The 57,671-nt window shown below is 46.4% G+C and carries 51 protein-coding genes and 3 pseudogenes (1 of these 54 running past the window's edge); 6 read left to right on the forward strand and 48 right to left on the reverse strand.

Annotated features, from left to right (window positions below):
- From J7E85_RS16040 to J7E85_RS16080, 9 genes are all read right to left on the reverse strand, one after another.
- Window positions 1-3,378, reverse strand: a 3,378-nt coding sequence (locus tag J7E85_RS16040; protein ID WP_215159400.1) for a condensation domain-containing protein, incomplete at its 3' end; no start/stop codon positions are given.
- 23 nt (window positions 3,379-3,401) lie between these two features.
- Window positions 3,402-3,917 (reverse strand): thioredoxin family protein, encoded by a 516-nt coding sequence (locus J7E85_RS16045; protein ID WP_215159402.1) that lies wholly within the window; start codon window positions 3,915-3,917, stop codon window positions 3,402-3,404.
- A gap of 110 nt (window positions 3,918-4,027) precedes the next feature.
- Complete coding sequence (locus J7E85_RS16050; RefSeq protein ID WP_215159404.1) at window positions 4,028-4,558, reverse strand: MauE/DoxX family redox-associated membrane protein; 531 nt, start codon at window positions 4,556-4,558, stop codon at window positions 4,028-4,030.
- A 21-nt stretch (window positions 4,559-4,579) separates the two neighbouring features.
- On the reverse strand, window positions 4,580-5,290 hold the full coding sequence (locus tag J7E85_RS16055) for a thioesterase II family protein (protein WP_215159406.1): 711 nt from the start codon (window positions 5,288-5,290) through the stop codon (window positions 4,580-4,582).
- Window positions 5,291-5,307: 17 nt separating this feature from the next.
- Window positions 5,308-5,775 carry a 3-hydroxyacyl-ACP dehydratase FabZ family protein gene (locus tag J7E85_RS16060; protein ID WP_251035769.1) on the reverse strand — a complete coding sequence of 156 codons (468 nt, stop codon included), beginning with the start codon at window positions 5,773-5,775 and terminating at the stop codon, window positions 5,308-5,310.
- Window positions 5,776-5,795: 20 nt separating this feature from the next.
- Window positions 5,796-7,001: a beta-ketoacyl synthase N-terminal-like domain-containing protein gene (locus tag J7E85_RS16065; protein WP_215159410.1), complete on the reverse strand. Its 1,206-nt coding sequence runs from the start codon at window positions 6,999-7,001 to the stop codon at window positions 5,796-5,798.
- Between the two features lie 6 nt (window positions 7,002-7,007).
- Window positions 7,008-8,225 (reverse strand): beta-ketoacyl-[acyl-carrier-protein] synthase family protein, encoded by a 1,218-nt coding sequence (locus J7E85_RS16070; protein WP_215159412.1) that lies wholly within the window; start codon window positions 8,223-8,225, stop codon window positions 7,008-7,010.
- Window position 8,226: 1 nt separating this feature from the next.
- Complete coding sequence (locus J7E85_RS16075; RefSeq protein ID WP_215159413.1) at window positions 8,227-8,478, reverse strand: acyl carrier protein; 252 nt, start codon at window positions 8,476-8,478, stop codon at window positions 8,227-8,229.
- A 61-nt stretch (window positions 8,479-8,539) separates the two neighbouring features.
- Window positions 8,540-9,274 (reverse strand): SDR family oxidoreductase, encoded by a 735-nt coding sequence (locus J7E85_RS16080; protein WP_215159415.1) that lies wholly within the window; start codon window positions 9,272-9,274, stop codon window positions 8,540-8,542.
- Between the two features lie 2,316 nt (window positions 9,275-11,590).
- Here J7E85_RS16080 and J7E85_RS16085 point away from each other — a divergent pair.
- From J7E85_RS16085 to J7E85_RS16100, 4 genes are all read left to right on the forward strand, one after another.
- Entirely contained in the window at window positions 11,591-12,142 is a 552-nt protein-coding gene (locus J7E85_RS16085) for a chloramphenicol phosphotransferase CPT family protein (protein ID WP_215159417.1), read from the forward strand.
- 348 nt (window positions 12,143-12,490) lie between these two features.
- Window positions 12,491-12,697 (forward strand): hypothetical protein, encoded by a 207-nt coding sequence (locus J7E85_RS16090; protein ID WP_215159419.1) that lies wholly within the window; start codon window positions 12,491-12,493, stop codon window positions 12,695-12,697.
- Window positions 12,698-13,195: 498 nt separating this feature from the next.
- Entirely contained in the window at window positions 13,196-14,938 is a 1,743-nt protein-coding gene (locus tag J7E85_RS16095; protein ID WP_215159421.1) for an ABC transporter ATP-binding protein, read from the forward strand.
- Window positions 14,939-14,984: 46 nt separating this feature from the next.
- On the forward strand, window positions 14,985-15,158 hold the full coding sequence (locus tag J7E85_RS16100) for a hypothetical protein (protein ID WP_215159423.1): 174 nt from the start codon (window positions 14,985-14,987) through the stop codon (window positions 15,156-15,158).
- 376 nt (window positions 15,159-15,534) lie between these two features.
- Here J7E85_RS16100 and J7E85_RS16105 read toward each other — a convergent pair whose 3' ends face one another.
- The gene (locus tag J7E85_RS16105; protein WP_215159425.1) at window positions 15,535-15,861 is read right to left on the reverse strand and encodes a F0F1 ATP synthase subunit B; all 327 of its coding nucleotides are present in this window, start codon (window positions 15,859-15,861) and stop codon (window positions 15,535-15,537) included.
- Between the two features lie 560 nt (window positions 15,862-16,421).
- Window positions 16,422-16,829: pseudogene (locus J7E85_RS16110) on the reverse strand (response regulator transcription factor); the annotation flags it as partial.
- A gap of 255 nt (window positions 16,830-17,084) precedes the next feature.
- Here J7E85_RS16110 and J7E85_RS16115 point away from each other — a divergent pair.
- Window positions 17,085-17,501, forward strand: a complete 417-nt coding sequence (locus J7E85_RS16115) for a hypothetical protein (RefSeq protein WP_215159426.1) — start codon at window positions 17,085-17,087, stop codon at window positions 17,499-17,501.
- 219 nt (window positions 17,502-17,720) lie between these two features.
- On the opposite strand, the gene ptsP is transcribed toward J7E85_RS16115, so the two are convergent.
- From ptsP to J7E85_RS16225, 22 genes and pseudogenes are all read right to left on the reverse strand, one after another.
- Window positions 17,721-19,484, reverse strand: a complete 1,764-nt coding sequence (gene ptsP, locus J7E85_RS16120; RefSeq protein WP_215159427.1) for a phosphoenolpyruvate--protein phosphotransferase — start codon at window positions 19,482-19,484, stop codon at window positions 17,721-17,723.
- Window positions 19,484-19,753, reverse strand: coding sequence for an HPr family phosphocarrier protein (locus tag J7E85_RS16125; protein ID WP_215159429.1), 270 nt, complete (start codon window positions 19,751-19,753; stop codon window positions 19,484-19,486). Before J7E85_RS16125 ends, ptsP begins: the two co-directional genes overlap by 1 nt.
- A gap of 57 nt (window positions 19,754-19,810) precedes the next feature.
- The gene (locus J7E85_RS16130) at window positions 19,811-20,545 is read right to left on the reverse strand and encodes an SIS domain-containing protein (RefSeq protein WP_213646603.1); all 735 of its coding nucleotides are present in this window, start codon (window positions 20,543-20,545) and stop codon (window positions 19,811-19,813) included.
- A gap of 36 nt (window positions 20,546-20,581) precedes the next feature.
- Entirely contained in the window at window positions 20,582-21,340 is a 759-nt protein-coding gene (locus tag J7E85_RS16135; RefSeq protein WP_215159431.1) for a creatininase family protein, read from the reverse strand.
- Window positions 21,341-21,354: 14 nt separating this feature from the next.
- Window positions 21,355-22,347: a phosphotriesterase family protein gene (locus J7E85_RS16140; protein WP_215159433.1), complete on the reverse strand. Its 993-nt coding sequence runs from the start codon at window positions 22,345-22,347 to the stop codon at window positions 21,355-21,357.
- Window positions 22,348-22,421: 74 nt separating this feature from the next.
- Window positions 22,422-23,717 (reverse strand): PTS ascorbate transporter subunit IIC, encoded by a 1,296-nt coding sequence (locus J7E85_RS16145; RefSeq protein WP_215159436.1) that lies wholly within the window; start codon window positions 23,715-23,717, stop codon window positions 22,422-22,424.
- A gap of 23 nt (window positions 23,718-23,740) precedes the next feature.
- Window positions 23,741-24,004: a PTS sugar transporter subunit IIB gene (locus tag J7E85_RS16150; RefSeq protein ID WP_076321610.1), complete on the reverse strand. Its 264-nt coding sequence runs from the start codon at window positions 24,002-24,004 to the stop codon at window positions 23,741-23,743.
- Window positions 24,001-24,444: a PTS sugar transporter subunit IIA gene (locus J7E85_RS16155; RefSeq protein WP_215159438.1), complete on the reverse strand. Its 444-nt coding sequence runs from the start codon at window positions 24,442-24,444 to the stop codon at window positions 24,001-24,003. The genes J7E85_RS16150 and J7E85_RS16155 overlap by 4 nt, the downstream gene beginning before the upstream one ends.
- A gap of 35 nt (window positions 24,445-24,479) precedes the next feature.
- Window positions 24,480-26,594 (reverse strand): BglG family transcription antiterminator, encoded by a 2,115-nt coding sequence (locus tag J7E85_RS16160; protein WP_353049509.1) that lies wholly within the window; start codon window positions 26,592-26,594, stop codon window positions 24,480-24,482.
- Between the two features lie 275 nt (window positions 26,595-26,869).
- Window positions 26,870-27,832: a metallophosphoesterase family protein gene (locus J7E85_RS16165; protein WP_215159443.1), complete on the reverse strand. Its 963-nt coding sequence runs from the start codon at window positions 27,830-27,832 to the stop codon at window positions 26,870-26,872.
- Entirely contained in the window at window positions 27,807-29,054 is a 1,248-nt protein-coding gene (locus J7E85_RS16170; protein ID WP_215159445.1) for an MFS transporter, read from the reverse strand. Before J7E85_RS16170 ends, J7E85_RS16165 begins: the two co-directional genes overlap by 26 nt.
- Complete coding sequence (locus tag J7E85_RS16175) at window positions 29,051-29,869, reverse strand: MBL fold metallo-hydrolase (RefSeq protein ID WP_215159447.1); 819 nt, start codon at window positions 29,867-29,869, stop codon at window positions 29,051-29,053. The genes J7E85_RS16170 and J7E85_RS16175 overlap by 4 nt, the downstream gene beginning before the upstream one ends.
- Window positions 29,870-30,048: 179 nt before the next feature.
- Window positions 30,049-30,816: a DeoR/GlpR family DNA-binding transcription regulator gene (locus tag J7E85_RS16180; protein WP_215159449.1), complete on the reverse strand. Its 768-nt coding sequence runs from the start codon at window positions 30,814-30,816 to the stop codon at window positions 30,049-30,051.
- Window positions 30,817-30,925: 109 nt separating this feature from the next.
- The gene (locus J7E85_RS16185) at window positions 30,926-31,786 is read right to left on the reverse strand and encodes an aldo/keto reductase (protein WP_215159451.1); all 861 of its coding nucleotides are present in this window, start codon (window positions 31,784-31,786) and stop codon (window positions 30,926-30,928) included.
- A 28-nt stretch (window positions 31,787-31,814) separates the two neighbouring features.
- Window positions 31,815-32,117: an ArsR/SmtB family transcription factor gene (locus J7E85_RS16190; protein WP_215159513.1), complete on the reverse strand. Its 303-nt coding sequence runs from the start codon at window positions 32,115-32,117 to the stop codon at window positions 31,815-31,817.
- A gap of 312 nt (window positions 32,118-32,429) precedes the next feature.
- Window positions 32,430-33,644, reverse strand: coding sequence for an MFS transporter (locus J7E85_RS16195; RefSeq protein ID WP_215159453.1), 1,215 nt, complete (start codon window positions 33,642-33,644; stop codon window positions 32,430-32,432).
- A gap of 147 nt (window positions 33,645-33,791) precedes the next feature.
- Entirely contained in the window at window positions 33,792-34,376 is a 585-nt protein-coding gene (locus J7E85_RS16200; RefSeq protein ID WP_215159455.1) for a TetR/AcrR family transcriptional regulator, read from the reverse strand.
- Between the two features lie 179 nt (window positions 34,377-34,555).
- Window positions 34,556-34,948 carry a hypothetical protein gene (locus J7E85_RS16205; protein WP_251035762.1) on the reverse strand — a complete coding sequence of 131 codons (393 nt, stop codon included), beginning with the start codon at window positions 34,946-34,948 and terminating at the stop codon, window positions 34,556-34,558.
- Window positions 34,949-35,141: 193 nt separating this feature from the next.
- Window positions 35,142-35,750: a histidine phosphatase family protein gene (locus J7E85_RS16210; protein WP_215159458.1), complete on the reverse strand. Its 609-nt coding sequence runs from the start codon at window positions 35,748-35,750 to the stop codon at window positions 35,142-35,144.
- 16 nt (window positions 35,751-35,766) lie between these two features.
- Complete coding sequence (locus tag J7E85_RS16215) at window positions 35,767-36,762, reverse strand: phosphotransferase enzyme family protein (protein ID WP_215159460.1); 996 nt, start codon at window positions 36,760-36,762, stop codon at window positions 35,767-35,769.
- 11 nt (window positions 36,763-36,773) lie between these two features.
- Window positions 36,774-37,078, reverse strand: a pseudogene (locus tag J7E85_RS16220) (TipAS antibiotic-recognition domain-containing protein); the annotation flags it as partial.
- A gap of 65 nt (window positions 37,079-37,143) precedes the next feature.
- Window positions 37,144-38,355, reverse strand: a complete 1,212-nt coding sequence (locus J7E85_RS16225) for an MFS transporter (RefSeq protein WP_215159462.1) — start codon at window positions 38,353-38,355, stop codon at window positions 37,144-37,146.
- 125 nt (window positions 38,356-38,480) lie between these two features.
- On the opposite strand from J7E85_RS16225, the gene J7E85_RS16230 reads away from it, so the two are divergent.
- Entirely contained in the window at window positions 38,481-39,095 is a 615-nt protein-coding gene (locus tag J7E85_RS16230) for a TetR/AcrR family transcriptional regulator (RefSeq protein ID WP_215159464.1), read from the forward strand.
- 79 nt (window positions 39,096-39,174) lie between these two features.
- On the opposite strand, the gene J7E85_RS16235 is transcribed toward J7E85_RS16230, so the two are convergent.
- The 15 genes and pseudogenes from J7E85_RS16235 to J7E85_RS16305 form a co-directional block, all read right to left on the reverse strand.
- On the reverse strand, window positions 39,175-40,296 hold the full coding sequence (locus tag J7E85_RS16235; protein ID WP_251035763.1) for a hypothetical protein: 1,122 nt from the start codon (window positions 40,294-40,296) through the stop codon (window positions 39,175-39,177).
- A 134-nt stretch (window positions 40,297-40,430) separates the two neighbouring features.
- Window positions 40,431-41,234 (reverse strand): ABC transporter permease, encoded by an 804-nt coding sequence (locus tag J7E85_RS16240; RefSeq protein WP_215159517.1) that lies wholly within the window; start codon window positions 41,232-41,234, stop codon window positions 40,431-40,433.
- A 12-nt stretch (window positions 41,235-41,246) separates the two neighbouring features.
- On the reverse strand, window positions 41,247-42,056 hold the full coding sequence (locus J7E85_RS16245; protein ID WP_215159467.1) for an ABC transporter permease: 810 nt from the start codon (window positions 42,054-42,056) through the stop codon (window positions 41,247-41,249).
- The gene (locus tag J7E85_RS16250; protein ID WP_076321627.1) at window positions 42,053-43,036 is read right to left on the reverse strand and encodes an ABC transporter ATP-binding protein; all 984 of its coding nucleotides are present in this window, start codon (window positions 43,034-43,036) and stop codon (window positions 42,053-42,055) included. Before J7E85_RS16250 ends, J7E85_RS16245 begins: the two co-directional genes overlap by 4 nt.
- Window positions 43,037-43,096: 60 nt before the next feature.
- Window positions 43,097-44,272, reverse strand: a complete 1,176-nt coding sequence (locus J7E85_RS16255; protein WP_215159469.1) for a radical SAM protein — start codon at window positions 44,270-44,272, stop codon at window positions 43,097-43,099.
- Window positions 44,244-45,350: a glycosyltransferase family protein gene (locus tag J7E85_RS16260; RefSeq protein WP_215159471.1), complete on the reverse strand. Its 1,107-nt coding sequence runs from the start codon at window positions 45,348-45,350 to the stop codon at window positions 44,244-44,246. Before J7E85_RS16260 ends, J7E85_RS16255 begins: the two co-directional genes overlap by 29 nt.
- A 22-nt stretch (window positions 45,351-45,372) precedes the next feature.
- Window positions 45,373-46,887 (reverse strand): ATP-grasp domain-containing protein, encoded by a 1,515-nt coding sequence (locus J7E85_RS16265; RefSeq protein ID WP_215159473.1) that lies wholly within the window; start codon window positions 46,885-46,887, stop codon window positions 45,373-45,375.
- On the reverse strand, window positions 46,874-47,149 hold the full coding sequence (locus J7E85_RS16270) for an acyl carrier protein (protein WP_215159475.1): 276 nt from the start codon (window positions 47,147-47,149) through the stop codon (window positions 46,874-46,876). The genes J7E85_RS16265 and J7E85_RS16270 overlap by 14 nt, the downstream gene beginning before the upstream one ends.
- A 521-nt stretch (window positions 47,150-47,670) precedes the next feature.
- Window positions 47,671-48,810 (reverse strand): annotated as a pseudogene (locus tag J7E85_RS16275) (MFS transporter); the annotation flags it as partial.
- 591 nt (window positions 48,811-49,401) lie between these two features.
- Window positions 49,402-51,168, reverse strand: a complete 1,767-nt coding sequence (locus J7E85_RS16280) for a glycoside hydrolase family 2 protein (protein ID WP_215159477.1) — start codon at window positions 51,166-51,168, stop codon at window positions 49,402-49,404.
- Between the two features lie 37 nt (window positions 51,169-51,205).
- Window positions 51,206-53,563: a family 43 glycosylhydrolase gene (locus J7E85_RS16285; RefSeq protein ID WP_215159479.1), complete on the reverse strand. Its 2,358-nt coding sequence runs from the start codon at window positions 53,561-53,563 to the stop codon at window positions 51,206-51,208.
- A 122-nt stretch (window positions 53,564-53,685) separates the two neighbouring features.
- Window positions 53,686-54,522: a carbohydrate ABC transporter permease gene (locus J7E85_RS16290; RefSeq protein ID WP_215159481.1), complete on the reverse strand. Its 837-nt coding sequence runs from the start codon at window positions 54,520-54,522 to the stop codon at window positions 53,686-53,688.
- 11 nt (window positions 54,523-54,533) lie between these two features.
- Window positions 54,534-55,427, reverse strand: a complete 894-nt coding sequence (locus J7E85_RS16295; RefSeq protein WP_215159483.1) for a carbohydrate ABC transporter permease — start codon at window positions 55,425-55,427, stop codon at window positions 54,534-54,536.
- A 96-nt stretch (window positions 55,428-55,523) separates the two neighbouring features.
- Complete coding sequence (locus J7E85_RS16300) at window positions 55,524-56,906, reverse strand: ABC transporter substrate-binding protein (protein ID WP_215159485.1); 1,383 nt, start codon at window positions 56,904-56,906, stop codon at window positions 55,524-55,526.
- 128 nt (window positions 56,907-57,034) lie between these two features.
- Window positions 57,035-57,671: the 3' portion of a GntR family transcriptional regulator gene (locus tag J7E85_RS16305; RefSeq protein ID WP_215159487.1), read on the reverse strand. It continues 440 nt past the right edge of the window; the window shows 637 of its 1,077 coding nt (coding positions 441-1,077); its start codon lies off the right edge, out of view; it ends in the stop codon at window positions 57,035-57,037.

A 57,671-nucleotide genomic window follows, 5' to 3' on the forward strand; every position in this document is an offset into this window, starting at 1 on the left:
CTTAAATACAACTGCCGTTTGAGCAGGCGTACGCAAAGCCTGTTCTTCAAATAGCTCGTGAATCGTTTTTTCTCTCGGATAGGCAGCCTCTGTCGCATTAAAGCTGTACAACAGCGTCTGCTTTTCTTCCTCGGTTACCAGCTCAAGGCTGCCTAAAGCTACCTCCGAGTCCTTCTGCACTTCATTCAATAAAACTAATAAATGTGCTGCCATTCTTTCAATCGTATCTTTTCGGAACAGTTTGCTGCCATATTCCAGTTCAAGCTCAATCTCTTCGGCATCTTCTGTCATCGTCAAAGTTAAATCGAATTTGGCCGCCTGATTAGACGCTAAATATGGAGAAAGCCTCTCTTCACCAATCTCAAGCGTCCTCATCTCCATATTTTGCAATACAAACATTACATCATAGACTGCATTTCTTCCTATATCCCTTTGGAGGCTTAACTTATCAACCAATTGTTCAAAAGGGTACTCCTGATGCTCAAAAGCAGCTAGAGTGATTTCTTTCATTTCTTGCAAAAATTCATTAAAAGATTTATTAAGCTCGGGCTGGCTGCGTAAAGCAAGTGTATTTACGAACATGCCAACCATATTTTCCACATCAGCATGGGTTCTCCCCGCAATTGGAGTCCCTATAACAATGTCATTTTGGCCTGTATATCTTCCGAGTAAGGTACTATATGCTGAAAGGAGTACCATATATAAAGTGCTGCCGCTTTCCTGAGCGAGACGGCGCAGTCCTTGGGTAACTTCCTTTGGCACTCGCACGCGGACACGGTCGCCATCGAAACTTTGCATTACCGGTCGCACATAGTCTGTCGGAAGATTCAAAACCGGCACACCGTCTGCAAAAGTATTCAGCCAATATGCTTCATGTGTTTGCATTTCTTCGCTTGCCGCATTCGTTTGTTGCCATGCTGCATAATCCTTATACTGGATTTTCAGGTCCGGCAGCTCTTTCTCCGCATACAACTGGGACAATTCACGCGCAATGATACTAACTGACATGCCGTCCGAAATGATATGATGAATATCGATCAACAACAAATATTGGCCGGATTGCAGCTTGATCACACAAACCCGCAACAACGAAGGCTCGCTTAGGTCAAACGGCCTCACAAAATCTGCAATCCGGGCATCAATATCCGAGTCATCCGCTTCCAAGTACTCAACCGCAAAGGGCACTGTCTCATGGATCCTCTGAAATAAATCTTCACCGATAACTTCAAACGATGTACGAAAAACCTCATGTCGAGAGATGAGGGTATTAATTGATTTCTCAAACTTCTTTTTATCCAGCTCGGATTCCATAATAAAGAAATAAGGCACGTTATAATGCGTATTTTCCACATCCATATGCTGCAAAGCATACAGTCGTCGCTGAGCAGATGTCGCAATATACAAAGTTTGTGCCGCTACGGGCTTAATGTTCTCATAAGCCGTTTTTTCAGCCGTTGCAATCAGTACCATCATTGCTGCTAAAGTTGGGTGTTGAAAAATGTCGCTGATGGATACGTTCACCTTAAATCTTTGAGCGATTCTGGCCGACAGCTGACCAGCTAACAATGAGTTTCCGCCCAAATGAAAAAAACTGGACTGGCTATTTGGTGGCAGCGTCTTCAATAGATCTAGCCAAATTAATTTAAGTTCTTCAATATTATAATCATCTGTTTTCTCATAAAATACATCTGTGTTACTGCCTACTAGTTGCCCAATATCGCTCAAAACTTTATCAAACTTGCCCGATTGATACTGTGAAGCTAATAAAAACCTCTGAATTTTTCCGCTCGTTGTTTTTGGTATTCTTTTTAGAGGAATGACATGGTCTAGGTGCAAATTGGCTGTAAGCAGCACATTTGCTCTTATCTGCTCAGAAAGTGTAATGAATTCAGCAATTTCGCCTAAATGCGTGACAAAAACAATAATCTCATCCATTTGCTTGTTTTCATTGTACGCACCGCAAACCGCTGCTCTGCCGAAGCCTATTCCGTCAATCTGTTCAACTAATGATTCAATATCATGAGGATAGTAGTTTTGCCCATTAATTATAATAATGTCTTTGAATCGGCCTGTTATGATAAGATTTCCGCTATCCATAAAGCCTAAATCGCCTGTTCTTAACCAGCCGTCTTCCGTCAGCACATCAGAAGTGGATTTCTCATTTAAGTAGTAGCCCCTGGTCACGCTCTTGCCATTAATCTGAACATGGCCGATTACCAAATCTTCGAGCACAGCCCCATCATCATTACAAATTCTAATTTCACAATTTTCGATAACTTTCCCTAAATCTGCAAATGTCAATCCATATGAACTCGCCGGATCAGCAAACTTAACCCGGTTTCCAATCGCAAGGCTTCGACGGTCAAGAGAATAACCTTTAAGGCCCTGTTTAGCATTAATAATCGAAACCGCCACAGTTCCTTCCGCCAGTCCGTAACCATTTGCCATCACGTCGCTGCTCAGCTTGTAAGCTGACATAGTGCGAATAAAGTCAGTGCATGTCTCGATAGAAATCGGTTCCGCACCGTTAATAATTACTCTGACGCTGGACAGATTCCAATCGTGCTTGTCTTTCTTCAAATTATTCAAAAAAAACTTAAATCCAAAGTTTGGAGATGCTAGAATCGTTGGCTTATAGACATTTACATACTCAAACCACGCAACCGGTTTTCTAATAAAAAAAGAAGTGTTGATCAGACTATGATTCATTTCGTAAACGACGGGAAGTAAGTGGCACATGATAAGACCCATATCATGGGTAAGAGGCATCCAGCTTAAGCTTGAATCGTGCTGATTCATTGTTGTACGATTTGCAATGGCGTTCGCGTTAACAATAACATTTTCATGAGTAACCATAACGCCTTTCGGATCGCCGGTGGAGCCGGAGGAGAATTGTATAAAAGCCAATTCATCAGGCGCTTGATCCTCAATCACCTTGCCGTAACATGTCTCGGTATGATCTAAAGCAGAAAAGTTGACTAGTTTAATGTCGTTTAAATGAGGGGATATACTTTTATACGATTGATTATTACAAATAATAATTGGATTTTTTAGCAGGCTGCATATCTTTTGCAACTTGTTTAATCTCTCCGTATTATTTGCGACGCTAACCGGAACCGGAATGGCTCCTCCCAATATACAAGCCCAAAAAGATATTAAAAAGTCTTCATAATGATGCAGCTGCAAAATAACTTCCGTATCTTTCCCAACTCCGCTGCCCTGTAAATGGTATAGTAAACGCTTCGCTTTATCATAAAGCGTGTTGTACGCAAGAAATATATCACTGCCATTATCATCAATGATAATAATGCCTTTATTAGAAAAACTATTTCGCTTTAAATAGCCATGTAAATTTTCATACTCCACTTTTGACAACATTTTTACTTGTTCCTCCTGTTATACTAAAAGTAGTTTTTTGATCTTTCATACATCGTTAGCAAATCTTTATAGGACTCTACTAAACCTTTATTTTCTATATATTTTTCATCATTAATGAAGTAAAAGAACGGATAAGCATCTAATTTAAGATTGTTTTTTAAAGATTTATCAATGATGACAAACTGTAATTTTTCAGCTTCTCCTTCTAAGGCATACTTGCCGCCATTCTCGTCTGTGCTTAAATAAACAATTAATATTTGATCCTGAAGATGGTTGCTTCTAGCTATTTCCTTCAGTAAGTTCAAACATTTTTTACAGCCGGCACTCCCAAAAATAACAATTCTTATATTTTCAAGAGGAACGGAAATTGAGGAGCTCTTTGCCTCTAAAATAACTCTATCCATTGGTAACAATGTTCCGATTTCATAACCGCTCGTTCTGGATAGTACTAATTTGAACAGTCTATTGATCGTTTTTGTTTGTGCATAAAATAGAAAAAGAAATACAACCGAAATGCAAAATGAAATCATTCCCAGCAAAACATTTCCTCCTTAAGGATCTAAAAGGTATAGTGAAACAGCTGAACAAACAGGGGATATACTACTCATGCATGAGTAGTTGAAGAAATAATGCGAGGAATATACGATAATTAATTCAACTGATCCATTGATGAATAAAAGCTTTTTAGCTTAAGCAGCAACAAATATAGGAAAGTTAGTATAATTGAACTAATAATATAAATGATATTTTCATCGAACCGGATATTAATCGAATTAAAATCAATTACTATTGCAGTTGTTATGATCAAAACATTAAAAACATTTGTTAATAATTTTGAATAGCTAATTTTTTCATCTATAAACTGGCCGTAACAACCGCATGACTCCTCTATTTGTCCCTTGAATAGCTTAATAGCAACGAATACAGTAACAGCAATCATAAACGTCAATACGCACCAGAGAACGATTTCGATAAAAAGATGCAACAAAATCATTGCTCCGACTATTATTTCGAATAAAGAAATAGCAATGGCAAAAACCAAGCTAAGTTTATTACTTAATTTCAAAGAGTTTATAAGTAACGCTGAAAACTTTTGAACAGAGACAACTTTGAGGGCTCCACTAATAATCAATAAACAGGATATAAAGTAACAACCAACTATTATTATTGTTTCCCACATGAAAGCGCACCCTCTCCCTATTCAGTTTTGAGAATAGTTTTTTAAGGTATGTTGAATAATATTAATAGTATCTTTTAGATTATGGATGATAAAAAAATGATCCCCTGGCAGGATAGTAACTTTGAAAGCCTTCGAGGTGTAATCCTTCCAACCGGATAACTCATAATATTTATAATCATCGTTACTGCCATAAAGAATGCTCATATCTATATCGAGCTTCGGCTGATCAGAATGAGTATAGAGCTCAGCCAATCTAAAATCCGAACGTAAAATGGGTTGAAACAACTCCATTAATTCTTCATGTTCAAAAACATTGACGTGTGCGCCTTTATATTTTATTAATTCGTTGAGAAACTGCTCTTCAGGAAGATTAGATATCGGAGCTTGATCTGCTTTAACGCCGGGAGCCTTTTTACCTGATATAAAAAGATGAACGGGGCTTGGAAAACCCATATTTTTTATTTTGTGACAAAGCTCATAAGCAATAAGTCCTCCTAAACTATGTCCAAAAATAGCATATGGCCTTGAATCGATGTCATTCTGAAGAAATGAAAATATATCGTTAACCGCCTCATTAATCGAAGAATACAACGGTTCGCCGAATCTATTTCCACGTCCCGATAATTCAATTGGAATTAGCTCAATCCATTCCGGCAGCAACCTTTTCCATCTTAAAAAAATATTCGCGCTTGCTCCCGCATAGGGTATGCAGAATAACTTCACGTCAGGCACTAATATACCTCCAAACTTTAAATAGTAACCTTATCCTTTGCAGCGGAATTAATATTCTCCACCACGGCAAATTTCAATTCAGCTTTGGCAATCAGTTTATCGCGAACAAGCGCCTTTACTTCAACCATCCCCGTTTTGCTATACAATAATATGGCGTTACACTCATAATGAATGGTGTCCCCCGGCGCTACTGAATGGAGAAATTTAGCATTAACTTCACTTAAAACATGAACTTTATCGCCTTGCTCAAAATCATTTATGAAGGTTAATTTATGCAGTAAAATGGCGGATTGCGCCATTCCTTCAATTATATAGACGCCAGGGTATATCACTCGATTAGGGAAATGTCCTTGCACGTAGTGTTCTCCACCGCTAACATTTTTTCGAGTTACAATGCATACTCCTTCGTCGAACTTTTCTACAACATCAATATAAATAAATGGAAATGATTGCGGTAAAATATTTCTTATTTCATCGAAACTCATATAATCCAATTTATTACCTCCTATTCCTGATATGCTGACAAGATTACGCCACTGACTGCGCCGAATACATCTTGGCACATAAGCAATGCCTTGCGCGGGTCTGCCATGCGTTGTTCCTTACTTCCCATGCTGTTTTCCAATTGCCCGTATAAATGCTCGCCATTAAAACCTGCGCTGCTCGGACCAGAGTTTCTTCGAAAAGACTCCACTGCGCCGACTGCTTGAAAAACGCCAGTTGCCCCGTACAGCTCGCCAAAGCTTCTTTTTACAGCACTAACTGCAGGTAATTTTGAACCAAAGTTTCTCACTAAAGCATTTGCTTCAACATCATCTTGCTTGAGGCAACCATTTCCTGAAGAAAATACGAGATCAATCTCCTCAGCGGTTAGTTCCGATTTTGCAAGCACGTTAGCTACTGCTTTTGAATAACAGAGGCTTTTTCTTTCAAAGCTGTTCTCGCTACAAAACAGACTAGTCCAATCAAAAACTTCGCCCAATATCGCAGCATTTCTTTGTACAGCACTTTCATAGCTTTCCAAAACTAGTGCAGCAGCCCCCTCGCCTGGCACAACGCCTTTGCTTAAAGGATGATAAGGCTGGCCTGCATACTCTTCATTTTCAACCGAAATTATTCCTAAAGATTCATATATTTTCATGATTCTTTCATTTATTTCAGCAACTCCGCCCACCACGACACAGTTTGCTTGATTCTTCTTAATTAATCTTGCTGCATGCCCAATAGCATCTATTCCTGCGCACTGTCCGTTCCCAACGGTTATATTTGCTGCTCTTGCTTGAAGGCGGATGCCTAAATTAGATGCAGGCGCATTGGCCAATACATTAGGAGCCTGCATTGGACTTACTAGATGCGGTCCTTCCGTAATCGTGGAAAAATCGTAATTCGAAGCTGTCGTAAGACCGGCAAAGTTGCTCCCCACAACAACACCCAAATGTTCCGGTAAAGGCATATTCTCTTCCAATTGCGCATTTTGCAGCGCAAGGTTTCCTGCCGCCAGCAAAAATTTGGAGCTAGGTTGCAAAAACTGAATGCCTTTCTTTCCTATAATGCTATGCGGTTCCCAATCCACAAGTTTTCTTGCTTTATAGCCAGCCACCAGTTCTAATTGTTTATGGAGGCTGCCCCCATTCAGCGCTTCCCAAAACCCATCTAAACTAGTTGAATAAGGAGAAACGGCTCCAGCCCCCGTTATAACAACACGAGTCATAGTTTTTTATCTCGCTTTCCCGATAATAATAGTTGAAATATTTCCACCAAAAGCAAATGCATTGCTTAAAACAATATCAACATCTGCGGAAACCGCAGCGTTTGCAACAATATTCACTAAACAATTATTGTCAGGCTCCACATAATTCATTGTTGGCGGCACAACAGAATCTCTTATGGCAAGTGTGCAAGCTACCGCTTCAATTGCACTTGCCGCCCCCATAGTGTGGCCTAGCATGGATTTAATAGAACTAGACGGAATATGATCGGCCTTTTCTCCAAAAATATCTCTTATAGCAATCGATTCTGTGAAATCATTCGCTTTTGTACCTGTACCATGGGCACTGATATAAGATACTTCATCCGGGTTGATATTTGCTTTATCCAAAGCTCTGCGGATCGCTAATTTTGCGCCTAAACCATCCGGATGTGGCGCAGTTGGATGATTTGCATCGCAAGATAATCCGTACCCTAACAACTCTGCATAAATTTTCGCTCCACGAGCAACCGCTTTATCATAATCTTCTAGAACTAGCGCGCTAGCGCCTTCGCTTACAATTGTGCCCGACCTATTTTTATCAAATGGCCGAACAACCGTAGGGTCGATTGCTCCCAGACAATAAAAGGTCGTAAAACAAGCTCTCGACATTCCATCAGAACCGCCCACGATTACTGCATCCGCTTGTCCATCCTGAATGAGGTCCATTCCATTGCTGATCGCATAGTTACCGGCAGCACAAGCAGTAGGAACCATCAAAGACGGCCCTTCACAACCTAATTCAAGGGAAACAGCCGCCGATATATAATTTTCAGGATAAAATTTCATAACATCCCATTTAATAGAATCATTTGTTTTAACTTCTAAGTCATGATACATTTCAACGATAGAATTATTGCCCATCGTGGTGCCAAAGCAAACCCCAATTCTATCCCTTTCATAACTGAAAACATCTAACTTCGCATCTTCAAAAGCCATTCGCGCAACTGCAACGGCTAATTGGGTAGTTCTCCCTGTTTCGAGAGGGTTAATAATATGCATATAATCACTAGGATTTAGGTCTTTTATTTCTCCGCCCTTGTTATATTCCCCATAAACAGTTGCATCAAAAGAAGAGACTGGGCCCGTACCGACTATACCTTCACGCATATTAGCCCAAAACTTTTCAGTGCCTGAGCCAATTGGCGTTGCTACACCAAGACCGGTTATCGCAACTCTCTTCTTCATCTTACAATTCCTTATTGGTTGCATATAATTCTGAGACTACTCGAATTACATCATTATAAGTTTGAAGCTCTGAAATATATTGCTCTGGTATTTTTATATTAATAATTTTTCCCACACGAACAACGATTTCCAACAGCATCATCGAATCAATCCCTAAATCATCTATAAAGTTATCATCGCCTTGAAAGTTATCATTTTCCGTTACTTGAGCAATAACGTTCTCAATATCTTTTTTCATTTTTGGATCTAACATGATTAATCATTCCTTTTATAAGTTTTATAAAATCCGGCACCTATAAATCACAAAATATCTTCTATGAAGAAAGCCCGCCGTCTACAACGACTACAGTCCCCGTGATATAGCTTGCTTTTGAAGACAATAAAAACTGTATGACGTCTGCAACTTCTTGAGGGCTTCCAACTCTTCCAGCGGGAATGTCGTTCAATACCTTCCTTTTTTGATTAGGCTTCATAGCTTCCCACATATTTGTATCAATAAAACCAGGAGCTACACCATTTACAGTAATTCCATATTTCGCAACTTCTTTTGACAAGCTTTTGATAAACCCTATTTGACCCGCTTTTGATGCGGAATAATTGACCTGCCCTGGTACCCCGATCATGCCGCTCACGGAGCTGACACATACAATTCTCCCAAAACCTTGCTGGATCATACCGTAAATTGCAGCTTTCACATAATTGTAAGTACCTTTTAAATTTGTGCCGACGACTTCGTCCCAATCTTCTTCCGACATCAAAAAGAATGGTTTATCCTTATTCGCTCCAGCATTGACGACAATGCCATCAATGCCTTCGAACTTCGCGTTTATCTCCTCAATCACTTTGCACGCTGCTGAATAATCTTTTGCATCGGCTTTAACTGCAAAAACCGTCCCAGAGAAACTTTCAGCTTCTTTACATAAACTCCGGGCTCCCTCATCATCTTCCCGATAAGTAAACGCAACGTGATGCCCTTCATTAACCAAGGAAAGAACAGTTGCTCGTCCTATTCCTTTAGAGCCGCCGGTAACTAAAATTCTGTTTCCCATAATTCCCCCCTAATAATTGCACTCAATAAAGACAGATGGGACAAGGGATCCTTGAACCATCAATCTTGGTATTCTCCTACTTCTGTAGGAGGTATTTTCATTACTTCCATATTTGATTCTGAGAAATATTAAAGAATGAAAACTTGATCAAATTTCTAAAAACACATGAATTTTACAAACTCTAGCAAAATACACGAGCAGGGTGTGTGACTCTTATCACTCACGTTTGGAGCGGCTTTACATTGAGACACAAATATTATTCCCTGTGCTGACTACCTGTAATTTAAACTCTAATTCCGAGAGGCTAGTTACTTAAACCCTATAAACTATAACTCCCTTATATTCGACAACATTACTAAATATACATATTTTTTCCTTTAAAATCAACAAAATACTTTTATGTTTACATATTACTTACCTAGTGGTATTATATGGAAGTGTTTTATATTCTATTGTTTTCCTTCTCTGTATCAAGGAGGAGAAATACTACTCAATCACCTAGCGACTGTATTACATCTCAACTATTTCATTATAGACAGATCAAAGCGGTTAGAGTAAAAGGCCTTCTACGTCTTGAGTTTGAACGAGCTTTATGCGGTTTCATCCGCTTTTTCTGCGTTCGAACCTGTACTTTTTAAACGAGTGAAACCATACTTCCTTCAAATGGTTTGTTAATATTTAACAACTAAATGATAGGGTATTTAATTAGACTAGTCACATAGTACTCCATTTTCAAATCATACTTCATAGGCAAATGAGCACATGACCGTTAATACCTGTTTTTGATTTGCGAAAGGTTGCCCATTTATACTTCTGTAAACAAACATGATTTTTAACGTTGCGGTGAAGCTTGAGAACGACTAATACTGAAAAAACATCTTAGAGTAACACTGGATCAACCTGATTCTGTATTTCTTGAGATCTGTGCTTTGTAGTCATTAAGAACTACTTTAATGACTCGCTCTATAAACGTGTTCGTACAAATTGACGCTGCAAAAATTGAACTGAAGATTTTAACTAAAGTTGCTGCACAAGACTGATGATCTCTACTTGGAATTGCGGTATTTCGGAGTTAGACCTTGAAAATATGCGACTATTTGGTAATATTTCCAATACTACCGTTAATTTCGATTGTTGGAGGCGAATCTGGAGATATGTGCATCAATAACGGAATAATAGCCGCTATTATAGGAAAAAGTGGAAGGTTTGTTTGTGACATAAGGGTATAATAAATATCCGTTATTTATTGTCGGTCAGGTGCAAACCGCTCGCAAAGGCGAAAGCTTGACGCTTCACCAAATTTATCACCCTTTCTCTGCTTATCCAATTTTATAGTTCAATATATATAGCCATATATCAAATGAAGAAAGTAGGGTATTCTCGTCCCTGCTGTGGGTCCTCTAATAGATTATGGGCAGGTACTACCTATCCATCTGTGAGAAGAATTTCGTAGGAATGAATAACCCCGTCATTAAAGTTGAGAAGTTTCTCGACCTGGCAGGTATGTTCCTCAAGTAGACTTGCTTAGTATTTAGAAATTTATTAGAGGTCATTACATCTTTTTGACTAGTGCGACTAGTACTTTTATTCTTCCTTTGACGAAAGGCTACGGTCAGAACTTTATGGATAACCGAGTGTTTCGATTTTAAAATTACCCAATTAACTTAGCACAAAACATGTGATGTGAAGATTGCCTTTTACTGTGATAGCACTGTTTTTGATCAACGTTCTAGTAATTGCCTGGCGAAACCAGATCTAGATGTATGATGAATGGTTTTAGGAAATTGCTCCATTTTGTTCCCCATTTCAGCAAGAACGTAAATATCCTTAATCCTTTTACTACATGTTTTGAAAAATTTCAATGTTCAATCTCTTCTTTGTAACAAGCCAGGTATTGATTGATACGCCCAATAAGCTTGCGAACAGATTCCTCATATAATGCGTTCTCATTCCAAAGGAAACGAATCATGATTTGGTGCTCAACTAACGTCTCGAAAAGTGAGTCTGCCAAAACAGGCATCTTCTTCTTTAGAGTGCCTTTTACACTCTCTTTAACGCATTAGCATCAATACACCATTGCTCCATCAATCGCCCGTCCTAAAACACCAAATACATATGGAGATTCGAATAACAATAATGTTGCCAACATTTAAAACTGTAAAATATTTCAAAAAAATAACTGGAATACAAAACTTTGTACTCCTCTGCTTGTGGCAATTACAATGAGGGAGGATTAAAAAAATCTTGGCATAATTTACGAGATTTCCATCGGCAGAAGCTTGATATTACACAGTATCGAAAAAAGGAGAACATCAAATGAAACAGGGGAAAATATTAATCATTAACGGTGCATCCAGTTCTGGAAAAACGAGTTTGGCAAAGGAGTTTTTAAAAATTTCCATTGATCCATATGTTTACCTGGACTTAGATAGTTTTAACGAAAAAATCACCACTTTTTATGGAAGCTTGCTTCCTTCATTATTTATTAATCAAAGTGATGATATCTCTTCTGACGTCTATGAAATACTAGGGCCTACTATTATGCAATTATTCTCAAAGACCACTTCATTGCTTTCTCATTTAGGGAATAATGTAGTTGTCGATCATATTATAGGAGAAGCTAAAATTGCAGAGGGACTCAAAGATCTCACCCAAAAACACCCAGTATACTTCGTTGGTTTGAACTGCCCTATTTATGAGCTTGAACGCAGAGAAGTAAGCAGAGGAAATCGAGAGAGAGGATTGGCACGCTCCCATTACAACATCATCCATAACTTTCTCGAATATGATTTAATACTAGATACAAAGAAAATGAGTACTTCTGAATGCGCTAACCTCCTTTTAGACCATATAAACACACAACATTAGTCATCTATTTAGATCGCAATTAAATTCATAACCGAACAAGTAGACTATCGACGGTTTCCATTGGATACTTAATGATCCGATTCTTAAATTGGCTCACATGAACTTGATTTTATAGAAATTTTCAAAGAAGGCGTTACAGACTACATCCACTTTGGGCCATAGCCACAAGTCTTCCAACGGATGTTTCGTAATTATTCCGCCCAAACAACTAGGCTCCTTTATTCTAGCTTTAAGTCACACTTTACGTTGCCTATCACGAGGAAATCAATTGTTTTGCAGTACCCTTGATAAGAGCGAATAGGTCGCTTTGCTATCAATATAAACATCGCGCTGATGCCGCATTCTCTCATGGTGACACCAAGCGTCATTTTGATCCACTCGGCTCAGAGGAAGCGTCCAGGTTTAGTGCGCTTCAAAGCTAACAACGGGTGGGGTCTTCTGTTTCAGCACGGCACCCAATTGACTGCTTTGCTCATCCGTGAGCTTCGGCGGTTGACCAGGAGAATGATCCATTTCCAGCCCGGCAAGACCACCTTCTTGATACTTACCAATTAAGGCTGATCGTATGACTCGTGCGATAGAGTAACTGGCCGATCTTCTCGAACGAGTCCCTCAAAACGACAGCGGACCGCCAGGTATAACTCTTAAAACCTATTATCCGATGTTTCTCATGAACATATTGAGCTTCTCAATTTCTTTAATTTTCATCACCATGGGGTTCTTGTTACTATTCATTACCCAAATTGGTGGCTAGTGCGACATTGTTCGTTTCGTTTTTTAATTGCGTTCTATATAGTACCGAAGAATTCGCCATGTGTGTCTACAGTCGGACATCTACTTAAAGTAACAATATTCCTCATAGATACTGTGATTGAATCACGGTAACTTCTGAACTATGTAAATATCACAAACAGATAGCGGTTTAATTTGTCCCTCTTGGTTATAGAAATGGTTAATAAATAGCTTTAATTAACCATTAATACAATCCATCTAGTTCATTACAAGTGATTTACACCAAATTATGAACAATAAACAGTTTAGAAGGGAAACACAATGAACCAATCAAAAAAAAAAGAGAAAAATGGATATAATTTTTTAAAACTACTATTAAGCACAAAACCACCTTTAACATTAATAATTATTGCTATTTTAGTAAGTGCTATATCTACAGTTGCAGGCTTATTTATTCCGCTTTATACAAAAGAGCTTATTGACATTGTTAGCATTAAAAATCTAGATCTCGAACAACTCGGTAAAATTGGGATTGTTTTTATCTTACAAACAATAACAAGCGGTGTTTCAATTTATCTACTGAATAAATTAGGGGAACAAATTCTTTCCTCATTAAGAAAAAAATTATTGGAAAAACTGCTGTTTCTTCCTGTTAGCTACTACGACAATAACAAAACTGGTGAAACCATTAGTAGAGTCATAAGCGATACAAGTATTATTAAATCTTTAATCTCAGAGCACATGTCCAATTTCTTGACAGGCATGATTTCAGTAGCCGGATCCATTATTATTTTGCTCTATTTAGATTTTAAAATGACGTTGGTAATCCTCTCCACCATCCCTTTGATCTCGTTAATCTTATTACCTCTAAATAATAAAATTTTTAAAATATCAAAAGCTTTACAAGCTGAAACCGCTCAGTTCACAACAAAACTAACACAAGTATTGTCTGAAATTCGAACCGTTAAATCTTGCAATGCGGAAAAAAAGGAGCTTGAAGAAGGTGTTAAAAGCATAAGAAAATTGTTTAACTTTGGACTTCGGGAGTCAAAGATACAAGCATTAATAGTTCCTATCATGTTTTTCATTATGATGCTAATTCTTATGTCTATATTAGCTTATGGAGGACTTCGAGTTTCTTCTGGCACAATGAGTGCTGGGGAACTGATTGCATTTATAATGTATCTTTTACAACTTCTATTTCCAATAAATCAAATAGTTGGATTTTTAACAAAATTTCAGAAAGCAAACGGCGCCTCTGAACGACTAATAACGATGCTCCAAACCAAAGAAGAAGATCATCTAGCAGGGAGCGAACTACAATATTCAAATTCACCTATAAACATTAACAATGTGTCATTCCACCACAATGCAGGTGAGCCGGTTTTAAAAGACATAAATATTCATATTAAAGAAGGTTCAGTAACGGCTTTCGTTGGTCCAAGTGGCGCTGGTAAAACCACTTTATTTTCGATAATTGAGAGATACTATGAACCAACCAATGGAACAATATGGTTCGGCCCAACTACTATTAACTCGTTCACCATTGAATCATGGCGCAAGCAAATTGGTTATGTATCCCAAGAAAGCCCGCTGATAGACGGATCAATTCGACATAATATTTGCTATGGACTTGAGAGGCCTGTTACGGACGATGAACTCAGCGCCGTTACCAAGATGTCATTTGCAGAAGAATTCATTAATAAACTACCAGACGGCTTCGATACCGAAGTTGGGGAACGCGGTGTCAAGCTTTCAGGGGGTCAACGACAACGCATAGCTATTTCACGTGCATTATTAAGAAATCCCGGAATTCTAATGCTCGATGAGGCCACATCCAGCCTTGATAGTAAAACGGAAGCTATTGTGCAAGAAGCATTAAAAAATTTAATGAAAGGCCGAACAACACTTGTTATAGCCCATAGATTATCAACTGTAATCGATGCTGATAACATCATTTTTATTGAAAATGGAGTAATTACGGGATCAGGAACACACTCTGAATTATTTTCCAAGCATTCTTTATATCGTGAGTTCGCAACACAACAGCTACAAGAAACTTAATCTAAAGTTGCAACGAAAAATGGAAGCCTTTTTTGCCACATATCCTATGATAAGAACGCAAATAGAAGCTTCCATCTTTTTTTCAATATGCGACATGGAAGAGATGCTGGACCGTCTGCAATACGCTGCTAAGCGCAATTATTGGTTGTCATCACCGGGAACTGCGGATCAGTTGAACTATGCGAGGTTATTCACCGACTGGAACCGGTTGTCGTCGTAGGTTCAAGCAAATCTGCTCAATCGGGAGATGTTGGAGGAAGTGCGCTTCCTGCTCAATTATCCTCAACTTTTTGTTGTCTGTAAGTTCTAGAGACATCCCTTGTTGGTGATGCGTTGGAACCGAAAACTCCACCGCCATGGAGATGGCGTTTAACAGACTGACGGCTCATAACTAAAAGAGCAATGTTTCATGCTAAGTGTCTCTGTTTCAACCGAAGTTTAAGAAACACCGACGTGCTGACAGCTTGTGTTGGAGTAAGCATACGCACTGCTCCAATCTCTTAAATATTCAAAAAACCGCAGAATGCTGCCATAGTTATAAAAAAAGTAAGGCCGATACTTATTATTAAAGTATCAGCCTCACAGATTACAAGTTATTAATGAACTTTATCTTTGTCATCTGTTTTCTCTTCACCTAAACCTGTCACTTTATAAACAATCATTTCAGATATCTCATCTACTTGTTTATTAAGTTCTTTCATTGCGTAAGCTTTTTCATTTTGAAATTGGCTTATAGCATCGTTTTTTAATATCATTGTTTCGTTTTTGGCATCTTCGATAATCTTTTCCGCTTTTATATTGCTCTCTCTTATCGATTCAGATATCATTTTTTTCGCTTCATTCTTTGCGTCTAACAAGATCTGTTGTTGTTCTTCTCTAAATTTTGTTACTTCAAAATTATAGTTATCAACTTTATTCGCCATATTATCTAAGTATTATTTTCTTTGTTCCATAACAACAAACAATGGCTTGAAACAAAATTTATGTAGCGCGCCCAGTAAAGTACAACAAAGGCAACAATAGAAAAATTAAATGAAGGAACATTAATAAATTTTTCCATAATCAATCACCCATTCTATTTCCAACAAAAATATTATAATATATGTTAAATGAAATGCAAATGATTACCACATGACTTTTGCAGTTCGCCCGAAATACTAATATACAGTTTTTGAGAGCTATAAAAGTAAATAAAAAAACGAGATGTTTTACGTGATCCCAGAAGTTTTTAGTGGCACCATTCTAGCTGCTAAGAAGATGAAGAGCGGGATTGAGAACTTCAAACGCTAATCGAACCTATCATTCTATTTGATTATCCTATCGTACGTTAGCATCAGTGGGCAAATTTCGATCCGGAGAGCATTCAAATCATTGCTATCGGATGTTCCATATTAATACTGCCAATATCACTTTCTGAAGGACATCGCTAAGATTCGTAAGCACCGACCTTAAACTCAAAATTGAACTGAAGAATCGCCCAACTTCGGTCGATGATTAAATGCCGGATCAGGAGCTGTTCCGGTTCAGCAGTGACAGAACGCCTGAGAAGGACTTGAATCCGGGCAGCCAATTCATCCGGATGAAACGGCTTTGTCATATAATCATCGGCAAAAGACAAGCCCGTAAGCTTATCCTCGATAGCGGTTCTGGCCGTAAGCATCAGGATGGGTACGGCGGGATTGATTCGTTTTAGCCGCTGACCGACCGTGAATCCGTCCAGACCCGGAAGCATAATGTCCAAAATAACCAGATCGCAATGTTCCATTGCTGCTTCCGCATCATAGCCTGAACTCTTCCATATCACCTCATAGCCTTGACCGATTAAAAAGTCCTTGGACCAGGAACCGATTTCCTGATCGTCTTCAATGTACAGGATAGTAAATGTCTTCATCGTATGATGGACTCCTAAAAGTAATATATAGGTAGTCTAGCATAATATCGCTGACAAGAGATCGGGAAATCCATCGGAAATTTCACGTAAATCACAAAGCATCGTCATAAGTTCACAACATGGATTTGTTAATGTTAATAACAGCCGAGATCTTGAAGCCCCGGGGCATCGGCAATCATCATACTTGTTGGGGAATGAATTGGACTATGGCTTATCGACTTCATCATCCACAACATAGAGAGGAACGGATTGGGTATGAGAACAATAGATATTGTGAAAGAAAATCTGCTTTTAATTCTTGGACTGGGCGCTTTAGCGCTTATCAGACCCATCATGAAGATGACCGGGATCATGGATCTGATCGGTCAAGCATTCGGCAGCATTCTGATGACGGTCCTTATCTCCTTGGCCTGGCTCATGATCGTTCTATTCAAAAGAACGGCTTATCCCGTTGTCATTCTTGTTTTTGCGGGTTTGAGTTATGCCTTATTTGCTATCATTATAAGCGGGATTGCCTCTCCCCTTATCGATGGAAAATTGCAAGGTCCTTTAACTAATCCACTGGCAATGGTAAGTGTCTTTGCGGTAAATGCCGTTTGGGGCTTCATCGTGGGCCTAATTGCAATGCATGGCGTCGTAAAGGGTAAGCATGCAGTTGAGTTACCATTCTAGGTTAACTCCCGCTCAATACTATCAAGCGAGTGTAACTACACTCAAATCATTAGATATTCGAAAACAAAGAAATGGCGGTACCGGAGTAACCCCCTGTACCGCCATTTCTTTATTTGTAGCATCTATTTGACCCAAACTGGCGATCTCTCATACGGGCATGCCACTTTCTTGGAACACCCTCAACACCTGCTAATAGTCCACGCCATATGGATACGGAATCTATACCACTGCCTTTTGGGCGCTATGAAATTCCTCCAGCGCCTGACGAACGGCTTGGGGCGTATCGAGGCGAAGAATGCGCTTCGCCAGCTCACGGCATTCCTGACGATCCAGGTTAGCGAGCCTTTCCTTCATCCGGCTGAGACCGCCGGCCTCCATACTCCATTCATCAAGACCTAGTCCGAGTAACAGCGGTGCCGCCAGCGGATCGCCCGCCATACTACCGCACATGCCGGTCCATTTACCGGCTGTGTGGGAGGCCTCAATGACCGTGCGGATTAACTGAAGCACAGCTGGATGGAAATAATCGTATAGGTGTGCAACATGTTCATTCATGCGGTCCGCTGCGACCGTATACTGCACGAGGTCGTTCGTACCGATGCTGAAGAAATCAACCTCGCTCGCGAATCGTTCCGCCAACACGGCCGTTGAGGGAATCTCAACCATGATGCCAACTTCCATCTTCTCGTCAAACTGGATGCCGTCCTGCCTCAATTCCACCTGCACTTCCGTCAGGATGGCTCTTGCCTGCCTCCATTCCTGCAGACCTGAGATCATCGGGAACATCACCTTTACCGTACCGAAGGCACTGGCCCGCAGCACCGCCCTTAGCTGCGTGCGAAGCAGTTCCTGGCGGACAAGTCCTACCCGTATCGCACGGTAACCCAGGAACGGGTTCGTTTCCTTCGGCAACTGCAGATACGGAAGCTCCTTATCTCCGCCGATGTCCATCGTGCGGATGATCACGGGGCGGTCCGCCATCATCCGGGCCGCTTCCTGATACGCACGGAACTGCTCCTCCTCGCCCGGCATGGCCGAGGCGTTCATGAACAGGAACTCCGTGCGGAACAGCCCTACGCCGTCCGCGCCCTGCCGGACGGCGGTCTCGGCTTCCGCGGCGCTGCCGATGTTCGCCGCGAGCTCTACGCGCGCGCCGTCGGCGGTCACTGCCGGACGCGCCGCGTATACCTCGAGCGACTGCCTGCGCTCGAGATCCTGCAGCATGCGGAGCCGATACTGCTCCGCTTCCGTCTCATGCGGCCGGGCAATGCACAGCCCGGCTGAGCCGTCAAGGACGAGCGTATCGCCGTCCTCAATGCCGTCGACGCCGTCACCTGCGCCGACGATAGCGGCAATCCCGAGCGACCGTGCAAGAATAGCGGTATGCGAGGTCGCTCCTCCAGTACGGGTAATAAAGCCGATAACTAAGGCAGGGTCCAGTTGCACCGTATCCGAAGGCGCCAAATCGTCAGCGACCAAGATAACCGGTTCAGTAATTCCCGCTAAGCCACGCGATTGCCCTGGCGACAGACAGGCGAGAAGACGATTACCGATATCGCGAATGTCCGCGGCGCGTTCCTTCATATAATCATTGTTCATGCCTTCCAACATGGAAGCGACCTGGCTCACAATTTCGGCAACGGCACTTGGCGCTGGCTCCAGCTTCTCTCGGACTCTTGCCTCCATCTTCGGATAGAAGGCAGGATCCTCCAGAAGCTTCCGCTGTCCAGCAAAAATGCCGGCTTGCTCTTCGCCCACGGCTTCCTTCGCTTTCTCCGTCAGCTCCTCCAATTGTTCCGCGCAGCCAGCTTTGGCTTCACGGAGCTTGATAAGCTCTGCATCGATTGCGGCCGGGGTATCCGGAATAAGCTTCTCTTCGAGGCTGCTGTCACTGCTGGTCCCCTGCGAAGGCTTGTAAATGAATGCCTTAGCGATCCGGATTCCCTCCGATACGCCGATTCCTTGAATATGCAGCCTCTTCATCAGGCTTCACCAAACTTGCTTTCAACTAGCTGTATCAGCGCTTCGACTACCTCTTGTTCTCCATCTCCGTTAGCTTCGATGGTCACGACAGCTCCTTGCTCAACGCCGAGCGTCATCAGCTCCAGCATGCTTTTGCAATCCGCGGAGCGTCCTTCGCTAATCTTCAGATGAACCTCTGCTCCAAACTGTCCTGCTTTTTCCGAGAAAAGCTGAGCTGGACGGACATGAAAGCCCTGCTCATTCTGTATGGTTACGGTTTGTGCGAACATGTCTTTCCTCCTCTATGTCAGACCTCGTATATTTTCTTTACTGCTCTGTACATCCGATCATGCCAATAAAGCGATCCGTCCTTTATAAGCCTCAACCAACGCGTTGTTGTGTTCATCGGAACCATCGATATTTCCGCTGAGAAATACAGGGGGCTTGAAACCTTGTTCAATCATAATCTCAATAGATTCGGCGAACAGGGAGTTCAATATGAGGGCCCCGACGACCGTCGAGCTCGGCGTGAAAGGCACCTGGAGGCCCGGATGGCTCAATACGGCATCTCCCTTGACCGAGAAATTATCAATCACCAGATCCACGGCATCGGCCAGATGCTTGCCGCTGCTGTGCCGGGACGGCATGCTTTTGGAATATTCCAGTGAGGTAATGCCTACAGTAAAGGCCCCCTTCTCCTTCGCCATCAAAGCGACATCCACGGGAACGGGATTTCGGCCCGAAGTGGACAGTACGAATACAACCTCGCCCTCGCGGATATCCTGCTCCTTCATAAATTCGACAGCAAGGTCGTTTTGTCTTTCCAGCTCTGACGAACGGACCGCGCCTTCGTGAAGCATCAGCTTCTCTACCAGGATCGGGCGAATCGGTACGAGTCCGCCTGCTCGGTAAAAGACTTCTTCGGTCAATATATGCGAATGTCCACAGCCGAATAAGTGTATAATACCACCCTGCTGAATACAGGCCGCCACTTTCTCTGCCGCTTCACGGATCGACTTGGCCTGCTCGGTACGGACTTTGTTCAACAGCCCGCCAATCACATCAAAATAGGTGTTCATCATCGTCTCTTTCACCTCGTTGTTCTTGTAGTTACAATGCTATCTGTTCTCTTCCGGTTGATGATCCGTTGACAATGCTCTTTTAGCCCGGAGCACCATCTCGGCCATCACTTCCAGGCTGCGCTCGATGATCTTCTCCCCCTTCTCCCTCGTTGCCAGCGTTGCATCCCCGAGTACGGCAGAGGAAGTCATTTCCTCCCACGGTGTTGGCGTGCAATCCGCTTCGATCGGGATATGCGGGTCGCCATCGATCGCTTTGCTCATGTCCACATATTCACCCGCAAGATAGAGCATGTAGGATGTTTCGATTTCATCGGCATGCATATAGCTCGCGTGTGCAGCCGAAGCTTCCCGTACCAAAGCCGTTACTTCCTTCGTGCCAGGATAAAAGAAATAAAACACCTTAAGTTCGGGCACCCGTTCGTATAACATTCTCGCAGCTTCCTTCAACGCAACCGCATTGCCGAGATGGCCGTTGACCATGACGAAAATGCGGAATCCTTGCTGGTACAAGCTTTCGCCGATATCTGCAAGCAGTCGGATGAGCGCTTCGTTCGAGACGTTGATGCTCCCCGGGAAATTGCGCAAACTCCACACCTGTCCATAGGGGAGGGTCGGTAGAACGAAGCTTTCCGTCCGCTCTGCTAATCTGTCCGCGAGTCTGGTCGCGAGCAGGTTATCGGTACCCAGCGGCAGGTGCGGACCATGCGCTTCAACGGCACCAATAGGAAGTATGGCAGCGCGGAATTGGCGAATTTTATCCTTCACCTCAACCGAATTTTCGAGTTCGAATTTCATAGCGAGCGCCCCCCTTACTTTTTAAATGAAAAGCAGTTGGCCGGGTTGCTTACGAAAAATTTCTCCACCAGTTTTTGTCCATCAAAGCCGTTTTGGTTCGCCTCGTCTACAAAGCGCGGTACCCATTTGGAAATAATGTACTCCAGACCGAGACCCTGGTCGTAATGCTTGTAGTAGGTTTTCCGGGCGGTATCACCGCTGATGAGAATCTGATCTTCGAAGCCTTTGCGGACAAGCTCCAGAATAAGCGAGATTCGGGTACTTTCCGGTGCATACTTGATTTTGCCGATACCGTCAAAGCTCATGTAAGCTCCCGTTGAGGCGATCTGCTCATGGTAGTAGGGGTCGGGATTGCGGTCCATATGTCCCAGGCTTAAAAAAGACAGATCCACACCTTCGCTCTTCAGGAGCTCGATTTGCTCCAATGCCATGGTACCAACTTCGGTATGAGAGTGAATGGGGGCCTTCGTCTCATGATGAGCGCGCGCTACAGCGCGCAGCGTCTTCTCCTCCAGAGGCGTAATGCGGTTATAGCCTGTCCCGAATTTAACCTGGCCTGCTTTGAAAGGCGTGCCTTCCAGCCCTTCTTCCACCTCCCGGATGACGAAATCCGCAAGCTCGTTGATGCTTTTTGCTTCAATCCACTGGGCGTAGGTTTCATAATGGCCGATCAGCGGTTTAAGCTCCTCTTTGATTTTGGCGTCCCACAGAAAGCTTTTATTGAATCCCGCCGTTCCTACAATGTGAATGCCGGTTTCAATTGCGATTTCCTGTACCGCCTGAACATCCCGCCCATAATCGATGGCTGTAGCGTCCACGATCGAGCGTCCACCGTGTTGTTTGAAATCAAGAACGTCGCGCTTGGACTTCTCTTTATCGTCTAGCAGCAAATCGTCCTCTCCCCGTTCTTGCCAGTAGGCCGGGCGGCATACGATATGTTCGTGGGAATACGTAAAGCCCAGCTCCTCTTTGCTGATATCTCCATGTAAAGTACGGATAAAGCCCATATCGTTTCTCCTCCACTCTGTTATCTTTTAGACGGCTGAGTCGAGAGGACTCAGCCGTCTTTGTTATCGGATGGTTAAAAGAACAGCTTCGCCAGAAAGTGCAGAATCGGTCCAATGATGAACATATCGGAATCAGCTGCCCACATGGCTGTATCCGGTACCGTCGAGGCGATGAAGAAGCGAACCATCAGAAACTGTCCCCAAGCTACAACGGTGGAAGTGATGAAGCCGCCGATAACGGCCCCGCGAACACCGCCTGTCGAGTTCCCGAACACCCCAGCCGTAGCACCGTGGAAAAATAAGACAATCATTGTTGGCACGAAAATGTAAGCAACGGTGTTGCCAAGTACAAGCAGCCAGATTATCGCTCCCGCGAAGGCTCCCAGGAATCCAAGAACCACCGCATTCGGCGCGTAAGGGTATACAACTGGTGCATCGAGTGCCGGTTTGGCGCCTGGTACGAGTTTGGTCGCGATCCCGTTGAAGGCCGGTACCAGCTCGCCGACGAACATCCGGACCCCCATCAGAACGATGGCAATTCCGCCTGCGAATGTGAACGATTGGATTATAGAGTAAATAATAAAGTTCTGGTCACCCGATTGTTTCATCAGTTCCGCAGCCGCCGGTGTGCCTTTCGTCGAAAGAATAATGGCCCCGATCAGGAACAAAACTCCCATGCTGAGCGCAGTGATGACGTTGGAGTCGCGGAGGAACTCAAAGCCTTTGGGTACTTTGATTTTCTCGGAATCATTGTTTTTGTTGCCGAACAATTTACCGAACAAGGCAGCAAGCAAAGCAACCGAAGCCGATGTGTGACCAAGCGCAATGTTATCGTTGCCCGTGATTTTACGCAGGAACGGCTGAACCAGCGCCGGCTGGAATGTCCAGTACACACCAAGGACCACAGCGAGCATCAGTACCAGCTTCCAGATCGAGATACCGCTGGCCGCATGAACGATCACGCCTGCAAAAACGGTCGACGTCCAGAACATCATGTGCCCGGTCAGGTAAATAAATTTAAACCGGGTGAAGCGTGCCAGCAGAACGTTGATCAGAAAGCCGATAAGCATGGCGAGCGTAACAGCGCTTCCGAATTTGGAATTGAATGCCTCCTGACCCATGAAGGTACCAAGGGATCCGCTCTCCAATCCGAAGACTTCCTTCCACATCGGCTCGAATACATTCAATGCTTTCACGATGACATCAGAGCCTGCGCCGATGACGAGGAAGCCGATGATCGCTTTAAAGGTGCCGCTTACAAGCTGGCTCGTTGATTTCTTCTGAAGCAGAAGGCCGACCAGAACGATAAATCCGAGCAGAATGGCGGTCGTTCCAAAAATGTTGGTGGCAATCCAAAAAAGTACGTCCATATGCCCTCTCCCTTTCTAATGGTTTACAGCACTTCTTCCAGCTTCTGTTTGATTTCGTTATTGTCAAAATAGTTGTTGACGATAACAATTTTGGCCGCATGACCTTGAAGGCTTTGTGCCAGTTCATTGCTTGTAATGATATAGTCGGCAGCCGTTCCGGATGCCGTGGAAACGTCCGTATGCTCCACGTCGGCATTTACTCCCATACCGCTCAACACGTTCTCCACATTCATTCTCAAAATCAGACTCGTTCCTTGTCCAAGACCGCATACGCATAAAATTTTCATTGTTCGTTCCCCCTAATCAGTTGTTGGATTGTCTCTACATCAGTTGCATTCATGAATTGTTCAATACTGCCTGGGCTGCTTAGCAAGGTGGTCAGCTTTCGCAGCATGGCGATATGCTCTGAACTTGAAGAGCCTCCGAGCGCAAATACAAGCTGTACCGGGTCGTTGGCCGCATGGCCGAACACGACCGGCTTCTTCAATTTAATCAGCGAGACGGACGCTTCATTCACCCCATCCTCCGCGCGAGCATGCGGAAGTGCGATATGAGGTGCAAGAACAAAGTACGGACCTCTTTCACGGTAAGATTTCACCATGGCGTCGGCATAACGTTCTTCCGCCGCACCCGCTTTCGCCAGCAGATCTCCTGCTAAGCGGATCGCTTCTTCAGCCGTCTCGGCTTCCACATCCAAGGCAATTAGTGACGGTTCCAAAAATTTCATTCTCATCTCTCCCAAGTCCGGTATTCTAATCGATGCTAAAGACCGGTGTGTAATTGCTGTAGTATCTCTTCTTTCGTCTTGGCCTCTTTCAGACGGATCAGGTTCTCTTTCTCCCTGAGCAGGATGGTCAGCTCCGACAGCGCTTTGAGGTGGGATTCGCCGTCAATCGCCGCCAGTACCAGAATGATCTGAACTTGATGCCTTGCTTCTTCTGAGAAGGCGACGGGGTGCTCCAGCCGCAGCAGACTGATTCCCAGCCGCCGCACACCATCCTGCGGCTTGCCATGTGCAATCGCGATGCCTGGTGCAACGACGATGTAAGGGCCGAGCGCCTCCACTTTGGAGATCATCGCATCGATATAGGCTTCATCGATGCGCCCATCCTTCAGCAGGGGTTCGGAGGCTTCGCGTATGGCGCTCCGCCAGTCGGCCGCTTCTCTTTTCATTTGGATCATCTGTCCAGTGAGCAGATCCGACAATGATGGCTTGCGTGCTTCACTCAGCCATGTTTTCCCAACAGACAAGTAGTGGTTAAGCTCCTCCGTAAGTCCTGCTTCATCCCTAACCGCGGCATATTTATGGACGATGTCCAGCAGCGCTTGAACCGAGTACGCCGGGGTCTTTGATTTACGGCCAGCAACCATGTTGACTTGGTTCAGCAGGTGTTCCTTATCCTTATCGCTGAGAATCGGATTCACTAGGAGAACGGGCACTTTACTATCCGGCAGCGGTACCGTTGAGAAAATAAAATCAACATTCTCTTCATCAAACGACTCGTAATTCCGCAGCGAGAGTACCGCTGTAATATCCACTGCCGAGAAGAGGTTCTCCAGCTGCGATTTCAACATTCGCGAAGCGGAAATGCCGTTGACGCAGACGATGGCGGCCTGTCTACGTACAGCCGGCTTCGTATTCTCTCTACGCAGCCAGCCGCCGAAATGCATGGCAAGGTATCCGATTTCGTTGTCGTCAAGTGGACGTCCAACCAGTTGTTCGAACGGTGCCGCGGAGCGGCGGGTCAGCTCGAATACTTCCCTGTACTTGGACAGGATGTTTTCGAGCAGCGGATTATCAAGCCCGAGTCCGTATACGATCCGGTAATAAGCCGGCTTCAAGTGGACAAGCAGATTCTCCTCCATCGCTTCCCGGTTCGGCAGGAATACGCAGGCGTAACGTTGAAAATCATCTATCATCTGTCGGGTCACTTGCCGAAGCTGCTTAAGCACTTCTTCGGATCCAGTCATCTGGTCCATCCGGTTGACTCTCGCTCCCAGCAGATGCATCGTAAAGTAGCAGATTTCTTCATCCGGGATAGAGACGCCGAACATTTGGCCGAGCCCTTCAGCAACCCCAGCGGCAACTTCATACTCTGGCATCAGCCGCAGCACGCTTCGTTCATCTTCGTCTATTGAGATAAACTGCTCTTCCTGAATACGTCGTACATACAACAGGAAGCGTGCCGTCAAATGAAATAACATCTCGTCCGTCAAATCTACGCCCAGCGTTATTTCGCTATCCGAGATAAGGCGATACACCCGCTTCAGGTGCCCCGACATCATAGGGGGAAATAAGCTTTGGGCAAGATCCGGTCCCTCCGATTCCGGTTTCCGGTTAAATACCTGCTCCCAGCCTGCATCGCCGAAAACCTGACCGAAATAATAGCTCAGGGCCTTCCGCTTGTCACGTTCCTCCCCATTTACGCCATAGCCCCACTTGCGATCGTAGGTTACCTTGAGCTTCGAGGCCTTCATGTCCGACCGGACCATATTCAAATCCTTGAGCACAGTCCCTCGGCTAACCTGCAAAAGGTCCGTCAGATGATGAACAAAGAGCGGACCCTCCGCCGACAACAGATAGAGCGACATCCAGGCCATTCTTTCCCGTGGGGACAAATAATACTGCTGTGCATGAGGCTTCCCGGTTGACTGCGGAAGACCGGCCCTGCTTTCATCAGGCAAATAATAGCCGACTGTCCTGACATATTTGACCGGCGGAAGATGAATCGCTTTCAAGTAATCGTTTATTTTTTCCATATCATAATAAACGGTTCGTCTGGAGATACCGACCTTCTGCATCAGTTCTTCCAGCGACACATAATCGGCCGCCTCATAAAGCAGCGTCAAAATCCGGGTACTTCTTTCGTCTAGAATACGGCATCAACTCCTTTGCCGTTAGTGTAGTGCCTTTTGCAATTCGATTATACCCACAGGCAATTCATGAAAGACAGTTCAATTCATGGAGACCCTTTTGTGCAAAAATGAACTCAAGTGTTTTAAGTTAATCCCCTACCTGACTTCCGTTGGTTCCTTTTTATTTGTCTATTGTTTTCAGTCAATCCATCTTAATAACAAAAAAAGCACAGGCTAAATGGCCCATGCAAAATTTTGTTCACTTCGAGATTGAAATGAACCTCAATTATATTCACTTACCGAGTGTCCGGCTTATGTATCGGTAAGTCCGCGATAAGTCCGTCGCTCTGGCGGATCCATGTCTCGAACTGTCGTTCGCCCGCTTTTAATCGAGTAGCTCTTGCTCCCGTCGGAAACTTATCTTTACGTATACCGTCTACATAACTAACGTAACGAGTAGACCTCCCGTAGCATAGACGTATGCCGTGGAGTGTCCCACAATAATCGTTCGAGTGGTCATGTCCGACGAACGTGCCCATAACATCACCCATCTCTACCATGGCGGTGAACAAGCCTGAATTTACCTTCGGCGAGCTGATCCATTCGCTGCAATGGCCCTCGCATACGCTCGTCTTCCATACCTCATCGTATTCCGGCAGCGGAATATGAAAAAAAGCCAGTGCAGGCAAAGGCGCCCCGCCATTCTGCTCGGCCAATTGCCGAGATTCGGATACATACCATTCGATTTGATCACGGCGTATCCAGTCGTATCCGCCCACCGCATCAATCGGTGAGTAATCGCCGCTGTCGAGAAAAAACAACGTGGCCGCTGGCTTCCCCGCCCGATCGTCAATCGTCAGCACATAGTTTCCCGCTCCGCTCACTCCCGGAGGATCCGGTTGGGCAACGCAATATTCATGCAGAAGCTGCTCCTCATGCATTCTCTTTCGAGGTAAGCTCCCTTCCGAGTCATGATTGCCAAACACAGCCGCCCATGCTACGCGGTTTTCTTCAGCGACAGCGACCGCGCTTCGGAACGATTGAAGTGGATCTTTGCTTCTAGCACTTGCCGTTAAGTCGCCTGCAAACACAACAAGATCCGGCTGCTCAATCGCGATGATTCTCTCCATCGTCGCCTTCGTCATCGAGTCGAGAAGCGGCGTCTCCGGATCCAGGTCCTCAGCGTCAATAAACTCTACATCAGAAAACTGTACGATGACAAACGTTCCATCCTCACGAAACTTTAGCTTTTTCACCAAGGTATACCCGCCCCTTTGTCGCATATTCCTTCCAATACCATAACCCGATCAAAATGAATACAGCAGCGCACGCCAAATACATCGATGTCACGCCATACTGTAAACCGACCACCCAATAAATCAATGTCGGACCGATCGCCGCCCCTAAATCGGTAGATACGGAATAAGCGGTCATGACTGTAATAACGGATGTGCTCTTCGCAGCGTCAGAAGCCATAGCGTCCATGATCGTACCCAGCGCAGTGCTTGTAATCATGACGAAAATGACAATACCAATCCAAATACTGATCGGCAGCTGCCACGGAAGTAATGCGTAACCGGCTGCCGCACCCGCCAACGATAGCATAAATAAAGGCAGCCTTCCTCTCGGTCCATCCGTACGCTGTCCGAACCATCGAGCCAAGAACGGCTCCCAAGTACAGCGAAGCGCTGTCAATACGCCGCCTAACGCCGTACTGCCAATGATCAATCCGAACCATGGTATCCCCGTTGGATAACTCGTATCGATAAGATACGTGAGTGTCGCGCCGAACACGGCGTGCAGTAATGATATAATTAATCCGCTTAGAACGATTTTCTTCACCTGCAGCGACCACACCGTATTTATGTTACTACGAGTTAGTTCCATTTGATGTGTCCCGGAAGCTTTCCCTTGGTTTATGGATGCCGCGATCAACGGAAGTCCGACCAATGCCATCATGCCAAACCATATCGAGACAGACCGTAACCCGAAGAAGGGCACAAGCAACCCTCCGAACAGTACGCCTACCAAGCTGCCAAGGCGCCACAATCCGTTATACGTTCCCATTAAGCGCCCTCGATTCGTATCGTCGGAGTAGCGAATGACGGTCAAATACCCGCCCATTCGCATCAAGGACCATGCAATCCCCCACACCGCTCGCAAAGCTATCCAAAGAACGAATCCTTTGAAGATTCCGTATCCTACTGTGGTAAGCGCCGCTAACAAAACGGAGATGAACAGACCGGTTCGAAGCGACATCCGATGATACAGCCAGCCAATTACAGGATTCAGGGGCAGCCTTACCAGTCGATTTACAGACAACAGTACGCCTACCTGCCAAAGCGCGTCCAGTCCCGCTTCCTTCCAATACACTGGGAGGACAATGTACAGCATGGAATCGCCGAAGAGGGTTAGCGCGGTTACGATACCGACAATCCTAATCTGGCGCTGTTCAATTGCGTTGCTGCTGTCACTCGTCATAGGTCGACGATCAGACCATCGTAAGCCACCTTAATGCCCGCGGGTTCGAAAGCACGTTCAAAATCATCATGCAGAAATCCGGAGTTATGTGTAAAATGAGTTACATATACAAGACCTTTACTCCCAAGCGTACCTTCTTCCCGCCACACGCGCTGAACCTCAAGCACAGTTTCAATCCCCATATGGTTTGGATTTCGATCATTGTTCGTAAAGCTGTGCGTGCAATCGATTATCGCCATATCAATCACTTTGCCTTGAAGCCATTTCCAAGTATCGTCATGCAGCCATCCGGTGTCATTACCGTAAAATAGCGTTTTACCCCCTTTTTCTATGTAAAACAGCAAACATGTTTCCATGGGGTCATGATTTGCAAGCAAAGGGGTGACCTGTGTGTCGCCGAGTGTAATCGTCTCGAACGGGCGCAATAAGTGGAACGCGAACCTGCTTCCAGTGGCCGGGCCGAGTGCAGCTATACTCTGGTTAATCGCCAAATCGTTGCCGTAAATATGTAAGGGGTGATCGATACCGTGCGCAAATCCTTCAATTCGGTTGTACAAATCCGATGGCTGAAAATGATCGTAATGCGTATGCGTGAACAATAGATGCTCAACCGCGCCCAAGTCGATCCGATCACGGAGCGCCTGCATATGGGAATCTGCGGAATAGTCAACCTTGATAACGCCATCGATTAATACAGAGCTCCTGGTTCTAATGTTTTTTCCTCCGAGCGATCTCGCGTTGCAGCAGGCGTCACAGCGGCAGAACGGGTTTGGAAATCCTTCCGCTGCAGCTGTTCCAAGAAAGTGGATTTTCATTGGTTTCTCCTCCCTTTCAGAAGCGATCGTTTATTTCCTCGACTCTTGATTAATACAGATAATACCACATATATACAATCAATCACATACAATTATTTATGACTTATAACCTTCTCATATAAATATAAAATAAACGATCCCTGGTTCGTGAAAACCAAAAATCGTTCATATGGATTCTATTATTTATAGACAATTTCGATGCCGCTTTTGCTAAATGTATCAACGATATCCCGGTCGATTTTGGAATCCGTCACAAACCGTTCGACTTCGGTTACTCCGCATACTTTGATAAATGAATTTTGTCCGAACTTACTGCTGTCTGCGAGGGCGATGCAGCGCTTCGCGTTCGCGTGCATTATTTTTTTCACTTGGACTTCGCCGACGGCGTTATCCGTAATTCCTGCTTCTAACGTAACCCCGCTCATACTCATAAAGAACAAATCCGCATGAAAGCGCGAAGTAAACTCTTCCGCCAGATCGCCGATGATGCTTTGCTCTTGATGACGAATAACGCCCCCGGTCATAATCACCGTATAACCTGGCATCGAAACGAGTTCGTTCACGATCGGAAGCGAATTCGTAATAACGGTTAATCGATCGAACTTGGCCTTCAACGCCTTAGCAATCTGGGTGTTCGTCGTACTTGGGTCAAGCGCAATGGACATCCCTTCGGTCACATAACGAACCGCGATTTGAGAAAGCTCCGTCTTCTCTTCCGTATATATAGATTCGCGGATCGGCAGCGGGATTTCCCGGCTATAGTCGGGCTCCTTCAGAATCGCCCCGCCGTGCACCCGCCGCAGGTAGCCTTCGCTTTCTAAATATTCGAGATCACGTCTGATCGTCTCGAACGAAACCCCGAAATGCTCCATAAGCTCCGACGCTCGGATCGATTTGTCCTGATTCAGTTTCTGAATAATAATTTGATGCCGCTGCTCAGCAAACAACCACTCCACTCCTTATTTGCCTAGACTTCTTAAATAGAAGTTTACCATAAAAGCATTCAATCCTCCTGTTCTACTGATTGTGCTATTTCGTTTAAGAACCAGCCCGCACTTATTTTACAAATAGCTTCATCAACTGTATGTAAATCGGATTTATCATGTAGCCAGTCGGGTTAACGGAATTTCTTGTACCCGTGTCTAGTTCCCGGATTCTGTCCATTTCTTCACCGCTCAGGTCAAAGTCAAAAATTTCGCTGTTTTCCTTTATCCTTTGCAAATTTGATGATTTGGGGATGATCATAACTCCCCGATTTATATGCCAGCGTAATATGACTTGTGCAACGGACTTTTGGTGATTATGGGCAATCTCAACGAGAATCGGATGCTCCAGCAATGCCTTGTTTCCTTGTCCCAATGGACCCCATGCTTCATGCAGTATCCGATCACGAACCATATAATCATGCAAATCGTGTTGTTGAAACTCTGGGTGCGTTTCGATCTGATTGATCATCGGTAATATCCGAGATTGCATTTTGAGATGCTCCAAATGCTCGATTTCGAAATTTGCTACGCCAATGACTTTAATTCTCCCTTCCAGGTACAAATCCTCCATCGCCGCCCATGCTTTCTCGTAATGAGGTCCAGCAAAATGAATCAAATACATATCGAGATACGTAACATTCAGTTTCCGACAGGTCTGCTCAAACGCCTTTTTCGTTGCGTGATATCCAAGATCGGTTGTCCATACCTTGGAAGTAATGAACAACTCTTCTCGTGGAAGACCGCTTTTTTGCAATTCTCGTCCCAACGCTTCTTCATTGCCGTATATCTTCGCTGTATCAAAATGACGATATCCCGATTGAATTGCCGCTGCGATGGTTTTTTCAAAGACAGCTCCCTTCTCGATTTTATACACGCCAAAACCAAGCTGAGGAATTTGAACACCGTTTGCCGCCTCGACGGTTCGATACATCTGTGACCACTCCTTCTGTTCTTACGATTTATTCACATTGCAACAACGCTCTTTCGATTACATGAACTAGATTTTTTAAAGACTGAAGCTTGCTTTTCGAATCCAGCCTATAGTAATTGATGGTCCCTTCTTTACGAACACTTACAATCTGAGCATCTTTTAAAATCTTCAAATGATGAGATACTGCCGGTCTTGATAGATGAGTATTCAGCCTGATCTCTCCCACTCTCATTCCGGGATTTTGCGGCCCCTCTATCAATGTTTTAAGAATGGCTTGTCGGGTTTCATCACCGATGGCGATCAGCACCTTTTGATTGTTTTTGAACTCCATAGCGATATGGGCTGCGATTTCCTGATTCACCTAATCCCCCCATTTGTTTAACTGTTTAGTCTTTTTGACCAACCTAGAATAACACACTAGAAGATTCGAAATGCTATCGGTAAAGCAAATAGAGATCCATATTTTCCCTTGTTGATAAAATGCCTGCAATTTCGATTCATATTTACATTATGGCTACAACAAAATTAAAAAAGCCGCGATTTTACGCGGCTATGTCAAACATGGACTCCGATATATTCACGGGCTCAACTAGAGCCATTTAAAAAATCAATGTCGCATTCACGACAGACTCGACACCATCATTCAACTTATATCGCTGTGTGCCCCTCTTTTTTCCGTAAAGAAGTACAGTAATGCCAAGAGCGGAAACAGAACGCCCACCCACATCGCCGCTTTCCAGCCGCCCATGGCGTATGCCCATCCCCCGACTGCGGAGCCTATGGCTCCACCTGCAAAAAAGATCGCCATATACATGCCGTTCAGCCGGCTGCGCACCTCCGCTCCCAAAGCGAAGATCGCTCGCTGCCCTAACACCAAATTTGCGGACACGCCCATGTCGAGCAGAATAGCAGCAAGTACGAGGATAACAATAGAGAATATAGAACCTCCTGGAAACAAAATCGGCAAAAGTCCCGAAACAATCACCAGAGCGATAGACAATCCGGTTGCCGAACGTATCAGGCCTTTATCTGCAAAGCGGCCAGCTATAGGCGCTGCCACCGCGCCGGAAACCCCTGCCAAAGCGAACAGCGCTACGCCTGTTGAAGAAAAATGAAACACCGGACTCGTTAAAACGAGCGGAACCGTTGTCCAGAACAGACTAAACATGCCGAACAAAAACGCGTGATACAGTGCGCGGCGCCGCAGAATCGGCGTCGTCTTGAGCAGCTGCAGCATGGACGAGATGATGACCGGATAATTGTCCGTCGTTTGCGGCCGCCTTGCAGGAAGGACTTTTGCCAAGACAAGAGCCAGTACCAAGAGCATAGCGGAGGAAATAATAAAGATGGCGTGCCAGCCGAAATATTTATCCACCATACTCGAAACCGGACGGGCCAGCATGATTCCTAATAACAGACCGCTCATTACGTTGCCTACATTACGTCCACGCGTCTCCTCTGGGGAAAGATGCGCCGCGTATGGAACCAGGATTTGGGCCGCGACGGCCCCGACGCCTATAAACAAAGAGGCGGTAAGAAACAGAGCCGCGCTTTCGGCTGCGGCGGCGATGATTAAAACAATGGATGTTAGAATCAGCAGCGTAACCACCAGTTTGCGGTTTTCAAGCAAATCTCCCAAGGGGACGATAAATAACAAGCCGATCCCGTAGCCGATTTGGGTCAGCGTGACGATCAAACCTGCAGCTTCCGAAGATAACCCTATGGCCGAGCTGATCGACTCAATTAAAGGTTGTGTATAATAAATATTTGCAACGATCAAACCACAGGCAACAGCAAGAATCAGCGTGATCCATGTAGAAACGGATTTCTCCAACCTTTCCTTTGCGTTTTTACTCATGATAAGCACTCCTTTTTTTTATGAATTATTGCGTTATAATTCCGGAATTATCGTTCCAGTATAGAGATAACTTGCCCTTCCTGTGCTCATACTTAGGGATTTCATTTTTCCGGAATGATCATTCTAGTTTGATGAAAAAAAATAGGTTTACAGCATCTCGAAGACTGCGTTCATCATACCGTGGACTTTATCGATTTCGCTTCGGATCCTGGCCATTACGTTAATGCTATGGTTGAGATTCAGCAGCAGGTACGAGAACATTTTAATATCTTTCTCCGGGGCTATTTCTCCCGCTTCTTGCCCTTTCTTTAACGTCTCATAAAACAGCTGCTCCAATTCCGTAAAGCTTTGGCGAATCGTATTCTGCAAGGGCTCATCCACAGTATCCAGACCAACGGAGGCATTCGTAATGAGACATCCATTGGGGAAAGCTTCGCCGTGCGTGGCAAAAGCATTCGTGATATGCAGCTCGAAATACTGGCGGATCCCAGCGACCGCAGAAGTTGCGTGTATCATCAGATCGCGTTTTTTTTGCGACATTTTTCTATAATATTGGATGGCCTCGTAATACAGCGTCTGTTTATCCTGAAACGTTTCGTACATACTCGATCTGCTCAACTCCATGGATTCCAATAAATCCGGTATGCTTGTAGCTTCATAGCCTTTTTCCCAAAAAACGATCATTGCTTTGCGAAGTACTTGCTCCCGGTCAAATTCTTTGGTCCGTCCCATCGATACCCCCTCCTTTTCTACATGAGTATAAACCAACTGGAATGAACAGTCCATTATTTTTTTCAAGCAGCAGAAGACGATTCAAAATGATACGGAATGAGATAATCTTCAAACGGCCTTGGGTTTCCACAATTAAAAAGAGAAACGTCATCTCCCCAATGACCTTTCTCATCATTCGTTCATTTGAATAGATTTTCGATGACCCCACGATCGAAGTCGTTGACAATTTTATACTCCCTGTTGTACCTTTTATGATTGCTCGAACCGTTATAGATTCGAACGTGGTCTGGACTAAAGAAGTATACGGCGAAGGTCGGTCCATTTCGGCCCTGAAACCAAACTTCATATTCGTCGTCACCGTGATCCACTCTGCTGGTTTTACGCAGTTTGACTTCGGAAAAGGTATTCATGATGCGCTCGATCTCTGCGGGATCTGTAATTTCTATCACTTGCTCGTCCGGACGGAACCGATTTTTCCCGACGCTCATCTCGCTAATGGTCCCGGGTTCATTCAACTGATCGAGCACCATCTCCTTAAACGATGTTCTGTTTTGAAACGCCGAATATATCATCGCGCTGATTAGAATCAAAACGCAAATTGCCAGAAAGATATACCATGTGCGCTTATTCAGTTGCCAACTCCCCCCCTCTTTTCGCGGTTTACTATAGTTTTCAAACATTTAATTACATAACCCTTTTAATAAAAATGCCACTTTGATTATAACATCAATCACAGTCCAGAATTAGCCAATATCCTAAACGTGGTTATATTTTCACCTTGCACCAGCCAGCTTCTCCTAAAAAATCAGACCTCGTCAATCCATCTTCACCTAACAAGGAGCGGTAGTTTGTTATCGTTCCATCATGAGTTATTATAAAGACCCTCTTTGCACGCAGCGTTTTAATCCACGATATTAATCTCATTCCATTTGGTGCGAATGCTGATTCAGTTAGTGTATTAATTCCCGCATTCCATAATTCCGGTTGATCCTTGTCCAATACGATAAAGTCTGGATGATCGGTTACGATCATACCAAGCGGATAGTTGATATCACATTTCAACACAAAGGCTTCGGGGTTTGAGGGTATTGGAAACATCCGTGGTCCTACAAGTGGAGTAACGTATTTCTTCGCCGATTTCAATCCATATGTAATGATATTAGTGGTCTCGATTGTTCTTATTGTTGGGCTGGAGATATATACATCCTCTTGATTAAATGAGAATATGGACCTCAGCTTAGCTACCTGCTCGCGGCCTTTTTCAGTCAAGCGCGGATTCTCTGTATTTAGTCTGTCAGAGATGTCTGTATTATGAACTCCTTGCCCATGGCGAATAAAAATAATGTCCAATGTTCCACACGCCCTTTCCATCATATCCTCCCATTTAGAATTACTGGAATTCGTCGATCAACGAAATTCCTTTTAGAATCCGCATCCTACTATCCCTTAAAAAATCATGGGTCCAACCATCTGCTTGACTTAGATCCCAACTCCGGTGCATACCGACAACCACGATAATTTCACGCAGTCTCAGGAAGAGCTCCAGCTGATCCTTCCAGCCGTCAGGCATTTGACGGCCATCCTCTGTATAGCCTCGCTCGAAATGTTTCATGAAAAGTTCGTACTGCACCTTGCGTTCAGCCTTCGAATCTTCCCCGAATACATACAGCAAATAATAAAGTTGGATGGCAATGTCTTCGACATACCAACTGTACTGGCATTCATCGAAGTCAAAGAGCGTTATTTCCCCTGATTCATCAACCATGAAATTTCCTACATTGATATCTCCGTGTATCAAACCGAAATTATCAGTCGTAACACGGAGAGTGGACAAATGTCTTTTAAGTTCATCAAGCGCATGAAGAATGGGTAGATGCTCTGCCGGTATATAATGTTTGGCCTGTAATAGGTATTCATTGCATTCCCATGTGTGCCTATTTGCCTTTTGTTTGTAACGCTTCGACAGTTCATGGAGACGGCCAGTCAGGCGACCGCATTGCTCGTAAAGTACTGGATTATCTAGGCATTCTGGGTATCCGATTTTACGACCAGATGCATATCTGAATGAGGTCACGTAGAAATCAATATGATTTCCTTGGATTCGTTCAAAGTCCTTTCCATTAACCGAAGATACCGAGTCTGAGACGGCCAAACCATTCTCTGATAGGTAACGAATCCATTCTATTTCAGCTGCAAGTCCTTCCCATGTGCGATGAGTGCCCGGTGGTGTGAAACGGAGGATATATTTCATATGATTGCGATTGTAGGAATATATAAAGTTCTGAAATCCTCCAATGAAAGTCAGCTCCTTGGGGCTAACTCCGAACCGTGCTGCGCCTTCAATGGCATGTTCGTCCAAGAACATTAATTTTATGTTTGGGTCCATGCGAACTCCTTTCATACTAATCCCATATTCGCATGATGCATAATAGCATCATATAAAAACTCGGCTAAGTCTTCATCGCTAAATTGATTGATATAACTTTGAATCGATTATCAAATTTATACGTATTTGCAATACATGTTAACATGTCAGCGTCACAAACGATAGATTCTTCCATATAACTTTCCCATTCTGAGATTAATTGCTGTACTTCATCGGAAGAAGGAGAACGATGCATGCAGGACGCCATTTTTATAAAAACGTTTTCCATATTCTGTTCAAATTCAGAGAACAGGTTCGCTTTTTCACTAGGAGAGAGTCCCTGACACATATTCATCCAATGCAGTAATGATGGTTTCTAGTTATTGTTTTCATACATTGTGTTCATATCTGTGGTTTTCTGGGAAAGCCATGTTTCTTCGAACTCCACGCAATAGTCAATGCAATGAGCAGAAGAATCAACAATACTCCCGGAAACGACTTGACTCCAATAAACTCCAGCAAAGCACCGCCGACAATCCCGCCACCGGCGATGGCCAGATTCCAGACTGTGGTATTGATCGGCATTACGATATCCACCCCTTCTTCACCACTTGCATCGGCAAGCGCTGTTTGCAGCATGGTGGCGGCACCGCCGAAGGTAAGTCCCCATAATGCCACGGCCGCATAAACGACGAATGCCGATGTGGCGCCCGTCCATAGTGCTGCTGCAACCAGCATGAAGCCGAACAGACTGAGTAATACAAGCAGGCGCAGGTGTCGGTCTATCAACAGACCCACAATCCAGATCGAGATAAGTGCGAATGCTCCAAATACAAGCAAGACCAGATCAACACGCCCAGCCAGTCCCAAAGGCTCAAGAAACGGCGCGATATACGTATATAAAATATTGTGTGCCAGCATCCACGTCAGTACCACCATAAGAATCGGGCGGATACCGGGCATAACAAACACCTGACGGATCGTCATACGTTGATTTGCAGGCTGCCCGGGATAGTCCGGAACCTGCCACACAACCCATCCAATTAATGCGAGAGTCAGAAGAGACATGAGTCCGAATACAGGGCGCCAACCGATCAGGTCACCGAGCAAGGTGCCTACCGGCACGCCTAATGTAAGAGCAATCGGAGTGCCGACCATCGCGACTGCCAAGGCACGGCCTCTTAAGGCATCCGGAACCATACGTCGTGCGTATCCGGCGATCATCCCCCATGCAGCACCAGCAGATACACCGGCGAAAAATCGAGCCACCAGCGTCAATGCATAACTGCTTGATAGTGCGGTAATCGAGTTGAAAATGAAAAAACCTACAATAATGGCTAGCAGAAGCGGACGTCGCCTCATCCCCCCGGTAAAGATGGCAAACGGAATTGCAGCCACAATGGAACCCAAAGCATAGGAAGTTACGAGCTGTCCGGCCATTCCTGTTGTAATATTCAAACCTCCCGAGATATGCGGTAGTAAACCGGCTGGAATGGTTTCTGTAAAGATACAAATAAAACCTGTCATCGCAAGCGCGAGCAGTGCTAACCAAGGAAGTCTGGCAGGCGTAATTGCCGTTTGTGCCGTACCCGTGGAAGATGATAATTGAGACAAAATATTTTCCCCCTTATGATAAAATTAATTATGGATCGATCATTCCATATATTAAATTTATCCTTCTCCCTTGTCAAGGACTTCTGGATCGATTAGTATAAAAGTAATAAAGGAGGGGCATTTATATGGCACGAACGGGACGTCCACGGGCTTTTAATCGTGACGAGGCAGTTGCTGCCGCCATGCTTCTGTTCTGGGAACACGGCTATGAATCCACTTCGCTTGCTCAGTTACGTGCTGCCATGGGCGATATATCTGCAGCGAGTTTCTATGCCGCTTTCGAATCAAAAGAATCTCTGTTCCGAGAAGTGATGGATCAATATATCTCGACGTATGGACAAGTTTCTGAAAGTTTCAGGGATACAAGCGTGACATCAAAAAAGGCCATCGAACAAGGACTACGACGATCGGCTCAAATGCAGACAGAAGGCTCCCACCCTCTCGGTTGTTTGTTGATTTTGTCCGCTGTGAATTGTTCACCCGAGCAACAACACATCCGAGAGATGCTTGCCAAGGAACGAGCAAGGGTCCACAGTTGGCTAAAAGGCTGTATAGAGCGGGCCGTAGCCAATGGAGAGCTGCCGGATTCAACGGATATCCCCATGCTGGTAACCTTATTCGAAACATTTCTGCAAGGAATGTCGACACAAGCGCGGGACGGTGTTTCATACGAAGCGATGGATGCCGCCATTACTCAACTGATGAGCATATGGGATGCATTATCGACGAAGTTAGGCTAACGCGACCATCATTAAGCCATAAGGTAAATGAACAAAAAACCTGCTAGCCATAGCTAGCAGGTTTTGCTCTAACAAAGCTTCACCTGTTCCTGAGTACCCGGTCTTCTTTCTTGTATGAATCGCATCCGGTTCCGAAGGTACTTACCAGTGACTCCTTCGAGCCTTCGAGCAGCGTAATCAGTTTTTGCAGGAGAACAGGCTCTTCCTTTTGGAACTCATCGAACCGGAGCCTCAGCCGTTCAAACATTTCTTTATCTTCGCGAATTTCATGACGAATATACTGATCTCTCAGCTTCATCGCCCTTTTGGTGATATCCTTGTAGCCAGCTACAAGCTCTTCGTCATACGGGATGATCCCCTCATCCACCAAGTATCCGATCCGCTCGCTCATCATTTTTTTGTGCTCCCAGAGCACATGAAGGTGTCTTACATCGTTACGGTCACCGAGCCGGGAATCGTTGCCCTCTACGGCATCAAAGTACAGTTGCAAATAGTCGTAGACCTTAATTCCAAAAGCTTCCTCGTTGTCCGAATTGTAATTGATCCGGTTGAGATGAGTTTCTCCGTTTAAATAATCGCGCAGCTGATCAATCGCGGCCGTTTTATCAAAAGGATATGGAGAATGCGGCTCATATTTATAAAAGTACGTATGATGGTCGGCCGTGAGCCTCTCCTTTAGAAGATGCCTCATGGACTGAACGGCGTCCTGGAACTCCCGGAACGGGATCTGCAAATTGCGGTAAACTCCCGTATGGTCGAACATCGACGCATAGAAGACACTTTCGTCCCAATCGAAACCATATAGAAAAAGATGATGTGGGAACGGCTCCTTCTGATAGGAGGCCGCGGGCGAAAGCCTGGCTTCGTCCAAAAACACAACGCAATAATAGCCGTTTTGGATCTGATCCGCGAAAAATTTCGGCCAGGCGTCCAATGCTAAACTCTCCAGAATCGTATAATTGACCGAGCAGGTGAGAAGAAACGGGTTGTTGAAATTCAGTTCGTTGGGCTTGCCCCGAAAAAAATCGACATAATACTGCCTGCCGTCCTCCACAAAGTTTTTTTTGCAGAACATCTGGATAAAATTGCTGTAATACCAAGGCATCGTTTCTTCGTGGATGCTGGTGATCGAGAGTGTGTAAGCCCACCGCAAAAATCCTTTAAGCGGCGGATTCACCACCGGAAGCTGAAACGAGTTCATCTGATTCTCCCCTTTCTGACAAGTGATCCGGAATCGTGACCAGCAGTGTTCGGTGCGATTGAGCCCGGGCGCATCTACTCTCCTTCCTCATGCAAGGATGCAAGCTCGGCATTCAGTCCCACCAAACTGCTGGCTTAACTGCTCGCGCTGCTGTATCCTTTTACGGCTTGTTTCCAGAGCAGCCGTACAGCTGCGAAGAGCAGAAGCGAAGCGGCCAGCGCCAGTCCCACATGAAGCCAGTTGAGCTGCTCAAGCAGAAACATCGGTCCGAAATTGGTAATGAGGAATAGAGGAATAACAAAGGTCCCGATCCGCCGGACCCAGGCCGGGTAAATAGCCATAGGGAAATTGTTGGCGTCCCAAATGGAATGCGCGATCTCGGATACAGAGCCCGTCTGGACGAACCAGAATGACAGCAGCGCCGGGATGATCATCAGGCAGTATGTGATAACAATGGAGACGAGCAGCAGCAGAGCAAACCCCACGAGCTGCAGGAACGTCAGTGGAATATCCATGGCATGCCAGCCGATACCGACCATGACGAACCCAACCAGAATATCAGGGATCGGCAGCGCCAAATCGACGTAACGCAAGGAAGCCATGAACTGAAGAGATACCGGCTTCGTCAGCATTAAATCAAGCGAACCGTCCTTAATATATTCGGGAATTTTCATGAAATTTGTAAAAAACAGGCCGACATAAATTCCGGTCACCACCGTATGCATACCTATAAATAGAAGCAGCCCTTCGGGCGGTATGCCATCTACATGAAGATCGGTACGGAACACAACGAGCACATATAGGAGCTTGGCGAGCAGGTAGACGGATTCGACCAGCAGGCTCATCATAAAATTGCCCCGAAACTCCATTTGGGCGATGAGACAATTTTTGATGAATAAACCGTACAGCCGCATGTATTTCCTCGCGCTTTTAAACATACGCAACGTCCGTTACCCCCCTACTGCCGAATATTTCTTCATGGAAACGCGCCACGTCAGGCGGGATAACCAGAAGAACAGCAGAATCCACCCACACTGGATGAGCAGCCCTTGGTACATAGCCGTTGCTTCCGCTTTGCCGCTGAGGATATTGACCGGAAAATAAATCGTATATGGGAATGGCGTGTACTGAAGTGCCTTCACAACCGATTCCCCGAAAATCTCGAGCGGAAACATGCCTCCGCTCAAAATATTGACGAGCAGACTTGTAATGACAAAAAAATACGAGATCTCATGCAGATAAAAAGCACTCGCACAGATGCAGTAAGCGATCAGGAAATTGAGCAGAAGTGCCCCCGTTAGCGTGACCGCGAACAAAATCAGGCGTATAGCCTGGAGCTCGAGCACGCCACCGGCAGATGCGAACCCAATAATCCCGATGAGCAGTAAAGCTGTAATCCCGTAATAGATCGCCTTCTGGCCGAAAAAAGATACCAGCCGATACCCGAAATAGCTGATCGGTTTGATCAAATACTTGTTAAGACCACCGTTTTTGATATCGTCGGCAATCTGGTGCTCGAACTGGGTAGCGATCAGCTTGGACACCAATCCCGCCAAGATCGTATACAATATAATTTGACCGTACGAATACGAGAACAACGCATCCTGACCGGAATGCCTGTACACCGCCGTCCAGATGAAATACTGAACAAGAATCGGAAACGTGGCCCCCAGAAGACCAAGAAAGAAGTGAAAACGGTATTCCATCGAATGCTGGACGCCCATTGAAAAAACAGCCCTATACAATTTGCCTCTGTTCATCCGACGGATTCCTTGCGGTAGAGCATCGAAATACTCTCCTCGATCGCCACGTCCTCTATTGTCCAGTCCACAATCGGAAACGAATCGAGCACGGCACGCGACACTTCCTTCAAGCGGTACTTAGGCAGCTCCAAAACCGCGTTGTAGTCGTCTGCGCTGACGATTTTTCCGAATTTGGCCAACCGCTGCTCAGCAACGGGTTCGGAGAATTGCAGCCTTATCACTTTGTTCTCGCCAAAAAGATCGTTGATTTTATGAAGATCACCGTCATACAGAATACTGCCTTCATTAATGATGATCGTCCGCTTGCACAGATCCTCCACATCCTTCATGTAGTGGCTCGTCAGCAAAATTGTCGCGCCGAATTGTTCATTGTAGTATTTCAAAAACTCCCTGACCTTCTTCTGGGAAGGGAAATCGAGGCCAATCGTTGGCTCATCGAGATAAAGCAGCTTAGGGCGGTGGATCAGAGCGGCGATCAGCTCCATTTTCATCCGCTCCCCCAAGGACAACCGACGCACCTGCACGTCCAGAAGGTCCTGCACATCGAGCATTTCCGATAACTCGGCAAGACTCCGGCGGTAGAGATCATCATCCACGTCATAAATACATTTGTTCAAATAAATCGACTCGCTGGCGGGAAGGTCCCACCAAAGCTGGTTTTTCTGGCCCATCACAATGGAGAAAAGCCGCTTGAACTCATTCTTTCGCTCCCACGGCACATAGCCGAGTACATCGGCCTCTCCGCTCGTGGGATATAGAATGCCCGATAACATCTTGAGCGTCGTAGTCTTACCCGCCCCGTTAGGCCCAAGAAAACCAACACACTCGCCGGGACCGATATCGAAGGAAACGGATTTAACCGCTTCCTTCACCAGTGACTTGCGAGCAAACAAGTTTTTCAATGAATTTTTGAGTCCGGCTTCTTTCCGGTAATACACAAACGATTTGTGCAGCTCCCGCACACGGATATAGTCCATCTCCGCTCCTCCCAAACGTTTGCCTGATCTGCCTGAATGAACGGCATAAAGTTTAAACGCTTAAACTCCATTGTTATAAAGCAGCACACATTTCGAGCAAATCGGCATCAGACCGCAGGCCAGAACCTCGCGCTGTTTCCGAAGATCTTCGCCGTGGAAAATATCCGCCACGCTATCTTCATACAAATTGCCGACACTGAATTCCGGGAAAAATTTGCACGGATTCACTTTGCCGTCCGGCATCACGTCCATCCGGTTCGAGATCGAGAAGCACTTCGTCCGGTTCATGGCCGGCTTCTCGCTTCCCCGGATAAACCCTTCCACCTCTTCGGGCTCCAGCGCGGGCTGATAGCGGATACGTACATTCCATACGCGTGAATTGACGCGTTTCAGCTCTTCGATCAATGTATCGAAATGCTCCGGCGAGATGTGAAATGTGAAGGAGTGCCAGCTGTTCTTATGATCGTCCGCAAAACGGGAAGCAAGGTGCGGGAAATGGGCATCAAAGTAGGTATCCATTTTCTCCGCCGTACCGGAAGGGATGTACCAAGGGAAGCAGAAGTACACGGAATCTACGCCCATCTCTTCGAAGTATTCCATAAAGCTGTAAAGCTGGCCGACCATTTGGTCATTTACTGTCAGAGCTACAGATACTTTGCCTTTGTACAAGCCCTGCTTTTGCAGATCCAGCAGGAGCTGTATGGCGTGGATCACCTTCTTGAATGTGCCTTTGCCTCTTATCGCGTCATTCTCTTTCTCGAAGCCTTCCAGGCTGATCAGCATGACCAGATTTTCCGACATTTTCAGAATAGAATCCAGCTTCTGTTCAATGAGAATCGCATTCGTACAAATGGTCGTATACCGGTCTTCTTTGGCCAGCAGCTCCGCCAATTCATCGAACTTGGAGTAGAACAGCGGCTCACCGCCCCACAGGAACACGCGTGATTTGCGTTCTCTCGTTTCGGCAAGAAGCTTCTCCACGACAGGAATCTCGATTTCGTCGTTCTTTACTTCTTTGGCAAAACCGTGATGGAAGCCTTCCGGATTCCATTCGAAGCAATGCTTGCAGCGCAGATTGCATCCGTTATTGAGCTTGATCCCAATCTCATAAGGCACAGGGGCCGCATAAGTCGGGTCCTCCTTGAGCTTCCTTCCCGTTTCTGCTAGCGGTACCAGGGTTCTTTTCATATTACGGAACGTCAGTTGGTCAAACGTAACTGCTGTTTTCGGCTGCATAGGTGTTCCTCCCATAATGGTTGATTTTTGATCGCTGCTCCAGCAAACGTCTGCAAATCTCCTCTAGCATAGGTTTCGAAAAATCCTGAGCTTTCCATTCCGCAAACCGGATACCGAAACCACAGGATTCCCAATAGGCTGAATTATGAAGCTCATGGTCGCCAAACGGTTCCAGCATGACAAAAGGGATTCCGAACGCCAGCGAGTCGTTCAGGGTCGCTCCCCCCGGCTTGCTGATGATTGCAACGCAATTTTGCATGAGGTCCGTGTAAGCAGAGTAATGCCCGAGTGGAAACTCCCGGAGAACGCCGTCTTCACGGACATAACGGACCATCGGCGGAAATGTGTGCCGCCCCTGCGCATCCCTGCTCCACGGATCCCAGAAGGCCTCCGTTCCGAAGTAGCGCGTAACCCCGTCGTCCTCCTCCACCTCGGAGGGATCGTAAACGATCACATCAAGGCTGTATCCGAGCTTACGAAGTTCTGAGATCGTTCCGGCATAGGTCCCGATTCCCCAGCCGCCGCCATGGATCAGAATGCGTCCGGTACGCTGTGCATAAGGCAGAGGCTCCGCTTCGTCCGAAGCAAGGTAACTGCCCGGCGACAGCTTTGAGGGCTCGTAGAACCAGACGTTGTCGTAGCCTAAATATAATTGCTTGTGTACCTTATAAGACGGCGTATCACTCGCATCCAACCGAATCAGCCGGATGTCCAGCGAGATGTCGGCAGCTACCTTATAACGCTCCAGGATTGGCAGCCAGAAGCCGGTAAAGACGGCAAAGCGGGAGACACCGGCCTGTCTCCAATCGTCCAGCATTCTCCGGACCGCTTCCTCGTCCAGGGAAGAGTCAACGGGCTTGGCCAGCTTATGGCCCATACGGGCAACGGAGAAATCCGCATGGAATGCTTTTTTGGTAGAGCGGATCTTGCGCCGGACTTCCTCGTGATACAAGTTCTCCAGAACATGAACCTCTGTTCCGATACCTTTGCCTTGCAGGTACGTATGCAGATGCATAGCCGGAATGTATGCGCCAAGCGAATTGCCCGACGCCAGCAAGGTGACCGAAGATGAATACATGCGCAGCCTCCGAGTTCCAGATTTAGTTGTACACTTTAACGGATAAGTCGGCGAGCATCTGACGCAGGCTTTTGACCAATTCACTGCGATGTTCGTCGTCACGCCCCAGCACGGCTGCATACAGCCGTCCCTTCGGCATCCCCCGTTTGTTCTGTGTTCCTTCGGCGATACGGCGCCGTGTTAGAATCTCGTTCACCATGACGGTATTGGATGATAACGGAACGATCCCGTAATCCCCGGGTGCTGTCAACAGAAGACCGGATTCGTGCAGAGCCTGCAGGAGTTTCCCGAATGTGAAGCCTTGCGGAAGACCGAGAGAGAAGAACGTAAGCCAGCCGGTATGGCCGTATGGTTCCCACCATTTATCGAGATACGCGTTAATCAGTCCCATGGACTTGCGGGCGTTGATCTCCACAATGGATACGACTTCTCCGTCCTCCAGAATCATGGAGTCGAAGCAGACAAAGCCGTGGTAGCCGTCCTCGGCCAGAGCCCGGAGCGCTTTCTCTATCACGGTAAAATAGCCGGCGTTCTCCAGCATGTCGTTAAAATCTTCATTGGCTTGGATAGACCCGCTGTAGTTTTGCTGGTGATTCATCATCCGCTGAACGGAGATGAACTCCTTCTCACCGTTCTCCTGGATGAACCAGTGAGAACTGAAATCGGTCACTTTCGGCAGCAGGGGCTCTAGCAGAAACTGAACGCTCAATCCGCTTCCCTCCTGCTTATACAGGTGCTCCGCTATCCTTCGCTGCATGGCTTCGCTGTCAATGAGCAGATTGCCCTTGCCCGAAACACCGAATGGATCTTTCAGCAAATACGGTCCCCGCTTCAAAAGCGTAGTTCCAATCGCCTCTATTTCCGCAGCGCTGTTTGCCTCCATCCCGTAGCGCTTCTCGCCAATTCTAGCCAGGAGTCTGCTCGAGTATATCTTGGAGTTGACACGTACAACCGTCTCCATGTCCGGTAAAGGAGCGAACGATCCAGCGGCACGGAGGTAAGTTTCCGTTTCTGCTGTAATAGCGTACGGTGATAGAATGTTGGTAGCGTTGGTGAACAACGCTTCATCCGGTGATTGTGTTTGGCGTAAACCGTTTTCGGTATATAAGGAAGAGATCGATCCCGGCAAGAGTGCCCCCTCAGAATAACCGGCACCGGCCGTCTGCAGCACCCTGTTTGCCGTTATGGGATCTTGGGCTTGTTCGGCTGCAAGGCTGAACATGCACCGCTTGAAAACGTCTGATCCTGGTAAAGACTTATGCTCATCATTCAAATCATAGTGATAACGGGACCGAAAAGAAAAACCCAGCCCGTTCAGGTATTCGTGCAGCGCCGGATCAATTTTGCAACGACTGTAAAGGACATCGTCCGATCCGCAAAATGGAAATAGCAGCTCGTCCATGCAGAGGACAATCGATTCTCGCTCCTTATCGGGCATAGCGGGCAGCCGGGCCAGATCCGGATCCCTCCAACGTGTTTCGGGATCGAAGGTACCCATCACGATTTTCTGAATCACGCCGGCTTTATTGCTTGACATCTTCGTATAGGGGCTGCTTCTGCGATTGGCAGCTTTTCAGAAAAGTAATAAATGAGTCGATCGACTGGAGGTGTTCGTAATCGAATTGGTCATAGTCAATAACCACGTTTAACTGATCTTCAACCTTGAGCATAAACTGGATCATTTGCAGAGAATCGAGGCCTATATCGTTGTTTAGATCCGTATCGAGGGACAGGTTTTGGCGGAGTTCCGGTTGGTCTTCTTTGATAGAGCACAAAATGTCTACGATTTTACCGTACATGACTACACTCCTTTAGTGGGTTAATATACGAGGTACAACCGAATCTTTACATTTAGAAATTCCATTCGAACAAAAACTCCTAAAACACATTCCCTCCTTTTACCATAGTTACAATTATTATCTTCCTGGTGTTAAAATCTGTCAACAATAAATATAACAGGATTCGATAGAGCGAAAATTGCCGAAAACTACGCCCTGTCTCGATAACCACGGCTTCATCTACGTAGATATTCTTGTCTCACGACAAAAGGAGCTGTAACCTCTAAAGGTCACTAGCTCCTTGTATTCATGACGTGGTAATATGCGTGATGTTTCCTGCGCGGTCGAAAATCAGCCTGGGACATTTCGTAAAAGCTTCCACACTTCATTCAGTATGTCGATTCTCTGCTGATCCTTTTTTCTGCTGATCCTTTAACGAATGGGGCGTTCGGATATTCATCCTCGCTTGTTATAACTGGAAAAACATCCCGTGGCAGACGGACGTACTAGATCTGAAGCCGCTGTGGTCCAGGCTTGAAGCATTAATCCGATGTGGCATCTTGTTCTTTTGGCAATGGTAAACCCGCTTCCACCAATCGCTTGTTGCGAGCGAAGAACACCGTAAGTACGAGCATAAACAGTCCGGTACCGATCAGCAGCCATTCGATTTTAACCACATCAGCAAGTGGGCCGAATATCAACATCCCGATGGGCATCATCGAAGTCGAGATCATCCCGAAGACACCGAATATACGTCCCAGATAATTTTCGTCCACCTTCTCCTGCAGCATGACGGTCGTCGGCGTATTAAATATGGGCATCGCTACTCCAAATACAGCCATGATGACTAAGTAAATCCAGAATACAGGTACAATGCCGAGCGCAAAAGTAGACACGGCCATGATGAAGCTGGCTATAGCCATCGTGTACACTTTATTTTTGAACCCGCCCCATGACGCGATGATCCCTCCTCCTGTCATCATGCCGACGGAAAACGCGATTTCGATTGCCGTTAAGCGCCATACATCGTCACCGAAGCTGCGGGTAACCTGCAGCGGAGTCAGAAAGGCAGCAGGTGCCATGAGCACAAAGAAAAATGCGAAGAAGATAAAGAAGGATTTTAAAAAAGCATGCTGTTTTATATACACCAAGCCCTCCTTGAAGTCGTCCAGGTAGCCTGTACTTTGCGTATCGGATGCCTTTTTGTGCAGCGGAATTTTGAGAAAAACAAACAAGGTAAAGATTGCGATCGCAGCCGTAACGACGTCGATAAAAAAAATCATTTCGATTGTTGCCATGGTAAGCAAAGCCGCGCTGACAATAGGCGCTACGAACATGGTGAGTGCTTGTAGGCTGCCGTTAATTCCATTAACTTTCGTTAGCTTCTCTTGCGGCACAATTTGAGGCAATATCGCCCCGACCGCTGGTGTCTGAATGCCTGCCCCGAGTGCACGTACGGCAGAAATGACAAACAGCAGCCAAACCGCTTGGTAGCCAAGCATAAACGTAATGGCCAAAATTAGCGTAACCACCGCGATCATTGCATCCGCAATCATAATGAGCGATTTACGGTTGAAGCGGTCCGCCCATACGCCCGCAAACGGCGACAGCAAAAACGTCGGAATGAATCCGCAAATAATATACAGCGTCATCATCATGCCTGACTGCGTAGTCAGCGTAAAAATATAGGGAAACCCATATGGGAAACCAATGATACTTTAGGGGATTTTACGAGGTAGAGGCTAATAGACTAACTCCGTGTGGACCGTGATTCCGCTATTAGAAAGCAAAGGTGCTTAATATAAGGTTAAGTGGACACAGGTTCCGCTATTGCCTGGCATATCACCCTAAAAACATGAAAAAGCCGAGAATAACGGATTCTGTGTCCGCGAAGTCTTGAATTTGGTACATTTATTCGGGAATAGCGGATCTCCTGTCCGCATACATCAGTTGCACACTGCATACATCAGTGCACACTGCCCATGAATTGCCCGACGGTTGCATTTATTCAATCAGTATTGTTATTTCCAGCTCTTTCGTGGAGTTTTTCGCGCTTATCCATTCTGTTCAGGTTGAGTTTCCCTCAAGCAACTCTTCATTGTGGGCCCATATCCGGCACGTTGTATTTTCCCGTTATATGAAAAACAAACTCCAAAACGACTGGAAGAAGGGACCCGTCGATTGACAGGTCCCTTCTTCGCTGTGCATACCTATATCTCACGAGAAACTTATCGATTCCAAGAAAAAAGTATGAATGAACGTCCTCTTGATGCTTACGCCAGGTTTATGCTTCGAATCGAGTCCATATTCACTTTCGGTTTACCCTCGATCGTCAGCAAGCCGTTCACTTCCTGCTGCACGTCTGTAATTTGCGTATAGCAGAATCCGCTCACGTATGGCAAATTTTTAATCGCTTGTGTAATTCCCTCGTATCGCTTCAAAAATTCCTCCTCGTTGCGAACCTGATTGCCGTAACCCCAACCCTCTTCGCTTGTAAAGGCGATGCCGCCATATTCACTGATGATCACAGGCTGGCCTCGATAGCCATAACCCTTCGCGAATGGATAACGATGCTTGTTATGCGCGAATTCGTTGCCTAACAGCGCGTCTTTGTCCCGATATCGCTCTTCCAGCATAGCGCCTATCTCTTCATAATCGTGGAGAGTGATGATATCCGAAACCGTATGTTCCCAGCCATCGTTCACGATGACCGGCCGCATCTGGTCGAATGCCTTGGTCAAATGATAGATCGATTCGGTAAATTGCTGCTGCTTGCGGTCGGTGGCAATGTCGGTTATCCCCCAGGACTCGTTGAACGGTACCCATGCGATGATAGATGGATGATTGTAATGCTGCCGGACAACAGCCATCCACTCATTCGTGAATCGCTCCACCGCATCGTCCCCGAATTCGTAGGTCGACGGCATTTCCGACCATACCAGCAGCCCTTTGCGGTCGCACCAATATAAGTAACGGGGATCTTCCAGCTTCTGATGCTTGCGCACGCCGTTAAAGCCGAGGGCAAGCGTTTTGTCGATGTCTTCCAGCAGCGCTTCCTCCGACGGAGGCGTCAGATGCGTATCGTTCCAATAACCCTGGTCCAGCAGCAATCTCTGATAGATCGGCGTATGATTCAATATAATTTGATCGCCTACGATCCGGATGCTCCGCATGCCGAAATATGAATAGACCGTGTCGATGGGATTACCGTTTTGTTTCAGGATCATCTCGACGTCGTATAAATTCGGATGGTTCGGATGCCATGGCTTGATCTTCCATTCCCCTACCGCTTCGTTGACGACGCTTACATCAACCGTTACGGTTCCTCGCTCCACACTCGTTTCCGTTGAGCGGATCAGCTTCCCGTCAAACCGGATGATCGTCTGAAGGGTTAATCCATCATAATCATGCCCGGAATTGCCGAGTTCGTAATGGAAGTTCGCCGTCCCGCGCTCAAGCTCCGGGGTTATTTTCACCCGGTTGATATGAATCGGATTCACGTACTCCATCCATACGGTCTGCCATATCCCCGTCGTCTGCACATACCAGCAGCCGAAGTTGTCCTTCATCCATCGCTGCTTGCCGCGCGGTTGGGTACAGCTGTTGCTGTCCACGGCTCGAACGGTAATCCTGTTCTCTCGGCCAAGCTCGACCGCCTCGGTAATATCGAAGGAAAAGGCTGCGTATCCTCCCTCATGCGTACCGATTTTGTTGCCGTTGACCCACAGGGTCGCCGAGTAATCGACCGCTTGAAAATGCAGCAAGACACGTTTGCCTGCTTCCTTAGCAGGTATGGCAACCATCCGCTCATACCATACGCAGGGATGGAACGATTCATCTGCTATACCGCTTGCTTTCGTCTCGAACGCGAAGGGGACCGTAATTTTGCGGTCGGCTTCAAGACGGTCGTACCACTTGCCACCTTCCCCTTCCCATGCATCGTCGAACCGGAAATCCCATTCCCCGTTCAGATTTTCCCAGTTTTCACGTACCAGTTGCGGTCTGGGATAGTCTTTAATATATTTGTGCGAGCTAGACATTATGTTCCACTCTCCATCTTCTGTAAGTTTATCGTATCTATTTCGTACCTATGGATTCCACCGTTAAGTCGCCAAGTTCGATCTGCTCCGCATGAACCGATCGTAGCCCTACTCTCCCCTGCATGAATGCCCGGGGATCATCATATGTCAGGACCGGCTCTTCCCCGTCCTGTAGATATACGCGGATCGTGCCTCGAACCGCCTCAATTCGCAAGTTTGCTGGCTCATTCGGTTCGAGCGAAATTTTAACGCTATGCAGCAATTCAGAATCGTAATTATGTTTGTACATCTCAAGCTTCGTCGCGCTGACCGCAAGGAAATACCCCATCAGCGAATCGCTCACCTGATCCCGGAAATCCGACTCGTTAGTCACTCGGAAGAGCACGCCCGCTTGACCGGACGGATCGTCCCCCAGCTTCACGGTCGTTCGGATAAGATAGTCAGTCCAAAGGGGGCTTCCTCCATACATCTTGGCATCGGAATCGGCAGCGCCGGCAAAACCGCCGGTAGTTTCGATCCACTGGCCGTGGACATCCTCGGCGCTTGTTTGTTCCAGAAGATGCTCCAACTTAAACTTTTGCTCGTCGACCAGCTCGAAGTCCATCGTTTTCCATTCCATCGTATGGTCGCTGTCCAATTGAACGGCAAGGCTATGTAATCCCTTTTCGAGCTTTAGGGATCCAACCCGAATTTTAACCCAGGGTTCGCTATCGGAGTAATGGCTGTCGTCGACTTTATAGCTTCCGGCTTTCTTATCGTCCACGAGCAGCTTGAAGGATGCCGGCCCCGCTCCGGCCTTGACCGTTAGGTCCAGCGCATACATGCCGGATTCCGACACGTTCACCGCATAACGCAACCAGTCTCCTTTTTCCGTCAGCGATGCCGAGTAACTCCCATCCTCTGCCACCTGGATCGCCGTACCGTCAGAACTACGCCATGCGCCTGCTGCCGATGGATGGCGGACCGAGAATCCTCTGCCTTCATTACTTAAGTAATGTACCGCCTCAATGCTGCCCGGAAGCGGTTTTGCCGTTTCGAAGTCACTGCTACCGGAAGCGTGATTCGAGAATGCCGTATACGAAAAACTCAGCTCGCCGGTTTCGTATCGATAACCGATTTTGCCTGGTCCAAACGGTTCCGCTGATTGATCGAGCTTCAGAGTGCCGTCCAGGTAAACCTGCAGCCGATCTTCTCCACGCTCGACGCGAATCGTGTGCAGCTTGGACCAATCTGTGTCTTCGGAAATCTCCGCCGTTGCAAGCACATCGCGTGTTCCGCCCTCCATCCTGCCCACGGATATCCGGTTTCGCTCCGGCTCGATTTCGGCGAACGCGTATTGATTCGCTTCCTGATACGCGAACAACGCGGCGACGCGAGCCTTCGATGGGACCAAGTTATATTCGGCCGTATACATTCGATCCGTGCTCTCTTTGCTCACGATTTGTGCAATTCCTCCAGAATTCGCTGCTTCCCACCGGCTTTGATCGATGGCGGCTAGGTCCAGCCTATCGGCAAAGACCGGCCCTCCCGGGAGGGGCTGATCGTAATTCGTAGGCCCAAGAATCTCCATCTTGTCTCCGTTGAAGACCAGCCTGTCGATGTTCATGCGACGCACTGGCGTGCCTTCTTGCGATCTTCCCGTCAAGTTATGATATACGAGATAATAGGAATCCAGATCGGGTCCCAATACGGTCGAGCTGTGGCCGAGTCCGTAGAAGTCCGGCTTGGTGCTGATGACGAGCGGATTGTTGGCCGGAACGGTATACGGACCGAGCGGCGAATCATGGGACACGGCATAGTGAATGCGATAACCTTTGCTGAACACGTGATTGCCGGTATACGTCATGTAATAGGTTCCATTCCGTTTGATAATCATGGACCCTTCCGTCCAATGTCCCAGATAGGGCCCTGGGATCGTCTGGCCCACCCCGAATTCAGCGGGACCGTCCATGGGAACGCCGACAATGCCTGACGAACCTGCATGCGTGAACAGCCAGGAGCCGTCATCATCGATAAACACCGAGCCGTCGATACTCATCCCGACGTTCTCGGAGATCCGTTCGAACGGGCCTGTCGGCGATTCGCTGCGAAACACATAATGCCCCTTTCCAGCCGGAGACGTATAGAGATAGAACCAGCCGTTCCAGTAAATCACTTCAGGTGCGTAGGCGCCGGTCGATACGGGATCCTCCGTCACCAGACCCGCATACCTCCAATCGACCAGATTGTCCGATATCCACGCCTTAATGCCCGTCCGGTGATCCTTCGTGCTGACATACAGATAATAGCGGCCGTCATGCCGCAGTACATACGGATCCCCGTTGCCATAATCCTCCCATTCTTCCTCTAGGGAAGGAAAAGGATTGGCGTACATCTTTTCGTTGTAAATGTCCAAATCGACCGCCTCCGGTTTCGTTCTTGAATCGCATCCTGACAATGCCAATCCGGCCAGTAATCCTAACGTGCCAAGACAACAAACGATCCTTGGCAAGAGAGGCATACTTATCGGCACATGCCTCACCCCTTGATTCCGCTGATTGCCATCGACTCAATAAAGTATCTTTGGCAGAAAAAGAACACGATGATTACCGGCACCATGGCTATGATGGCGGCAGCCATGATCATCGGATAGTCCGACTGGCCGATGTACATGGCCTGCATCGAGGCGATCAGCACTTGAATCGTTTGCTTCTCGGGCGTGTGCAAGTAAATCAGCGGACCAAGAAAATCGTTCCAGATGCCCATAAAGCCAAGTGCAGCTTGGGCGGCGAGGGCCGGCTTCATGATCGGCAGCGCGATTTTGAAGAAAATGCCCGGAAAGCTGCAGCCGTCGATCTTCGCCGCTTCGATCAATTCCGTCGGCATCGCGCTTTGCATGTATTGCCTGATAAAAAAGATGACAACGATATTGCCGAACAGGCCGGGCACGATGAGCGGCAGCAGTGTGTCCACCCAATCCAGCCTGGAAAATCCGATATACTGCGGTATCATAACGACCGAATACGGAATCATCATCGTTCCGAGCAAACCCATGAACAGCATGCCTTTGTAAGGAAATTCGAATTTACCGAACGCATAGGCAGACATCGCGGATACCAGCATCCCAATCGTTAGAACGATCACCACGATGATCAAGCTGTTCATGAATCCGTGAAGCAAGGGCGACTCCAGCCAGACTTTTGCGTAGTTATCGAACGTAATCGGATCGGGAATCCACTGTGGCGGAATTTCAAATACGTTTCGCCGATCCTTTAATGAAGTCGAGATGGTCCATATGAACGGTGCGATCATAAAGATCGAACCGCAAAGCAACAGCAGCAGCGACCAGAGGTCCGTCATTTTTTCCCGTTTCACAGATTTCCCCCCTAGTCTTGGTAAACCCATCGATTGGAAAGCTTAAATTGAATGAGCGTAACGATAAAGATGAGAATGCCCAGTACCCAGGCCACCGCGCTGGCATAGCCCATATTGAAGTACTCGAACGCGTGCTGGAAAATATAATAGACGACCGTGGCACCGCTGTATTCCGGCCCGCCATCCACCGCAAGCACGTAAATTTGGCTGAATGACTGGAACGCGCCAATGATACCCATGACGATGACGAAAAAATGGATCGGCGTGAGCAGCGGGATCGTAATTCGCGTCAGCTTGTGCCATGCACCGGCGCCATCGATTTCCGCAGCTTCATAATACGTCGAGGAGATCGATTGCAGTCCTGCAAGGTACAGCACCATGTTTCCGCCGATGCCGCTCCACAGCCCGATCAGGATGAGCGAAGGCTTCACCCACTCCGGCTTGCCTAGCCAGTTAGGCCCGGTTATGCCGAACGTTTCCCACAGGAAGTTGTTGAGCAATCCGTAATCTTGATTCAATATCCACTGCCACAGCAGTGATACCGCGATAATTGGTGATATGACCGGAAGATAATAAATCGTCCGCATGAACGAGATGCCGGCGAATTTGCGGTTCATTAAGATGGCCAGCAGCATCGAGAGTATCATGCCGAGTGGAATGCCGATCATCAAATAGATCGTATTGTACAACGATTTGAACACTTTCTCGTCTTTCAACAGATCCTTATAGTTTGCGAGCCCCGACCACTGTGGATCGGTAAGCATATCCCATTTATGAAAGCTGATATAGATCGAGAACAAGATCGGCACAAGGCCGAACAAAAGAAACCCGAGAACCGGCGGAGTCACGAACAGATACAACCATGCCAGTTCTCTTCTGCGATACCCGCCAAGCTTGGTACCCATATTCCATTCCACCTTCGCCTGTATTTCGTTATGACAGGATGCCCGTACGGCGGGAGGCGCCGATATGAATGGCTGACGCCCCCTGCCCCTGCGGCATTATTTATTGCCTTTGTCGTACAGTTCCTGCATCTTCGGCTGGATCTGGGCCGTAAAGTCTTTCGCCGACATCTGACCGTTCCATACTTTGCTCGCGTTCTGGTTGAACGTATCGATCCATTGCGTATCCTTCGAGAAAGCCACCACGTCCGGGCGTCCGTAATCTTGGATAATATCGAGGAATACTTGCCGTGTCTGCGGTCCTTTGTCCATTTCCTTAAATTCGCCTTCTGCCATGTCGATCAGGTTAGGAACCGCTTGACCAAGCTGGTAGTTTTCGCGCTGCCCTTGCTCATCCAGGGACAGAAAGGCCGCCAAGTCGAACGCTTCCTGCGGGTGTTTGGATTTCGCCGAAACGGAAAATCCCATCGAGCCGAGCCAGGTCGCCGTTTGTCCCGTATTCGGGCTTGCCGGCCACGCAGCAATGTCCCAACCGAAAGGCAGCTCCCAGAATGCAGGCTGATCCCATGGGCCCATCGCAAACATCGCCAGCTGGCCGTTAATAAAGCGGGTATATGCATTCATCGCTTGCTCGGCTTCCTGATTCGGACTGACCTTATGTTTCAGGTTCAGGTCAGCGACAAATTGCATCGCCTCATAGAATTCGGGCTCGTTTACCTTTACCGTGCCGGTGGCGTAGTCGATATATTCACCGCCGTTGCCCCATACTGCCGATTCCAAACTGTAAGCGCCTACACCATATTGATCGGGCTTTCCGTCGCCGTTAGCGTCGACCGTCAGCTTTTGGGCGGCTTCCAGCATGTCGTCCCAGGTCCATTCCCCTGCCGTTGCGGAAGGGTAGGGTACACCTGCTTCGTCAAACAAATCCTTGTTGTAGACAAATGACCATGGTCCTACGTCCTTAGGCAGTCCGTACATGTCTCCGGCACCGACCTTGCTGCCGTCAAAGCGGTAGCGGTCCATTGCCTGCTTCCATACGTTATCGGGATTAAACAATGAGGTCTGGTCCAGATAGGACTGAATGTTGAGGAGCGTTCCGGCTTCCGCGAAGCGGTAAAACTCGGGACCTCCAACGTAGAATACGTCCGGAACCTTGCCGGAGCTGATCAGCGTCGTCATCTTCTGTGAGTACTCGCCTGGCGGCACCGAAGTGTATTTAACGGTGACGTGCGGGTACTTCTCCTCGAAGGAAGCGATCAGCTTTTCGAAAATCTTCTTTTCGTTCGGATTGCCGTGGCCCATAAACTCAATCGTTACAGGTTCTTTTGAGTCCTGCCCGGTGGAAGCTTCATTGCCAGGTGTCGAAGTGTCCGGGTTGCTTGGAGTTGCCCCGTCCTTTGGTCCATTGCCGCCGCTGCAAGCGGTTAACGCGAACATCAGCAGCAGCATGATCATGCCTGCGAATTTGCCCTTCGATTTCATGCGATTCCCCTCTTCTTTAAAAGATGTGGTGTAAGCGCTTTACGAAATCATGATAACTTATAATAATATAATTTTATATACTATATTTAATATAAAATAGGGGTCTTCTCCATTGTCGACCTTCTGCTTTACTCTTTTACCAGCATAACTGGCACCACGATTCTTCTCGCCTCAAAAGCTCCTTCGATCTGCTCGATTAACAGCTCTACGGTCAACCGGCACATCTCCTCCTCGTTTTGTCGGATATATGGGATATTCGGCAGATCCGGCGGATCGAACGTGATCAGCTCCAGTTCGTCCGGCACCTGTCTACGGGATGCAACTGCTGCTTTATAGACATTTCTGCACAGCTCCGTATTGGCCGTAATGATGCCGGTGATATGGGGACTGCCATCTAAAAACGCCTTGATATGTTCGATGGATTGACCTGATGCGATCTCTTCCAGCGGGAGAAGACACCATAAGCTTTTGTCGATCGACAATCCGTGCTCCAGAAAAGCCTGCTCAAACCCTTGGGCCCTCTCGTCCGTCACCGTATTCGTAATTTCAGGAGAGATGAACGCGATGGACGAATGGCCTTTATTAAGTAAATACTCCACGGCTTCCCTTGTGCCATTTACGTTATCCGAGCTTACACTGTATGTCTTAACCTCCTTCAAAAACCGGTCGATCAGAACAAAGGGGAAACGGTCCAGCGAGAGCCTCAGAATCGAATCGTTATACGTCTCGTTTTCAACCGGAAAAATGATCATGCCATCCACCCCC

The sequence above is a fragment of the Paenibacillus sp. ISL-20 genome (genome assembly GCF_018613005.1).
Lineage (GTDB): Bacteria > Bacillota > Bacilli > Paenibacillales > Paenibacillaceae > Paenibacillus_AQ.

Coding starts and splice junctions, on each gene's coding strand:
- J7E85_RS16080 (WP_215159415.1), bottom strand. CDS start 9,274: ATGGGAAACAGAATTTTAGTTACCGGCGGCTCTAAAGGAATAGGACGA.
- J7E85_RS16175 (WP_215159447.1), bottom strand. CDS start 29,869: ATGAAAATCCACTTTCTTGGAACAGCTGCAGCGGAAGGATTTCCAAAC.
- J7E85_RS16205 (WP_251035762.1), bottom strand. CDS start 34,948: ATGATATATTCGGCGTTTCAAAACAGAACATCGTTTAAGGAGATGGTG.
- J7E85_RS16135 (WP_215159431.1), bottom strand. CDS start 21,340: ATGAAATTCGAACTCGAAAATTCGGTTGAGGTGAAGGATAAAATTCGC.
- J7E85_RS16125 (WP_215159429.1), bottom strand. CDS start 19,753: ATGTTCGCACAAACCGTAACCATACAGAATGAGCAGGGCTTTCATGTC.
- J7E85_RS16075 (WP_215159413.1), bottom strand. CDS start 8,478: ATGTTAGATCCAAAAATGAAAAAAGATATTGAGAACGTTATTGCTCAA.
- J7E85_RS16115 (WP_215159426.1), top strand. CDS start 17,085: ATGAGAACAATAGATATTGTGAAAGAAAATCTGCTTTTAATTCTTGGA.
- J7E85_RS16260 (WP_215159471.1), bottom strand. CDS start 45,350: ATGTATTCATCTTCGGTCACCTTGCTGGCGTCGGGCAATTCGCTTGGC.
- J7E85_RS16170 (WP_215159445.1), bottom strand. CDS start 29,054: ATGACGAGTGACAGCAGCAACGCAATTGAACAGCGCCAGATTAGGATT.
- J7E85_RS16280 (WP_215159477.1), bottom strand. CDS start 51,168: ATGTCTAGCTCGCACAAATATATTAAAGACTATCCCAGACCGCAACTG.
- J7E85_RS16250 (WP_076321627.1), bottom strand. CDS start 43,036: ATGGACTATATCCGTGTGCGGGAGCTGCACAAATCGTTTGTGTATTAC.
- J7E85_RS16090 (WP_215159419.1), top strand. CDS start 12,491: ATGGTGACACCAAGCGTCATTTTGATCCACTCGGCTCAGAGGAAGCGT.
- J7E85_RS16300 (WP_215159485.1), bottom strand. CDS start 56,906: ATGAAATCGAAGGGCAAATTCGCAGGCATGATCATGCTGCTGCTGATG.
- J7E85_RS16100 (WP_215159423.1), top strand. CDS start 14,985: ATGATAAGAACGCAAATAGAAGCTTCCATCTTTTTTTCAATATGCGAC.
- J7E85_RS16105 (WP_215159425.1), bottom strand. CDS start 15,861: ATGGCGAATAAAGTTGATAACTATAATTTTGAAGTAACAAAATTTAGA.
- J7E85_RS16245 (WP_215159467.1), bottom strand. CDS start 42,056: ATGAACAGAGGCAAATTGTATAGGGCTGTTTTTTCAATGGGCGTCCAG.
- J7E85_RS16140 (WP_215159433.1), bottom strand. CDS start 22,347: ATGGGCTTTATCCGTACTTTACATGGAGATATCAGCAAAGAGGAGCTG.
- J7E85_RS16085 (WP_215159417.1), top strand. CDS start 11,591: ATGAAACAGGGGAAAATATTAATCATTAACGGTGCATCCAGTTCTGGA.
- J7E85_RS16265 (WP_215159473.1), bottom strand. CDS start 46,887: ATGTCAAGCAATAAAGCCGGCGTGATTCAGAAAATCGTGATGGGTACC.
- J7E85_RS16070 (WP_215159412.1), bottom strand. CDS start 8,225: ATGAAGAAGAGAGTTGCGATAACCGGTCTTGGTGTAGCAACGCCAATT.
- J7E85_RS16215 (WP_215159460.1), bottom strand. CDS start 36,762: ATGGACCCAAACATAAAATTAATGTTCTTGGACGAACATGCCATTGAA.
- J7E85_RS16195 (WP_215159453.1), bottom strand. CDS start 33,644: ATGAGTAAAAACGCAAAGGAAAGGTTGGAGAAATCCGTTTCTACATGG.
- J7E85_RS16145 (WP_215159436.1), bottom strand. CDS start 23,717: ATGGACGTACTTTTTTGGATTGCCACCAACATTTTTGGAACGACCGCC.
- ptsP (WP_215159427.1), bottom strand. CDS start 19,484: ATGAAGAGGCTGCATATTCAAGGAATCGGCGTATCGGAGGGAATCCGG.
- J7E85_RS16065 (WP_215159410.1), bottom strand. CDS start 7,001: ATGACTCGTGTTGTTATAACGGGGGCTGGAGCCGTTTCTCCTTATTCA.
- J7E85_RS16150 (WP_076321610.1), bottom strand. CDS start 24,004: ATGAAAATTTTATGCGTATGCGGTCTTGGACAAGGAACGAGTCTGATT.
- J7E85_RS16240 (WP_215159517.1), bottom strand. CDS start 41,234: ATGTTTAAAAGCGCGAGGAAATACATGCGGCTGTACGGTTTATTCATC.
- J7E85_RS16235 (WP_251035763.1), bottom strand. CDS start 40,296: ATGAACTCGTTTCAGCTTCCGGTGGTGAATCCGCCGCTTAAAGGATTT.
- J7E85_RS16185 (WP_215159451.1), bottom strand. CDS start 31,786: ATGTATCGAACCGTCGAGGCGGCAAACGGTGTTCAAATTCCTCAGCTT.
- J7E85_RS16130 (WP_213646603.1), bottom strand. CDS start 20,545: ATGATGAACACCTATTTTGATGTGATTGGCGGGCTGTTGAACAAAGTC.
- J7E85_RS16210 (WP_215159458.1), bottom strand. CDS start 35,750: ATGATGGAAAGGGCGTGTGGAACATTGGACATTATTTTTATTCGCCAT.
- J7E85_RS16200 (WP_215159455.1), bottom strand. CDS start 34,376: ATGGGACGGACCAAAGAATTTGACCGGGAGCAAGTACTTCGCAAAGCA.
- J7E85_RS16060 (WP_251035769.1), bottom strand. CDS start 5,775: ATGAGTTTCGATGAAATAAGAAATATTTTACCGCAATCATTTCCATTT.
- J7E85_RS16095 (WP_215159421.1), top strand. CDS start 13,196: ATGAACCAATCAAAAAAAAAAGAGAAAAATGGATATAATTTTTTAAAA.
- J7E85_RS16050 (WP_215159404.1), bottom strand. CDS start 4,558: ATGTGGGAAACAATAATAATAGTTGGTTGTTACTTTATATCCTGTTTA.
- J7E85_RS16255 (WP_215159469.1), bottom strand. CDS start 44,272: ATGCAGCCGAAAACAGCAGTTACGTTTGACCAACTGACGTTCCGTAAT.
- J7E85_RS16230 (WP_215159464.1), top strand. CDS start 38,481: ATGGCACGAACGGGACGTCCACGGGCTTTTAATCGTGACGAGGCAGTT.
- J7E85_RS16270 (WP_215159475.1), bottom strand. CDS start 47,149: ATGTACGGTAAAATCGTAGACATTTTGTGCTCTATCAAAGAAGACCAA.
- J7E85_RS16155 (WP_215159438.1), bottom strand. CDS start 24,444: ATGAAATTTTTGGAACCGTCACTAATTGCCTTGGATGTGGAAGCCGAG.
- J7E85_RS16295 (WP_215159483.1), bottom strand. CDS start 55,427: ATGGGTACCAAGCTTGGCGGGTATCGCAGAAGAGAACTGGCATGGTTG.
- J7E85_RS16190 (WP_215159513.1), bottom strand. CDS start 32,117: ATGGAGTTCAAAAACAATCAAAAGGTGCTGATCGCCATCGGTGATGAA.